The sequence below is a fragment of the Lysinibacillus sp. LK3 genome, assembly GCF_001043675.1.
GTDB classification, from domain to species: Bacteria; Bacillota; Bacilli; order Bacillales_A; family Planococcaceae; genus Lysinibacillus; species Lysinibacillus capsici.
In genome coordinates, this window is the sequence record NZ_LDUJ01000034.1 from 57,672 (window position 1) to 114,880 (window position 57,209).

The window sequence follows — 57,209 nt, forward strand, 5'->3', positions numbered from 1 at the left end:
GATAGTTTGATACGTTAGGTATACAGTACCTCGCTCCCAATTCTTCGGTTGGTTTTCCAGCATCTTTTGCACCTTCTCTATCTCAGGGACAGGATTTTTATGGAAGGTTATGATGAATTTATTGGAGGCAAAAATATTAACCTCCTCCGCAGCTAACGTCTCTTCGTTTACCCGATGAATGACAAAGAAATGAAAATCATCATAAAAATCGAGCTTAGGACGCTGCAACCTCATTAAGCAATCTTCAATAGCGAGAGGGTGAAAGTGGAAAAATGTATCCAACAATGATTCCTCCTCGGCTGTAGGACAATTAAAATCAACCCAATACCATTCAAATTCTTGCTGATGTATCTCTTCTAATGGAAAATCCTTTAACAATTGTTGTTGCTTTGTAATGCCAATGGTGCTTATCACGGTTTTCACCTCAAATTATTTACTACAAAATAGTTAGCGCTCCTCTTTAAAGCATACCCAACCACCGAACAAAGTAGTGGCAAAAAATCTAGAAGGTTTAGTAAAACCCGCACTTTGTAAAAGTATTAAAATTTCTTCTTCACTCATAAAAGAAAGGGAACGAATGGATTTTTCCATCTCTGCTACATCGGATAAAGAAAGTCTAGTATGCTGTAGCCAATAAGAACGCCATAAATCAAATTGTAGTTCTGTTTCTAAAGAGCCTAGCTGACCATATTTTGAAACAAGGACAAATGGTGCTCCAGGTTTCAAATGTCTTGCTATTTCTGTTATTGTTTCGAGCTTTTCTTTATAATCATGAATAAAATGCAAGACGAGAACACAACTTGCCGCATCATACTGAGTAGAGGGCAGCGAAGCATCAAGTATTGTAGCCTGATGGAATGACATATCATTAGGAAGAGTGAGTAAACGCTCTTTAGCTATAGTAAGCATGGATTCTGATGGATCAATGCCAGTGAATGACCAGTGAGGTCTTCCTTCTGCAAACTGTATAATTTCATTGCCACTTCCTGCTCCCACGACTAGCATGTTAGCATTTTCTGATAGCCTAGAATGATAAAAAGTTTGTATTAAACGTAGCATGGCATCATAACTAGGCAATGTACGGCGAATACCCTTTTCATATTCATTTGCTAATGTGTTGTTAAATTCCAACGCTCCTCACAGCCTTTCAAAAAAATTTTAAAAAAATCTTTCTTAATGTGAAACTATTGCGGGTATAGTTCCGTAAATAGTAGTACATAAAACATAGAATAAAGTTCAAAGAAAGGGTTGATATATATGGAGACTAAATGGTCTAAAGTAATCATACACGCAAGTGCATTTTTTGCGCCATGGTTAGTGCCCATTATTTTCTTTTTAATTAGTTCGGATGAGGAAGTAAAGGCAATTTCTATTCAAGCACTGCTATTCCAAATTGTCATGGGTGTTTTAATTGCTATCTCTGTTGGTTTAAGCTTTGTCCTTATTGGCTTACCATTTTTAATCATTTTCGGCATTATGGTATTTGTGGTACCGATCATCGGTATCGTAAAAGCATTGTCTGATGAACCTTGGCGTTATCCAATTGTTGGTCGCTGGGTATAATTTTCATAGACGCAAGTATATGCTAGTTGCATATGCTTGCGTTTTTTCTATGACGAATAAGGGTACATTAGGTGTATAAGGAAATTATTAAACCGTAAACAAATGATCGAAAAAGGGCTCTTTTCGGCTCTTAAAAAGCCTTTTTCAAGACTTTCCACTTTTCTATGGGCGAAATCATTGCAATTTTTTTCAAGCGTTTTGTATAATATACTCAAAGAAAGTCAAAGATAGTCAAAGTCAGTGAAGCAAGCGAGGTGTATTCCTAAAATGCGTAATATATCAGACATCATAGAGGGTTACTTAAAGCAAGTACTTGAATTAGGTGGAGAAGGGCATATTGAAATTAAACGTAGTGAAATCGCTGATAAATTTCAATGTGTACCATCACAAATAAATTATGTTATTAATACAAGATTTACTGCCGAGCGGGGTTACCTTGTTGAGAGCAAACGTGGTGGTGGTGGATACATTCGAATTTTACGTGTCCGCGCGAATTCACAGATTGATTTAATCGACGATGTTCTCAGGCAAATTGAAGGTGGGGCATCACAAACAATGGCAGAAGATTTGGTTTATCGACTCATTGATGAGCAGGTAATTTCCAAGCGAGAAGCGAAATTAATGTTAGCAGCAATTGATCGCTCCACGATCGACTTGCATCTCCCATTAAGAGATGTCATTCGATCAAAAATATTGCGAGCAATGCTGACAACAATAAAATATGAACAACAAAAATAGTGAGGTGATGGAAATGATATGCGAACATTGTAAACAACGTAATGCGACAGTTACAGTAACACAAGTTCAAAGTGGGCAAAAAGTAGAGCATCATTATTGTGACGTCTGCGCCTCACAATTCCATCCATTTCATGCAGAGTTTAAACAAGAGCCAGTATCTATTCAACAGTTATTGTCTAACTGGTTTGGCTCTCCTACATGGCAAAAGGTGGGGGAAAAACAACAGGTACAACCACAACAGCAAACATGCCCACAATGTGGATTTTCGTATAAGCAATTTTTAAAAGAAGGAAAATTCGGGTGCCCAAGCTGTTATGACACATTTGGAGATCATTTGCCAAAGCTTTTTAATCGTATTCAGGCAGGTCCACAACACATTGGAAAAATGCCTGGTGCTCGCAGTAATGTGTATGTTATTAAAAAGCAAATAGAAGATATCCGCAAGCGTATGAAATCCGCCGTAGATGAGGAACAGTTTGAAGAAGCGGCGAAGCTACGTGATGAAGTTAAAGAGCTAGAGAAGCATCTACAATTTGAAGGTGGTGATGTGACATGATGATTGAATCATTTTTAGAGCGTGCGACACCAACTTGGATGCATATCAAAGATGATTACTCAGATATCGTCATTAGTACACGGATCCGCCTTGCACGAAATTTAGATGGCTATCGTTTTCCATTAGCGTTTTCAGAAAATGAGGCACTGCAAGTGGAACAGGCCGTTACACATGCTGTCAGCGATAGCCCAACTCTTCAAAATGATTATGCTTATTTTGCTATAAAGGATTTAACCCCTTTACAGCGTCAAATTCTTGTAGAAAAGCATTTGATTAGCCCGCAACTGGCTAAAAAAGAGCAAGTGGGCTCTATACTACTCTCTGAAGACGAATCCGTTAGCATTATGGTGAATGAAGAGGATCATTTACGCATTCAATGTATGACAGCAAGTTTTCAACTTCAAAGTGCTTATGAACAAGCAAATAAGATTGATCGTATCCTAGAGAAAGTATTACCGTATGCTTTTCGAGATACTTTTGGTTATTTAACAAGCTGTCCAACGAATATTGGTACGGGTCTACGAGCATCCGTCATGATGCATTTACCCGCTCTTACATTAACTGGGCAAATGAATCAAATTATAAATGCCATGACACGCTTAGGAATGACTGTAAGAGGTATATATGGTGAAGGAAGCGAAAATTTAGGGAATGTTTATCAAGTGTCTAACCAAATTACACTTGGGAAGACAGAGGAAGATATTTTAGCAGATATACAAAGTGTCGCTGAAAAGATTATTCAAAAAGAGCGGCATGCAAGAGGTAAATTAATGGAAAAGGCAGAGCTTGCGCTAGAAGATCGCGTATATCGAGCTTTAGGTACCCTTACACATGCAAGAATTTTAACAAGTGAGGAAGCTGCTACTTGCCTATCTAATGTTCGTTTAGGAGTAGATTTACAATTGATTGATGGTATACAAACAACGACCTTAAATGAATGTGTTGTTAGTATGCAACCAGGTTTTTTACAGCACTATGCAGGTGAGGCATTACCACCTGCTGAGCGGGATCGTGTACGAGCGGAGATGCTTCGTGAGACATTATCTCAAGAACATGCGAATAAGCCTATAAATGGGGAAAAAGGAGAGGATTTATATGATGTTTAATCGTTTTACACAACGCGCGCAAAAAGTATTACAGCTTGCTCAGGAAGAGGCTATTCGTTGGAAGCACGAATCTATCGGTACAGAGCATATTCTATTAGGGCTTATACGTGAAGGCGGCGGTATTGCTGCGAAAGCGTTAGAAGCCATTGATATTAGTCCTCAAATGATTGAAGCTGGCATTGAAGAATTAGTTGGTAAGGGCAAAGAAGATGTCGGTCCAATCGTACATTATACACCAAGAGCTAAAAAAGTAATTGAATTATCTGTTGATGAGTCACGTAAACTAGGTCACTCCTATATCGGTACAGAGCATCTATTATTGGCGCTTATACGTGAGGGTGAGGGCGTGGCAGCTCGCGTTTTAAACAATGCGGGAGTCGGTTTAAATAAAGCTCGCCAGCAAGTATTATTGCTATTAGGTAATAATGATAATGCACAATCTGGCCAACAAGCAGCTCAAGCTGCCAATACACCAACATTAGATAGTCTAGCACGTGATTTAACACAAATTGCACGTGAAGGTACTTTAGACCCTGTTATTGGCCGAAGCAAGGAAATTACACGAGTTATTGAAGTTTTATCGCGTCGTACGAAAAATAACCCTGTATTGATTGGTGAGCCAGGTGTTGGTAAAACAGCGATTGCTGAAGGATTGGCACAGCAAATTATTAATAACGAAGTGCCAGAAATCCTTCGTGACAAACGTGTAATGACACTAGATATGGGGACAGTTGTTGCAGGTACAAAATATCGTGGAGAATTTGAAGATCGTTTGAAAAAAGTGATGGATGAAATTCGCCAAGCAGGCAACATCATTTTATTTATTGACGAATTGCATACATTAATTGGTGCGGGTGGTGCTGAAGGTGCGATTGATGCATCAAATATCTTAAAACCATCTTTAGCACGTGGGGAGCTTCAATGTATTGGTGCCACAACACTTGATGAGTACCGCAAGTACATTGAAAAGGATGCGGCCTTAGAGCGTCGTTTCCAACCAATCCAAGTGGATGAGCCGACAGTGGAAGAGGCTATTCTAATTATTCAAGGCTTACGCGATCGTTATGAAGCGCATCACCGTGTGAAAATTACAGATGAAGCCATTGAAGCAGCGGCAAAAATGAGTGATAGATATATTTCTGATCGATTCTTACCAGATAAAGCGATTGACTTAATCGATGAAGCAGGTTCTAAAGTACGCTTACGCTCATTCGCAGTACCACCAAACTTAAAGGCGCTTGAGGATAAGCTTGAAAATGTTCGTTCTGAAAAAAATGCAGCCGTATCAGGTCAAGAATTTGAAAAGGCAGCAGCGCTAAGAGATACAGAGCAAAAGCTGAAGGATGAAATTGAAGCTACTCGAAAAAATTGGAAAGAAGAGCAAGGTAAAGCCGAATCTAAAGTGACTGTGGATGATGTAGCAGCAGTTGTATCAATGTGGACAGGAATCCCAGTAGCTAAAATTGCTTCTGAAGAATCTTCGAAGTTATTACAGCTTGAAGAAGAGTTACACAAACGTGTAGTAGGGCAAGGAGAAGCAGTAGAAGCGATTTCTCGTGCAATACGTCGTGCAAGAGCTGGCTTAAAAGATCCAAAACGACCAATTGGCTCATTTATCTTCTTAGGACCTACAGGCGTTGGTAAAACAGAGCTTGCAAGAGCACTTGCTGAGGTAATGTTTGGCGATGAGGATGCGATGATTCGTGTTGACATGTCCGAGTACATGGAGAAACATTCGACTTCTCGTTTAGTAGGTTCACCTCCGGGCTATGTAGGCTTCGATGATGGTGGCCAACTGACAGAGAAAGTTCGCCGTAAGCCATATTCAGTCGTTTTATTAGATGAAATTGAAAAGGCACACCCTGATGTATTCAATATTCTATTGCAAGTGCTTGAAGATGGTCGTTTAACAGACTCTAAGGGACGTGTAGTAGACTTCCGCAATACAGTGGTCATTATGACGTCAAACGTTGGTGCAGATGCATTAAAATACCAAAAGAACCTTGGTTTCAATGTAGGTGGTGCAGAGTCTAAGCATAAAGACATGAAGGGTACGATGTTAGAAGAATTGAAAAAAGCATTCCGTCCAGAATTCTTAAACCGTATCGATGAAATGATTGTCTTCCACGCATTAGAAAAAGAGCACTTAAAAGAAATCATTGCGATGATGGGCAATGCTTTAACAAAACGCTTGCAAGAGCAAGACATTTCGTTAGAGCTGACTGATGCAGCACTTGAAAAAATTGCTGAAGAAGGCTATGACCCTCAATATGGTGCTCGTCCACTACGTCGTGCATTACAAAAACAAGTAGAGGATCGATTATCAGAAGAATTACTAAAGGGTAATGTAGAAAAGGGTAATCAGGTTGTCATTGATTACGTAAACGATGAGTTTGTTGTAAAGAAAAAAGAGGGAGTTTCCATCTCTAAATAATTTCAAGAAAAGACAGTAAGGCTTTAAGTGCCAAGCTGTCTTTTTTTCTGTACAATTAAGGATAAGAACAAATATTCGAGGTGAAAGCAATTTGGCAAAGAAAAAAACGAAATTTGTATGTTCAGGCTGTGGCTATGAATCTGCTAAATGGATGGGAAGATGCCCTGGGTGTGGTGAATGGAATAAAATGGTGGAAGAAGTAGAAATGGTTGCAAAAGGCCCACGTGGAGCATTTCAACATTCTGCTACAGTTACTCAAAAGGCAATCCCGATTATCCAAGTGGAAGCTACTGAAGAATCGCGCGTAGCAACAGAAATGGGCGAACTCAACCGTGTATTAGGCGGGGGCATTGTACCTGGTTCTCTAGTATTAATTGGGGGCGATCCTGGAATAGGGAAATCAACATTACTATTACAGGTTTCCGCATTACTCTCGAATAAAGGGCATCGCGTACTTTATATTTCCGGAGAGGAATCCATTCGTCAAACGAAATTACGAGCAGAGCGTTTAGGAGTGATTTCTCAAGAGCTTTACATATACTCCGAAACAAACCTAGAGTTTTTAAACCAAACCATTGATGAAGTACAACCTAAATTTGTCATTGTCGATTCCATACAAACGGTTTTTCATCCAGAAGTAACAAGCGCCCCAGGTAGTGTCTCACAGGTTCGTGAATGTACAGCTGAGCTGATGCGAATCGCTAAAACAAAAGGCATTGCTATTTTTCTAGTAGGGCATGTCACAAAAGAGGGACAAATTGCAGGGCCACGTATTTTAGAGCATATGGTGGATACTGTACTGTACTTTGAAGGGGAGAGACATCATAATCATCGTATTTTACGAAGCCAAAAAAACCGCTTCGGATCTACAAATGAAATTGCTATATTTGAAATGCTTCAAGGTGGGTTAAAGGAAGTTCTAAACCCTTCTGAGTTATTTTTACAGGAGCGTTCACAAGGTGCGGCAGGGTCAACTATTGTAGCCTCAATGGAGGGGACAAGGCCAATCCTTGTTGAAATTCAATCCTTAGTTACACCTACAAGCTTTAACTATCCTAAACGTATGGCTACAGGTGTAGATCAAAACCGAGTACAATTGCTAATGGCTGTACTAGAAAAGCGTATGGGTCTCATGCTACAAGCTCAGGATGCATATATTAAAGTTGCTGGTGGTGTCAAGCTGGATGAGCCAGCAATAGATTTAGCGGTGTTGACAAGCATTGTATCTAGTTTTAAGGATCAGGCAGTGCGTGCAACGGATTGCTTTATTGGTGAGGTCGGACTGACAGGTGAGGTCCGTCGGGTATCACGTATAGAACAGCGAGTCATTGAAGCGGCGAAGCTTGGATTTAAAAGAGCTTTCATTCCTTCTTCGAATATTGGTGGTTGGGAATTTCCGCAGGGAATTGAAATTGTTGGTGTAGAAACGATAAAAGATGCACTAAATGCATGCTTTAGAGAGTTATAAAGGAGGTTGTGCATGTTGGATATTATTCTGACATGCATTTTCCTTCATTTTTGATGCTAATATCGGAAACTCAAATAAAAGAATAATCGTCCTAAATAATAGCTGATGAATGAATAAAGGATTTCATCTAGTACGAACAAAATAGAAGTTTGTAAAATTTTGTCTAACTATCTTATCCTTGTTTCACAACATCAAAAATAATGAGATTTTGACTGAGCTCATGAAAGATTTTCTACCGTAAACTATGTATAATCTTAACTAACAATTAGGAGGTGACAGCTTGTGAAAAAATTTGTTCAAATTGCGTTTTTACTGATTGGAGGAGCATTGGGCCTTGTTTTCTTACCGCCATTATACGAATTGCTTCATTTATCATCTAATCCTTGGCTAGATAATCCTTATGTATCAGTAGCTCTAGGCGCACTTTTACTGTTTACACTATCTTTTGCATTTTCCGATTACTTTGTAAGGCTCATTAGCTGGATGGAAGAAGTTCTGTTTAAGGTTCCTATCGGAGATTTATTATTTGGTACGTTTGGTTTAATAATTGGGTTGATTGTCGCTTACTTTTTAGGCTTTGCCATTGATAGTGTACCATTCCCTGTTATTTCGGAAGTACTTCCAATTATCCTGTCATTTGTATTAGGGTATTTAGGGTTCCGTCTAGGTTTTAGAAAAAGAGATGAGCTCATACAGCTTTTTACATTACGTAGTACCAATACGAAGAAAAAAGCTGCTGAAGGTGCTGAAGCTCAAGAGGTTCGTGGAAGCTACAAACTGCTAGATACAAGTGTAATTATTGATGGTCGTATTGCTGATATTTCTGAAACAGGCTTCATTGAGGGTATATTAGTTGTACCTCAATTTGTGCTCACAGAGCTTCAGCATATAGCTGATTCATCTGATACCTTAAAGCGCACAAGAGGTCGGCGTGGTTTAGATATTTTAAAAAAATTACAAGATGAGCGTAAGACAAAAGTTGAAATTACGGACGAGGATTTTGAAGATGTACAAGAGGTAGATTTAAAGCTTGTCCGTCTTGCAAAAAAAATGGGCAATGATACATGCATCGTTACCAATGATTTTAACCTGAATAAAGTCTGTGAGCTCCATCATGTAAAAGTGTTAAATATCAATGATTTAGCGAATGCAGTGAAACCTGTAGTTATACCAGGTGAAGATATGCAGGTTGTGGTTATAAAGGATGGCAAAGAGCATAACCAAGGAGTTGCCTATTTAGATGATGGTACGATGATTGTGGTTGAAGGTGGTCGTAGTTATATCGGACAGGCAATTACAGTTACAGTTACTAGTGTGCTGCAAACATCAGCAGGTCGTATGATATTTGCTAAGCCGAAGGACGATTAGGATGTGGGGAAATGCAATATGAAGTGGTTCTACCTGCTGCCGGAAGTGGGAAGCGTATGGGTGCAGGGCAAAATAAATTATTTTTAAAGCTTTTAGAGAAACCTATTCTGGTACACACGCTAGAAGTGTTTCAACAAGATCCCGCTTGCACAGGTATTTGGCTCGCTGTAAAACCAGAAGAGCGTGGATTTATTCAAAAAATGCTAGAGGACTATAGGATTACCAAAGTGAAGGGTTTACCTGATGGGGGTGCTGAGCGACAGCATTCGGTTCATTCTTGCATGAAAGAGATGCAACAGGTAGATATTGTGCTTGTCCATGACGCAGCACGCCCGTTTATTACGCATGATATCATTGCAAAGCTTGTACAGAACGCGCATCATCATGGTGCAGCAATTGCAGGGGTTCGTGCGAAAGATACGATGAAAAAAGTATCAATGAATGGCATTATAGAGGAAACGGTTGATCGAGAAAGCCTTTGGATGGTGCAAACTCCACAAGCATTCCGTTTTGAATTAATTATGGAAGCGGAGGACGTAGCTGAAAAAGTAGGTTTTCTTGGGACAGATGAGGCAATGCTAATGGAGCGTCTCGGACATCAGGTACACATCGTAGAAAGTAGTTATGAAAATGTAAAAATGACAACACAAGAAGACTTAGTATTTGGTGAGGCAATCTTGCGTAAGCGTGGATCATTCAATCATTAAGAAATATTATTTATAGAGGCTATTCATTCGTAGTTTGTTAAGGATGGATAGTCTTTTTTATTTGTTTTGTTTGGGAAAAATTATATGGTCAGAATGCCTTATTGCTTCGTAATCTGTTCATCCATATATGTATGATAATAATGACATAACTGCTAGTCGAATTAGAAACGAAGGCGTAGAAGAGAATAAAAAGTTGGAATGCTCCAATAAAGTGGATTTTATCCATATGTGATTGTTTTATGTGTAAAATGAAATAGTGGATATATGATTAATAAGGTAATAGAATAGATGAAAAGATGTGAGGGGTGTTTATTGTGTCATTAAATGATTGGTTGAATCAAAAGGTTCCAGAAATTACAGGTTCATTAACTAGTATAAATAAACAGTACATCGACGTTGACAACTCAATAGGCTTTGATGGACGAGATCGGGTTATAAAAATAATAGATAATTTCCATGAGGTGCTGTTTCCTGGCATTTATATGACAAGACCTATTGATGAAACAAGGGTGAACGTAGTTTGCAGTAATAAGCTGCGTGAAACAGCATTAGATTTGCGGGATATTATCGAAAAAGTATTATTTTATAATATGGAGGATAGTGATCCTGCCAATTGCGAGAAGTATTGCCGTGAACAAGCAGACAAAATTGTTATGAATTTGATTAATCGATTTCCTGCCATTCGCCAAGTGCTACAAACAGATATTCAAGCGGCATATAATGGTGACCCAGCAGCTCTTTCCACAGAGGAAATTTTGCTAAGCTATCCATCTATTGTAGCTGTTTATATTCACCGCATCGCACATGAGTTATACGAAATGGGTGTACAAATTGTGCCTCGAATTATGTCAGAATATGCGCACCGATTAACGGGTATCGATATTCATCCAGGGGCTACAATAGGAGAATCATTCTTTATTGACCACGGAACAGGTGTCGTTATCGGTGAAACTTGTACTATCGGTAAGAATGTAAAAATTTATCAAGGTGTAACATTAGGTGCACTAAGCTTCCCATTGGATGAAAATGGTAATCCAATTAAGGGCATTAAACGTCATCCGAATATTGCCGACAATGTTGTCATTTATGCTGGTGCTACTATCTTAGGGGGCGAGACGACGATTGGGCACGATTCCGTTTTAGGAAGTAATATTTGGCTAACACACTCTGTTCCCCCTTATTCACGTGTTTATAATTCACAGCCATCTCCGAATATTAGCAACAGTCAAATGAAAAATATAGAGTATCATATTTAAAGAATGTGGGGCAGTCTAGAGAGTGTAGCTTTCTAAACTGCCCATTACTGCTATAGGAGGATAATTATTAAAGCGCTTTTCAAACAACCTAGGGCAAATTTTGATATGATAATGATAAATATTAATTAAAGGAAGATGAATATGTTTCGAATTGGACAAGGTTTTGACGTACATGCATTTGAAGAAGGTCGTCCATTAATTATTGGTGGCATTACCATTCCGCATGAAAAAGGACTAGTAGGACATTCAGATGCGGATGTTCTCTTACACACTGTCACAGATGCGGCTCTAGGAGCAATTGGAGAAGGGGATATTGGCCGTCATTTTCCAGATACAGACCCTGCATTTAAGGACGCGGACTCAGCAAAATTATTAGAGTACATTTGGAAGATCGTTGAGGATAAGGGTTATTCTCTAGGTAATGTCGATTGTACCATTATGGCACAGCGTCCTAAAATGGCCCCCTATATTGGACAGATGCAACAACGTATCGCTGAATTATTACATGCAGAGCCTTCACAGGTAAATGTTAAAGCAACTACAACTGAACGATTAGGTTTTACAGGTCGCGAGGAAGGTATTGCGACAATGGCAACAATTCTATTGATCAAGAAATAAATGTGGATGAACCCCGCTTTTATTTCCTGTAACAGAGTGGTAAAATGAACAAAGTCAATTTTTGATCGAAAATTTAGGAGGCTTTTAATTATGACGAAAGAAGTTCGCGTTCGTTACGCGCCATCTCCAACAGGTTATTTACATATCGGTGGAGCGCGTACAGCATTATTCAATTATTTATATGCAAAACATCATAACGGTAAATTCATTGTACGTATTGAAGATACGGATATTGAACGTAATGTAGAGGGCGGAGAAGCATCTCAGCTAGATAACCTAAAATGGTTAGGTATTGAATATGATGAGTCCATTGATATTGGTGGACCTTATGCGCCTTATCGTCAAATGGAACGTCTTGATATTTATAAAGAGCACGCTGAAAAACTATTAGAACAAGGTGTAGCCTACAAGTGTTTCTGTTCTTCTGAAAAGCTTGAAGCATCTCGTGAAGAACAAAAAGCAAGAGGTGTAGCTGCTCCTACTTATGATGGTACATGTCGCCACTTATCAGCAGATGAAATCGCTGCTAAAGAAGCGGCAGGTGAGCCATACACAATCCGTATGCGTGTACCTGAAAATGTAACATACGAATTTGAAGATTTAGTTCGTGGACAAGTTACCTTTGAGTCTAAAGATATTGGTGATTGGGTACTTGTAAAAGCAAATGGTATTCCAACATATAACTATGCAGTTGTTTTAGATGATCACTTTATGGAAATCTCTCACGTTTTCCGCGGTGAGGAGCATTTATCGAATACACCAAAGCAAATGATGATTTTTGATGCATTTGGTTGGGAATATCCACGCTTTGGACATATGACATTAATTATTAACGAAAACCGTAAAAAACTATCTAAGCGTGATGAATCGATTATTCAATTTGTTACGCAATATAAAGATTTAGGTTATCTTCCTGAAGCGATGTTTAACTTCTTTGCGCTACTTGGTTGGTCTCCAGAGGGAGAAGAAGAGATTTTCTCAAAAGAAGAATTTATCAAAATGTTTGATGAAAAACGTCTTTCAAAATCACCATCTATGTTCGATAAACAAAAGCTAACATGGATGAATAATCAATATATTAAAAAGTTGTCTTTGGAAGAAGTTGTAGCTTTATCTTTACCACATCTACAAAAAGCAGGCTTATTACCTGAAGAGCTTACTGCAGAGCAACATGCTTGGGCGACGGATTTAATCGCACTTTATCATGACCAAATGAGCTTTGGTGCAGAAATTGTCGAATTATCTAGCCTATTCTTTAACGACCATATTGAATATGATGAAGAAGCAAAAGAGGTTTTAGCAGGAGAGCAAGTACCTGAAGTAATGGCGGCATTTAAAGCACAATTGGAAGAGCTAGAAGAGTTTACACCAGATGCGGTAAAAGCTGCGATTAAAGCTGTACAAAAGACAACTGGTCATAAAGGTAAAAATCTGTTCATGCCAATCCGTGTTGTGACAACAGGTGAAACACATGGACCAGAGTTGCCGAACGCCATTTGTTTAATTGGTAAAGAGAAAGCAATTGACCGTGTAGAAAAATTTGCACAATAAAGATAAATTTATTGACAATTCATTCTTTCGTTGTAAAATGTATTTACATTGAAAAAGCGTTGATAAGGAGAAGTAAGTGGCGCATGCTCTTAAGAGAGGACCATCATCGGCTGAAAGTGGTCTGAGCCTAGGCAAAACTGAAATGCACCTTTGAGCATAAAGCTGAACGAGAGTAGGCTTTATCGAGTCATCCCCGTTAATGGATGTCCAAAGTGGAAGACCTTTTGTCTTCAATCAGAGTGGAACCACGCAAATCGAGCGTCTCTGTCATTCCTTTTAGGAGTGATAGAGGCGCTTTTTTTATTCAACAGAAAAGGAGAGTGAAATACAATGGGTATTCAAATTTTTAACTCATTAACACGACAAAAGGAAACCTTTGTACCGCTAGAAGAGGGCAAGGTAAAAATGTATGTCTGCGGTCCTACGGTTTATAACTATATCCATATTGGGAATTCACGTCCTGTAATTGTTTATGATACAGTACGTCGTTATTTTCAGTATAAAGGCTATGATGTAAAGTTTGTTTCCAATTTTACGGATGTAGACGATAAAATTATTAAAGCAGCAAATGAGCTTGGTGAAGAAGTACACGAATTAACAGAGCGTTTTATTGCAGCCTATTTTGAAGATGTTACAGCACTGGGATGCAAAAAGGCAGATGTTCATCCACGTGTGACAGAGCATATGGACGATATCATTCAATTTATTCAAGTGCTAATTGAAAAGGGCTACGCTTATGAGTCTGCAGGAGATGTGTATTACCGTACTCGTAAATTTGATGGCTATGGTAAATTATCACACCAATCAGTTGACGATTTAAAAATCGGTGCTCGTATTGAAGCGGGCGAGAAAAAAGATGATGCGCTAGATTTTGCTTTATGGAAAGCTGCTAAGCCAGGTGAGATATTCTGGGAAAGCCCATGGGGAGATGGCCGTCCAGGGTGGCATATTGAGTGTTCTGTAATGGCTCGTGAACATTTAGGAGATACTATTGATATTCATGCTGGTGGGCAGGATTTAACTTTCCCTCACCACGAAAATGAAATTGCTCAATCAGAGGCACACAATGATAAAACATTTGCGCGTTATTGGATGCATAACGGGTATATTAATATTGATAATGAAAAGATGTCCAAATCTCTTGGGAATTTTATTCTTGTGAATGATATCCGTAAACAAATTGACCCGCAGATATTGCGTTTCTTCATGCTATCTGTCCATTATCGTCATCCAATTAACTTTGCGAAGGACCTAGTAGAAGCTGCTGCGTCAGGTTTAGAGCGCATTCGTACAGCATACAACAATGTGAAGCATCGCCTTACGACTACTGTAAGCTTAGGTGATCATTCAGAAGAATGGCTGAACAAAATTGCGGAACAGAAAGCGCATTTTGAAGAGGCAATGGATGATGATTTTAATACAGCCAACGCTATTTCTGTATTATTTGAAGTAGCTCGTATTGCTAATATTTACTTAAATGAAGCCAATACTTGCAAGAAGGTATTAGAAACCTTTATTGAAACCTTTGAAGTACTAGGCGACGTCTTAGGTATTGAATTTGCAAAAGAAGAAGAACTATTAGACGAAGAAATTGAAGCATTACTACAAGAGCGCGTCGAGGCACGTAAAAATCGTGATTTTGCTCGCTCTGATGAGATCCGTGACCATTTGCAAGCCCAAGGTATCATTTTAGAAGATACACGACAAGGAACTAGATGGAAACGAGGGTAATTAAGTTGGATAAACTTCGCAATGAAGATGTTAAACAATTAAAAGCGCTGGCGTTAGCCTATATGGGTGATGCCGTATTGGAACAAAAGGTCCGAGAATATTTGCTACGCTCTGGTCGTGTTAAACCAAACACACTACATCGAGAGGCAACTCGCTACGTCTCAGCAAAAGCGCAATCGATGATCGTTCATCGCATGATGGATGAAAATTATTTAACAGAGGAGGAATTGGCTGTGTTCCGCCGTGGACGCAATGCCAAATCCGGCTCTGTACCAAAAAATACGGATGTCCAAACCTATCGTAATAGCTCAGGCTTTGAGGCGGTGCTTGGTAGTTTATATTTATTAAATGAACTAGAACGCGTCTACGAAATCATTGCATATGCTATTCAAATAATCGAGGAATCAAAAGGAGTGTCTAAATAATGGCAGAACAGAATGGTGAAATTATTGCCGGTAAAAACCCAGTGTTAGAAGCACTTCGTTCAGGCCGCGATATGAATAAAGTATGGATTGCAGAAGGAGTAAAAAAATCTGGCGTCAATGAACTGCTAGATTTAGCCCGTGAACGTGGTGTCATAGTTCAATTTGTCCCAAAAAAGAAAGTTGATCAATTATCAAGTGCTAATCATCAAGGTATCGTTGCTTCTGTTGCCGCTTATAAGTATGCTGAACTAGAGGATTTATTTGCAGCCGCAGCTAATAAACAGGAAGATCCTTTTTTCTTAATCTTAGATGAGTTAGAGGATCCTCATAATCTAGGGTCTATTATGAGAACGGCTGATGCTATAGGAGCACATGGTATTATTATTCCTAAGCGCCGATCAGTGAGTCTAACAGCAGTAGTGGCAAAGGCATCTACAGGAGCGATTGAACACGTTCCAGTTGTACGTGTAAACAATCTTGCTCAAACTATAGATGAATTAAAAGAACACGGTGTATGGATTGCAGGGACAGATGCAAAGGGATCTGCAGATTATCGAAAAATGGATGCAACATTACCATTAGCCATCATTATCGGTAGTGAGGGCAAAGGGATGGGGCGTTTATTAAAAGAAAAATGCGATTTTTTATATCACTTACCGATGGTTGGGCATGTCACATCACTGAACGCATCAGTAGCAGCGGCTTTATTAATGTACGAAGTGTATCGTAAACGTCAAGAAGCGATTGAATAACAATGAAAAACATTTTGCTTGTTGATGGCTATAATATGATTGGATCTTGGAAAGAGCTGCGGCCATTGCGTGATACAAATTTTGAGGATGCGCGAAGAAGGTTGATAGAACTCATAGCTGAATATAAAGCAGCAATGGGTTGGCGCGTAATTATTGTTTTTGACGCCCATCTTGTACCAGGAGTAGAGCAATCTTATATAGAAAATGATGTAGAAGTCATTTATACACGAAAAAATGAAACAGCAGATGAACGTATTGAAAAAATGACACATGAATTAAAGGCTAGAAATGTACAAATTCATGTAGCAACTTCTGATATGGCAGAGCAAAGTGTTATATTTGGGAATGGTGCCTTAAGGAAATCGGCTAGAGAGCTAGAAATTGATACAAGTATTATCCAACATAAAATTACTCATGATGTGAAGCGGAAGCAAGAAAGTAAGCCGCCTTCTCGTATAGAATTAAAACCAGATGTTGCGCTCGCCTTTGAAAAATGGCGACGAGGGTTGAAATGATTGATTGACGCATATTTTCCAATTCCGTTATACTGTTTCTAATTATCTGTTGTGGCTGAGGTGATACCATGTTTAAAAATAGCATTGTACAAGTGACACAAGATTTTGAACGATTCAATGATGAAGAGCTTATTGAAATGGTGCATCAAGGTAATACAGATGCGTTGGATTATTTAATTACAAAATACCGTTTGTTAGTAAGAGCGAAGGCAAGATCCTATTTTTTAATCGGAGCAGATAAGGAAGACATTGTACAAGAGGGCATGATAGGCTTATATAAAGCGATTCGTGATTTTAAAGGAGATAAGCTTGCATCATTCAGAGCTTTTGCAGAGTTATGTATTACAAGACAGATTATCACTGCTATTAAAACAGCAACTAGGCAAAAGCATATACCTCTAAATTCCTATATCTCTTTGGACAAGCCTATATTCGACGAAGAGTCAGACCGAACGCTTATGGATGTACTAACGGGTGCTATTATGGATGATCCAGAAGAATTGATGATTCATAGAGAAGAGTTTGGATATTTAGAAGAAAAGATGAGTGAGATTTTAAGTGAATTAGAGCTACAAGTTTTAGCCTTATATCTAGACGGTCAGTCTTATCATGAAATTTCTGCCAAATTAAATCGTCATGTGAAATCTATCGATAATGCATTGCAGCGGGTAAAACGTAAATTAGAACGTCATTTAGTCCTTGAGGAAATGTCTTAGCCCATTTAGGCCTTTATTGACATTGACAAATATAGGTGTTAGTCTTAAAAAGACAAAGTGCCGAAAAAGGTGATTATATGGCAAAAAAAGTCGTGCTAAATTGTGAGAAATGTGGTTCGAGAAATTACACGTTCCCAGCTAAAGAAGGTTCAACTGTACGTCTCGAATTAAAGAAATTTTGCTCGCATTGCAATGAACATACAATGCATAAACAAACGCTATAAAATGATATGTAAATAGACAGATTTGATTGATTCGGAGGTTAAGCTAGAATGGGCAAGATCAAAAGCTTTTTCAGCGATGTAATGTCAGAAATGCGCAAAACAAGCTGGCCGAAAAGTAAAGAACTGACGAAATATACAGTCGTTGTAATTTCAACTGTTGTCATTATGGCTTTATTTTTTGTGTTAGTTGACTTAGGTATTTCATCATTATTCCGCTGGTACTTAGATTTATAATTTAGTAAATAGCATATTTTTGAAATAGCCCGTCCATTGCAATAACGGGTTTTTTCGTTTGTTTTATCTTCATTCATTCAGCAGAAAACCCCATCTAATGGGATCGGTGGGATGGGTGAAGTGAAGCGCAAAGCAGTAAAATCTCCTCATTATGATAAATACTACTAGGAGAGTATGATAGTAGCGATAGATGACTATGCTAGTTTCGGTATATATCATCGAGCTTTCGCAAGTAATTAGCGAAAGCTATATTTTTCTAATGAGATGTTTGTGAAAAGAGTAAAAATGCATTGAGCGTATCGCGATTCATTTTCACTTTTATTTGTAAGGGAGGGACGGACGAGGAGTCCTAGTAGTTATGGAGAAAAATTGGTATGTTGTTCATACGTATTCAGGGTATGAAAACCGTGTAAAAGCAAACCTAGAGAAACGTGTAGAAACAATGGGAATGCAAGATAAAATCTTCCGTGTGATTGTTCCTGAGCATGAAGAAACAGAAATGAAAGATGGAAAAAAACGTACAATGATGCGTAAAGTTTTCCCTGGTTATGTGTTAGTAGAGTTAATCATGACAGATGATTCTTGGTATGTAGTTCGAAATACGCCTGGTGTTACGGGCTTTATCGGTTCATCTGGTGGAGGAGCAAAACCAACACCGTTATTACCTGAAGAAGCAGATCGTTTACTACAACAAATGGGTATGACTGATAAAGTTGTAGAAGTGGACATTTCTGTTGGTGAAGCAGTAGAAGTATTAGAAGGGCCGTTTGCTCATTTCCAAGGACGTGTTGAAGAAATTGACACAGAAAAAGGTAAAATTAAAGTGACGGTTGATATGTTTGGTCGCGAAACGATTATGGAGCTAGATTTCGAACAAGTTCAAAAATTATAGTTCTAACATTAGAACATTACATGCTAATTGGTAGATGTTTCGCAGATTTTGTTAATTACTACTTGCTTAAAAAAATTAAAAGTGGTATCATTTCATAGGTCAGACTGTCATACTTTTGTTTGACGTCTGTAATGATAATTTTAATGTTATCGGCACTTAGCTGACAGACAGATATTGAGTGGGAGGGGCAACCCAATTACCACATCACGGACTTAAGGAGGTGTGTCTCGTGGCTAAAAAAGTTATTAAAGTTGTTAAACTTCAAATCCCTGCTGGTAAAGCTAACCCAGCTCCACCGGTTGGTCCTGCATTAGGTCAAGCGGGTGTGAACATCATGGGATTCTGTAAAGAATTTAATGCGCGTACTGCTGATCAAGCTGGTCTTATTATCCCAGTTGAAATTTCAGTATTCGAGGATCGTTCTTTCACTTTCATTACAAAAACTCCACCTGCAGCAGTTCTACTTAAAGTAGCAGCTGGTATCCAATCTGGATCTGGTGAACCAAACCGTAAAAAAGTGGCAACGGTTAAACGTGATAAAGTTCGCGAAATCGCTGAAACTAAAATGCCAGACCTTAACGCTGCTTCAGTAGAAGCTGCTATGTTAATGGTTGAAGGTACTGCACGAAGCATGGGTATTGTTATCGAAGACTAATCCCATTTACTTGATGTTTTGTTTTTTGGAAGGTTGCGAAGTTTCTTTGTGAACACGCAACCTTTATTCGTGGGAGGTAAAATCCGCTATAACCACAATCAAGGAGGAAATATATAATGGCTAAAAAAGGTAAAAAACTGCAAGATGCAGCAAAATTAATTGATCGTAACGCACTTTACACTGCACAAGAAGCAATCGAACTTGCTCAAAAAACTAGCACAGTAAACTTCGACGCTACTGTAGAAGTTGCTTTCCGCTTAGGTATTGATACTCGTAAGAACGACCAACAAATCCGTGGTGCAGTAGTACTACCAAACGGTACTGGTAAAACTCAACGTGTATTAGTATTTGCAAAAGGTGAAAAACTTAAAGAAGCTGAAGCAGCTGGTGCTGACTATGTAGGCGATGCAGAATACATCCAAAAAATCCAACAAGGTTGGTTTGACTTCGATGTAATCGTAGCAACTCCTGACATGATGGGTGAAGTTGGTAAACTTGGTCGTGTATTAGGGCCTAAAGGTTTAATGCCAAACCCTAAAACTGGTACAGTTACTTTTGATGTAACAAAAGCTATCGAAGAAATCAAAGCTGGTAAAGTAGAATACCGTGCTGATAAAGCTGGTATTATCCACGCTCCTATCGGTAAAGTTTCTTTCTCAGCAGAAAAATTAGTAGAAAACTTCTTAGCTGTTTTTGATGTAGTTCAAAAAGCAAAACCTGCTGCAGCTAAAGGTACTTACATGAAATCTGTAAATGTTACAACTACAATGGGTCCAGCGGTTAAAATTGACGCTTCTAACGTAGTAGTAAAATAATTTATATATATGTATTGACGATAGTGGCTATACGTGATACTATAGTTGCTGTTGTGAATTATCCATTTGTACCGTAGACAGTAGGAGTGACTTGTCACTTAATGTTCCTACCGAGGACATCGGAATTCAGATTCTTATTTAAAGATGATGACTTTCAGCCTCTGTGTCTATTTGACTCGGAGGCTTTTCTTTTGTCGGTATAAATGACCCATTCTAATAGGAGGTGTCATCATGAGCAAAGCAATCGAAAACAAACAAGTACAAGTTCAAGAGATTACTGAAAAATTCCAAGGCGCTGCTTCTGTAGTAGTTGTGGATTACCGTGGTCTTAATGTTGCACAAGTAACAGAGCTTCGTAAACAACTTCGTGAAGCTGGCGTTGAGTTCAAAGTTTACAAAAACACTTTAACTCGTCGTGCTGCTGAAGCTGCTGGCCTTGAAGGAATCAACGACGTATTAGTTGGTCCTAACGCAATTGCGTTCTCAAATGAAGATGTTGTAGCGCCTGCTAAAATCATCAACGAGTTCGCTAAGAAAAACGAAGCTTTAGAAATTAAAGCTGGTATTATTGAAGGTACTATTTCTTCTGTTGAAGATGTTAAAGCACTTGCAGAACTTCCATCACGCGAAGGTCTACTTTCTATGCTTTTATCTGTACTTCAAGCTCCAGTGCGTAACTTCGCACTTGCAACAAAAGCTGTTGCAGAACAAAAAGAAGAACAAGGCGCGTAATTTAAGACGCACTAATACTTCTGCGGCCTGATCGCAAAAAAATAAAACATTATCCAATTAGGAGGAAATTATAATGAATAAAGAGCAAATCTTAGAAGCTATCAAAGCTATGACAGTTCTTGAATTAAACGATTTAGTAAAAGCTATCGAAGAAGAATTCGGTGTAACAGCTGCTGCTCCAGTAGCAGTAGTTGCTGGTGGTGCTGCTGCAGCTGAAGAAAAAACAGAATTTGACGTAGTATTAGCATCTGCTGGTGCAGAAAAAATCAAAGTAATCAAAGTGGTTCGTGAAATCACTGGTTTAGGTCTTAAAGAAGCTAAAGAAGTAGTAGATAACGCTCCTAAAGCTCTTAAAGAAGGCGTTTCTAAAGATGAAGCTGAAGAAATCAAAGCTAAACTTGAAGAAGTTGGCGCATCTGTAGAAGTTAAGTAATCTCGCGTTACTTTTTAACAAAAGGAAAGCTCGTCATTTTGGCGAGCTTTTTTCTTCATTCTGAGGAGGCGTGAAAATGTCAGATCACTATTATACAAGTAAGCCTCAAACTGAAAGTAAACCACGTCACTGGACATTCAAGTTACTAGGGCATACGTTTTCATTCGAAACGGATGCAGGTGTATTTAGTAAAAGCGAAGTAGATTTTGGATCCCGTGTTTTAATAGACGCTTTTCAAATGCCTGATATTGATGGTGCGATTTTTGATGTAGGTTGTGGATACGGGCCGATAGGGTTATCGATTGCCAAAACTAATCCAGACCGTACCGTTTTTATGATGGATATTAATGAACGTGCAGTTGCGCTTTCGCAAAAAAATGCGCAAGTGAACGGTGTTCAAAATGTGCGAATATTTGTGAGTGACGGCCTATCGATGGTTGATAAAGATGTAGATGCAGCAGCTATCTTAACGAATCCACCAATTCGTGCGGGGAAGGAAACGATTTTCCGCTTTTACGATGGAGCTTACGATCGGCTAGTGTCTTCGGGTGAACTCTGGGTAGTCATTCAGAAGAAACAAGGAGCGCCATCGACAGTAAGTTACTTAGAAGAAAAGTTTTCAGAAGTCGATGTAGTAGAAAAGAAAAAAGGGTACTGGATAGTACGCGCAAAAAAATAAATGAAATATGTATAATTTATTGACTTGACAAATCGGCTATGATAATATGATACAATGCAAAAATATTATTTTGAGGTCGTATGCCCTTTTTGTATAGAATTGTTTTAATATGGGTATACTTGCCAAGATAAGTTTAGTTAACCGAAAATGAGATCTTTTTGAAGACTCGTTTTCTTTTTGTCTTTCGAAATCATACACTATTTGTATGATTTTGCAAAGACCTAATATCGCTTTATTGAGGGGTGAATGAGTTGACAGGTCAACTAGTTCAGTACGGACAACACCGCCAGCGTAGAAGCTTTGCGCGTATTAAAGAGGTGCTTGAGCTTCCAAATCTGATTGAGATTCAAACGGCGTCTTACGAGTGGTTCCTTGAAGAAGGTTTACGTGAAATGTTCCGTGACATTTCGCCGATCGAGGACTTTACAGGTAATCTTTCATTAGAATTCATCGATTATTCATTAGGTGAGCCTAAATATGATGTTGATGAGTGTAAAGAGCGAGATGTTACTTACGCAGCTCCATTACGTGTGAAAGTACGTCTTTACAACAAAGAAACAGACGAAGTGAAAGAACAAGATGTCTTCATGGGTGATTTCCCGTTAATGACAGAAACAGGTACGTTCATTATCAACGGTGCTGAACGTGTTATCGTTTCACAATTAGTTCGTTCACCAAGTGTGTATTACCATGATAAAACTGATAAAAACGGTAAAAAAGGCTTTGGAGCTACAGTTATTCCAAACCGTGGTGCTTGGTTAGAGTATGAAACTGATGCGAAAGACGTAGTTTATGTGCGAATTGATCGTACTCGTAAGCTACCAGTAACAGTGTTACTACGTGCATTAGGTTTCGGTTCAGATCAAGAAATTATCGATATTATCGGTGATAACGAGTATCTACGTAATACGTTAGAAAAAGATAACTCTGAAAGTACAGAAAAAGCGCTTTTAGAAATCTACGAACGTTTACGTCCAGGTGAGCCACCAACAGTAGAAAGTGCGAAGAGTTTATTATACTCTCGTTTCTTCGATGCTAAACGTTATGATTTAGCGAATGTTGGTCGCTACAAAATGAATAAAAAGCTTCACATTAAAAATCGTTTATTCAACCAAACGATTGCTGAAACGCTTGTAGATCCAGAAACAGGCGAAATTTTAGTAGAAAAAGGTACAGTACTAGATCGTCGTACTTTAGATAAAATTCTACCTTACCTAGAAGATTCATCAAAAGGTATTGGTTACCGCACTTTATCACAAGTCGGTGGAGTGCTTGAAGATGATGTAACCATCCAATCTATTAAGATTTATGCTCCAAAGGATGAAGCTCAAAAAGAAATTAATATCATTGGTAATGCGTACATTGATGAAGAAGTGAAGAATATTACACCTGCTGATGTTTTATCTTCAGTAAGCTATTTCTTTAACTTACTTTACCAAGTAGGTGCAACAGATGATATTGACCATTTAGGTAACCGTCGCCTACGTTCTGTTGGTGAGTTACTACAAAATCAATTCCGTATCGGTTTATCTCGTATGGAACGTGTAGTACGTGAGCGTATGTCAATTAATGACACAGCTGCGATCGTACCACAACAATTAATCAATATCCGTCCAGTGATTGCGTCGATTAAAGAGTTCTTCGGAAGCTCTCAATTATCACAATTCATGGACCAAACAAACCCATTAGCAGAGTTAACGCATAAACGTCGTCTATCTGCATTAGGTCCTGGTGGTTTAACGCGTGAGCGTGCTGGCTTCGAAGTACGTGACGTTCACTACTCTCACTATGGTCGTATGTGTCCGATCGAGACACCAGAGGGTCCAAACATTGGATTAATCAACTCATTATCTTCATTTGCCAAAGTTAATAAATTTGGCTTCATTGAAACACCTTATCGTCGTATTGACCACGAAACAGGTCGAGTAACAGAGCAAATTGATTATTTAACAGCTGATGAAGAAGATAACTACTATGTAGCACAAGCAAATTCACCGTTAAATCCAGATGGTACTTTTGTAAATGATGAAGTAGTAGGTCGTTTCCGTGGTGATAACACGGTATTCAATAAAGCGCAAATGGACTACATGGATGTATCTCCTAAACAAGTTGTCTCTGCAGCGACTGCATGTATACCGTTCTTAGAAAACGATGACTCGAACCGTGCACTTATGGGTGCCAACATGCAACGTCAAGCAGTTCCACTACTTAACCCAGAAGCACCATTCGTTGGTACTGGTATGGAACATGTTGATGCGCGTGATTCAGGTGCAGCTGTAGTAGCGAAGTATGATGGTATTGTTGAGCACGTTGAAGCTCGCTCTATCCATGTACGCCGCATTGAAGTTGTAGACGGCAAAGAGGTTAAAGGCGATTTAACAAAATATAAATTACAGAAGTTCATTCGTTCTAACCAAGGTACTTCATATAACCAACGTCCACTTGTAAAAGTAGGCGAACGTGTGAAACCTCGTGACATTTTAGCAGATGGTCCATCAATGGAAAAAGGCGAACTAGCTCTTGGACGTAACGTACTGGTTGCATTCATGACTTGGAACGGCTTTAACTATGAGGATGCTGTTATTATGAGTGAGCGCCTTGTAAAAGACGATGTCTATACATCTGTTCATATCGAAGAATATGAATCAGAATCTCGTGATACAAAGCTTGGACCAGAAGAAATCACTCGTGATATTCCAAACGTCGGAGAAGATGCACTTCGTAACCTAGACGAACGTGGTATTATCCGTATTGGTGCGGAAGTACGTGACGGTGATATTCTTGTTGGGAAAGTAACGCCTAAAGGGGTTACAGAATTAACTGCTGAAGAGCGTTTATTACATGCAATCTTCGGTGAAAAGGCTCGTGAGGTTCGTGATACTTCATTACGTGTACCACACGGTGCTGGCGGTATCATTCTTGATGTTAAAGTATTTAACCGTGAAGATGGCGATGAATTACCACCAGGTGTTAACCAATTAGTTCGTGCTTATATTGTTCAAAAACGTAAAATTCGTGTTGGGGACAAAATGGCCGGACGTCATGGTAACAAAGGGGTTATCTCTCGTATCTTACCAGAAGAAGATATGCCATTCATGCCAGATGGCACGCCTGTTGATATCATGTTAAATCCACTTGGTGTACCTTCCCGTATGAATATCGGACAAGTTTTAGAGTTACACTTAGGTATGGCTTCTCGTTATCTAGGCGTTCACATGGCAACACCAGTATTTGATGGTGCTAATGAAGAAGACGTTTGGGAAACAATGGAAGAAGCTGGGATGAACCGTGACGGTAAAACAATCCTGTATGATGGACGTTCTGGTGAACCATTCGATAACCGTGTATCAGTAGGTATCATGTATATGATCAAACTTGCTCACATGGTTGATGATAAACTTCATGCACGTTCAACTGGTCCTTACTCACTTGTTACGCAACAACCACTTGGTGGTAAAGCGCAATTTGGTGGACAACGTTTTGGTGAAATGGAGGTATGGGCACTTGAAGCTTATGGTGCTGCGTATACACTTCAAGAAATCTTAACGGTTAAATCTGATGACGTTGTTGGTCGTGTGAAAACATATGAAGCCATCGTTAAAGGTGAAAGTGTACCAGAGCCAGGTGTTCCTGAGTCATTCAAAGTATTGATTAAAGAACTTCAATCTCTTGGTATGGATGTTAAGATGTTAACAGTTAATGATGAAGAAGTAGAGCTTCGCGATTTAGACGAAGAAGACGATCTTCAGCCAGCTGATGCACTTAACATTGCACCACAGCCAGATACAGAAGAAGAGCCAGTAGAGTCTTTTGAATAATGGAAAACCAAATTCACAAATGTGAATATGGTCAAACTTATTTTTCAAATTAGCCGGGCAGGATTTAACGCCCTGCCTGGCTTTTTCTTTTAATAAATCATTCTATTTCTAATCCTTTGCCAAAGAGGCAATCTTTGCAAACGATTATCGAGCTGCGTAAAAGAGTCTTTATAAAGACCTATACTAGAGGGAGGTAGGCTCCTTGATAGACGTTAATGAATTTGAATATATGAAAATTGGTTTAGCATCACCTGACAAGATTCGTTCTTGGTCATATGGAGAGGTTAAAAAACCTGAAACAATTAACTACCGTACACTAAAACCAGAAAAAGATGGTTTATTCTGTGAGCGTATTTTTGGTCCAACTAAGGACTGGGAGTGTCACTGTGGGAAATATAAACGTGTACGCTATAAAGGCGTAGTTTGTGATCGTTGTGGCGTTGAAGTAACACGTGCTAAAGTTCGTCGTGAACGTATGGGACATATCGAATTAGCAGCACCAGTTTCTCATATCTGGTACTTCAAAGGTATTCCTAGCCGTATGGGTCTAATTTTAGATATGTCACCTCGTGCTCTTGAAGAAGTTATCTATTTCGCTTCATACGTTGTGATCGATGCAGGTGCTACTAATTTAGAAAGTAAACAATTACTATCTGAAAAAGAGTATCGTGCATACCGTGAAAAATTCGGTAATACATTCGAAGCATCAATGGGTGCAGAAGCAATCAAAAAATTATTAGGTAAAATCGACCTAGAAGATGAAACGCAATCTTTAAAAGAGGAGTTAAAATCTGCTCAAGGTCAAAGACGTACTCGTGCCATTAAACGTCTAGAAGTTGTTGAATCTTTCCGTAACTCAGGAAACTCACCTGAATGGATGATTCTAGATGTACTACCTGTTATTCCACCAGAGCTTCGTCCAATGGTGCAATTAGATGGTGGTCGTTTCGCGACTTCAGATTTAAACGATTTATACCGTCGTGTAATTAATCGTAATAACCGTTTAAAACGTTTATTAGATTTAGGTGCTCCGAGCATCATCGTACAAAATGAAAAACGTATGTTACAAGAAGCTGTTGATGCATTAATCGATAATGGTCGTCGTGGACGTCCTGTAACAGGTCCTGGTAACCGCCCGTTAAAATCACTTTCACATATGTTGAAAGGTAAACAAGGTCGTTTCCGTCAAAATCTACTTGGTAAACGTGTTGACTACTCTGGTCGTTCGGTTATCGTAGTAGGTCCAAACTTAAAAATGTACCAATGTGGCTTACCAAAAGAAATGGCTATCGAATTATTCAAGCCATTCGTTATGAAAGAATTAGTAGAGCGTGGTCTTGCTCATAACATTAAATCTGCTAAACGTAAAATCGAACGTTTAAATAACGACGTATGGGATGTTTTAGAAGATGTTATCCGTGAGCATCCAGTATTACTAAACCGTGCACCAACGCTTCACCGTCTTGGAATTCAAGCATTTGAACCAACACTAGTTGAAGGTCGTGCTATTCGTCTTCACCCATTAGTATGTACAGCCTATAATGCTGACTTCGATGGTGACCAAATGGCGGTTCACGTACCATTATCAGCTGAAGCTCAAGCTGAAGCTCGTCTTCTAATGCTTGCTGCACAAAACATCCTGAATCCAAAAGACGGTAAACCTGTTGTAACACCTTCTCAAGATATGGTATTAGGAAACTACTACTTAACACTTGAACGTGAAGGCGCACGTGGTGAAGGTACTGTTTTCTATGGTCCAAATGAAGTTTTAATTGCCTATGATACAGGTCATGTACACTTGCATACACGTATCGCAATTAAAGCAAGTTCATTAAATAATCCGACATTCACTGAAGAACAAAATAATATGTTCTTATTAACAACTGTCGGTAAAGTAATCTTTAATGAAATCTTACCGGAATCATTCCCTTATATTAATGAGCCAACTGATTTCAACTTAGAGCAAGTAACACCAGAAAAATACTTTGCTAAGTTAACAATTGATGAAGAAACACTTAAAGAGCTTGAATCAGATAGTGCTTATAATAATTTAGATGAAAAAGGGAAAATTGATGCACAACGTACAGCTGTATTGCGTAAATACTTTGCATCAGTACCTGTTGTAAACCCATTCCGTAAGAAATTCTTAGGAAATATCATTGCTGAAGTATTTAAACGTTTCCACATTACGGAAACATCTAAAATGCTTGACCGTATGAAAAACCTAGGTTTCAAATATTCAACACGTGCAGGTATTACTGTAGGTGTATCTGATATCGTGGTATTACCTGATAAAGGTGAAATTTTAGCAGAAGCTCAAGAGAAAGTAGATAAAGTTCAAGCGCAATTCCGTCGTGGTTTCATTACTGAGGATGAGCGTTATGATCGCGTTATTTCAAGCTGGAGTGCTGCAAAAGATGAAATTCAAGCGAAGCTGATGAAGTCACTTGAGAAAACAAACCCAATTTTCATGATGTCTGATTCAGGTGCCCGTGGTAATGCATCTAACTTTACTCAGCTAGCTGGTATGCGTGGTCTGATGGCCAACCCAGCTGGTCGTATTATCGAACTTCCAATCAAATCTTCATTCCGTGAAGGTTTAACAGTATTAGAGTACTTCATCTCAACTCACGGTGCTCGTAAAGGTCTTGCCGATACAGCACTAAAAACTGCCGATTCAGGTTACTTAACGCGTCGTCTTGTTGACGTTGCACAAGATGTTATCGTTCGTGAAGATGACTGTGGTACTGACCGTGGCTTAACGATTGGTGCATTAATGGAAGGCACAGAGTTAATTGAAGCTCTAGATGAACGTATTGTTGGTCGTCATACGAAGAAAACAATCTTCCACCCTGAAACTGGTGAAGTAATTCTTGCAAAAGACGGTTTAATCGACCAAGATATCGCTCGTGCAATTATCGAGGCTGGTATTGAAGAAGTGACAATCCGTTCAGCATTTACATGTAATACAAAACACGGCGTTTGTAAAAAATGTTACGGCATGAACTTGGCGACAGGTGAGAAGGTTGAAGTTGGGGAAGCAGTTGGTATTATTGCGGCTCAATCAATCGGTGAACCAGGTACACAGTTAACAATGCGTACATTCCATACAGGTGGGGTTGCCGGTGATGATATTACACAAGGTCTTCCACGTATCCAAGAGATCTTTGAAGCACGTAATCCAAAAGGTCAATCTGTTATTTCAGAAATTGCTGGTACGGTTTCAGATATCACAGAAATTCGTGAAGGCTTAAAAGAAATTACAATTCAAGGTGACGTAGAAACTCGTAAGTATCAAGCACCTTATAACGCACGTTTGAAAGTTATCGAAGGTGATAATGTAGAACGTGGTCAAGTTTTAACAGAAGGTTCTATCGATCCAAAACAATTGCTAAAAGTCAAAGACGTTTCAACTGTTCAAGAATATTTATTAAAAGAAGTTCAAAAAGTATACCGTATGCAAGGGGTAGAAATTGGGGATAAACACATTGAGGTAATGGTTCGCCAAATGCTTCGTAAAGTGCGTGTAATTGAAGCTGGAGATACAGAATTACTACCTGGCTCATTACTAGATATCCACCAATTCTCAGAGGCAAACGTAGACGCTGTTATGAATGGCAAAAACCCTGCAACTTGTCGCCCTGTTATCCTTGGTATTACAAAAGCTTCTCTTGAAACAGAATCATTCTTATCTGCAGCATCGTTCCAAGAAACAACACGTGTGTTAACAGATGCAGCAATTAAGGGTAAACGTGACGAACTTCTTGGATTAAAAGAGAACGTAATTATCGGTAAACTTGTTCCTGCAGGTACTGGTATGCAACGTTATCGTCAAATCCGCATCGAAAAAGATGAGCTTGACACAGAAGTCGTTTCTGCTGAATAAACATTAAATTAGGCCGAAGAGATGCATATTTTCATCATCTCTTCGGACTTTTTCAAGATATTAGTTGACAGTGTAAATGAGTAATGATAATATATTGAAGGTTGATAGTTAACTGTCTGTACTTCGGAGGATATGTAAATGTCTTATGATAAAGTAAGGGCTAGTCAAACAATCATAGGTACAAAGCAAGCAGTAAAAGCAATGCGAGCTGGTTCAGTGAAAGAACTTTTTGTGGCACTTGATGCAGACAATTGGGTAACCGATTCGGCCATATCTTTCGCGAGAGAAATCGGTATACCAGTTATTCTTGTTGAGTCCAAAAAGGAACTGGGCAAAGCCTGTGGAATCCATGTTGGAGCTGCGGTAGTTGCGATTACTGTAGAGTAGTTTTTGTGTAAAATGCACAAAGACTTTGTTTTTACCCAAAAAATGAACCACCTGGATGTGTGGTATTAAAAAAAGAAGGAATGAAGGGAGGAAAAATCGATGCCTACAATTAACCAATTGGTACGTAAGCCTCGTAAATCTAAAATCACGAAATCAAATTCACCAGCGTTAAACAAAGGATATAACTCATTTAAAAAATCTTTAACTGATGTTAAATCTCCACAAAAACGTGGTGTTTGTACTCGTGTAGGTACAATGACGCCTAAAAAACCAAACTCAGCGTTACGTAAATACGCTCGTGTACGTTTAACTAACCAAATCGAGGTTACAGCGTACATTCCTGGTGAAGGCCACAACTTACAAGAGCACAGTGTTGTTCTTATCCGTGGCGGTCGTGTAAAAGACTTACCGGGTGTTCGTTACCATATCGTTCGTGGTGCTCTTGATACTGCTGGTGTAAACGGTCGTATGCAATCACGTTCTTTATACGGTACAAAACGCCCTAAAGAAAAAAAATAATTTAAATCCCACTATATATTTACTCAATGAAAGGAGGAAAACACATGCCTCGTAAAGGTCCTGTTTCCAAACGTGACGTGTTACCAGATCCAATTTATAATTCAAAACTAGTAACTCGTTTAATCAATAAAATGATGATTGATGGTAAAAGAGGTACTTCTCAAAAGATTTTATACGGTGCGTTCGAACTAGTTAAAGAACGTTCTGGTCAAGATCCAATCGAAGTATTCGAAGCTGCTCTAAATAACGTAATGCCAGTTCTTGAAGTACGTGCTCGCCGTGTTGGTGGTTCTAACTACCAAGTACCAGTTGAAGTACGCCCAGAACGTCGTACAACTTTAGGTCTTCGTTACCTAGTTAACTATTCTCGTCTTCGTGGTGAAAAAACTATGGAAGAGCGTTTAGCTAACGAAATCCTTGATGCTTCTAACAACACTGGTGCATCAGTTAAGAAACGTGAAGATATGCACAAAATGGCAGAAGCGAACAAAGCATTCGCTCACTACCGTTGGTAATCTAAACATAGCATAAGCCCAATATGGAAGGAGAAATACCTAATGAAACGCGAATTCTCACTAGAGAATACTCGTAATATTGGGATCATGGCTCACATTGATGCTGGTAAAACAACAACAACTGAGCGTATCCTTTATTACACAGGTAAGATTCACAAAATCGGTGAAACTCATGAAGGCGCTTCTCAAATGGACTGGATGGAGCAAGAGCAAGAACGTGGTATCACAATCACTTCTGCTGCGACAACAGCTCAATGGAAAGGCAACCGCGTAAACATCATCGATACTCCTGGACACGTAGACTTCACTGTAGAAGTAGAACGTTCTTTACGTGTACTTGACGGCGCAGTAACTGTACTTGATGCTCAATCTGGTGTTGAACCTCAAACAGAAACTGTATGGCGTCAAGCTACAACTTACGGTGTACCACGTATCGTATTCATTAACAAAATGGATAAAATGGGTGCAGACTTCCTATATTCTGTAGGTACTTTACACGAGCGTTTACAAGCAAATGCTCATCCAATCCAATTACCAATTGGTGCGGAAGATGAGTTCAAAGCAATTATTGACCTAGTTGAAATGGATGTAACTTACTACGATAACGAAGAAGGTACAGCATTACGTGAAGGTCAACCAATTCCTGAAGAATTCCAAGCGCAAGCTGAAGAATACCGTGAGAAGTTAATCGAAGCAATCGCTGAAGTTAACGAAGAAATCATGGAAAAATACTTTGCTGGTGAAGAAATTACAAAAGAAGAGCTTAAAGCGGCTATCCGTAAAGCGACAATCGCTGTAGAATTCTACCCAGTAATCTGTGGTACAGCATTCAAACACAAAGGTGTTCGTAAAATGCTTGACGCAGTTATCGATTACTTACCATCACCAGTTGATGTACCAGCTATTAAAGGTACAACTCCAGATGGTGATGAAACTGAACGTCCATCATCAGACGAAGCGCCATTCTCAGCTTTAGCATTTAAAGTTATGACTGACCCATTCGTAGGTAAATTAACGTTCTTCCGTGTGTACTCTGGTGTTCTTGAATCAGGTTCATACGTACAAAACTCTTCAAAAGGTAAACGTGAACGTGTAGGTCGTATCCTACAAATGCACGCTAACAGCCGTGAAGAGATTTCAAAAGTATTTGCTGGTGATATCGCAGCTGCTGTAGGTCTTAAAGATACAACAACTGGTGACACTCTTTGTGAAGAGAAAAACCTTGTTATCCTTGAGTCTATGGAGTTCCCAGAACCAGTTATCTCTCTTTCTGTAGAACCAAAATCAAAAGCTGACCAAGATAAAATGGGTCAAGCTTTACAAAAACTACAAGAAGAAGATCCAACATTCCGTGCACATACAGACCAAGAAACTGGTCAAACAATTATCTCAGGTATGGGTGAGCTTCACCTTGATATCTTAGTTGATCGTATGCGCCGTGAATTTAAAGTAGAAGCTAACGTAGGTGCTCCAATGGTATCTTACCGTGAAACATTCCGTGGCTCTGCTCAAGTTCAAGGTAAATTCACTCGTCAATCAGGTGGTCGTGGTCAATACGGTGACGTATGGATCGAGTTCTCTCCAAATGAAGAGGGTAAAGGCTTTGAATTCGAAAATGCTATCGTTGGTGGTGTAGTACCACGTGAATATATTCCAGCAGTAGAAGCAGGTCTTCGTGACTCGCTTGACCGCGGTGTAATCGCTGGTTACCCATTAATCGACATCAAAGCGAAATTATTCGATGGTTCATACCATGATGTTGACTCAAACGAAATGGCATTTAAAATCGCTGCATCTATGGCACTTAAAGCTGCTGCATCAAAATGTAGTCCAGTTCTTTTAGAGCCTATGATGAAAGTTGAAGTTGTAATTCCTGAAGAATATCTTGGTGATATCATGGGTAACATCACTTCTCGCCGTGGTCGCGTAGAAGGTATGGAAGCTCGCGGTAACGCTCAAGTTGTTCGTGCGATGGTTCCACTTTCAGAAATGTTTGGATATGCAACAACTTTACGTTCTGCAACGCAAGGTCGTGGTGTATTCTCAATGGTATTCGATCATTATGAAGAAGTACCAAAATCAATCTCTGAAGATATCATCAAAAAAAATAAAGGTGAATAATTGAAATTTCATCTTGCATAAAGTATAACTAATTTGTAAGCTATGATTGCAGGATAGGGGATGGGCCCGTTCTCTATCAGCATTCATTCTATAAATTTTAAATCTAAAACATACAATTTTGAGGAGGCAATCTCTAATGGCTAAAGAAAAATTTGACCGTTCTAAAACGCATGCTAACATTGGTACAATCGGACACGTTGACCATGGTAAAACTACTTTAACTGCTGCAATCGCTACAGTTCTTTCTAAAAAAATGGGTGGTACAGCTAAATCTTACGCTGATATCGATAACGCTCCAGAAGAAAAAGAACGTGGTATCACAATCAATACTTCTCACGTAGAATACGAAACTGAAACTCGTCACTATGCACACGTTGACTGCCCAGGACACGCTGACTATGTTAAAAACATGATCACTGGTGCTGCTCAAATGGACGGCGGTATCTTAGTAGTATCTGCTGCTGACGGCCCAATGCCACAAACTCGTGAACACATCCTTTTATCTCGTCAAGTAGGTGTTCCATACTTAGTAGTATTCATGAACAAATGTGATATGGTTGACGACGAAGAATTATTAGAATTAGTAGAAATGGAAATCCGTGATCTACTATCTGAATATGACTTCCCAGGTGACGATATTCCTGTAATCAAAGGTTCTGCTCTTAAAGCTCTTGAAGGTGAACCAGAATGGGAAGAAAAAATCGTTGAATTAATGGACGCTGTAGATTCTTACATCCCAACTCCAGAACGTCAAACTGACAAACCATTCATGATGCCAGTAGAGGACGTATTCTCTATTACTGGTCGTGGTACAGTTGCAACTGGCCGTGTTGAACGTGGTCAAGTTAAAGTTGGTGACGTAGTTGAAATCATCGGTATCGCTGAAGAAGCTAAATCTACTACTGTAACTGGTGTAGAAATGTTCCGTAAATTATTAGACTATGCTGAAGCTGGTGACAACATCGGTGCTTTACTACGTGGTGTTGCTCGTGAAGAAATCCAACGTGGTCAAGTATTAGCTAAACCAGGTTCAATTACTCCACACACTAACTTCAAAGCTGAAGTTTACGTATTATCAAAAGAAGAGGGTGGCCGTCATACTCCATTCTTCTCTAACTACCGTCCTCAGTTCTACTTCCGTACAACTGACGTAACAGGTATCTGTAACTTACCAGAAGGCGTTGAAATGGTAATGCCTGGTGATAACATCGAAATGACAGTTGAACTTATCGCTCCAATCGCTCTTGAAGAAGGTACTAAATTCTCTATCCGTGAGGGTGGCCGTACTGTAGGCGCTGGCGTAGTTGCTTCTATCCAAAAATAATTTTAGCTCTTGCTAATTCCAAACCAATCTGTAGGGACGCCTACAGATTGGTTTTTTGTGTTAAAATAAAGAAAAATTAGAGTTTTAATTAGTGTATGTGTACATAACCACAAGCATGTCCTCTAGCGTAAATAATTAAAGGGAAAGGGGAACTGAGTATGGACATGAAAATTTTGCTGATTGAAGATGATCCTTCTATTTTTAGCATGATTCAAGAACGTTTTGAGCAGTGGTCACTTAACGTGGTGGGACCTAAAAATTTTCAGAAGGTGATGGATGACTTTATAGAGGAGAAGCCCCATCTCGTGCTAATTGATATTCAATTGCCTGCCTATGACGGCTTTCATTGGTGTCGTGAAATTCGTCATTTATCCAAAGTGCCAATCCTTTTTCTTTCTTCCCGAGATCACCCGATGGATATGGTGATGGCTATGCAAATGGGGGCTGATGATTTTATTCAAAAGCCTTTTCATATGGAAGTTTTACTCGCAAAAGCACAGGCTATTTTACGTAGAACCTATGATTACGTTGAAGAAAAAATGGATGTTACACGTTTTAACGATGCCATAATTGATTATGCGAGAAGTGAAATTATGTATAATGGTGCCATTGCTTCTTTAACAAAAAATGAACTTTTTATTTTAAGAATATTAGTGGAGCAGGCTAATCATATCGTTTCAAGAGACGAGCTAATGAGAAAACTATGGGATGACGAACGTTTCGTAAACGATAATACTTTGTCTGTAAACGTTAATCGGTTACGTGCAAAGCTAGAGGATATTGGTTTACATGAGGTAATACTAACAAAAAAGGGACTTGGTTATATGGCAGTAAGCTGAGGGATGTGAGGGAAATTGTTATTATTATTTGTTAGAGAACGCTTTGCTTGGATAGGATTTTTTATTTTTACTCTGATAATTCTAAATGTGCTATTTTCTTTAGATGTTGGTTTAAATGGAGTTTCTATTTGGTATGTAAACGTTAGTTTACTTGTATGTTTTATACTCTTTTTTTGGTGTCGCTATGTCATCGAAGTTGGGAAATTAAAAGATTTCCTGGGAAATATGGATAGCCACCTTGATGATGCACATAGAAATAGTTTAGCTTTATCTCCTTTTCAAGAAGTATACTTTCGAAAAATGGAGGATGCCTTTTTTGAAAAGAATTTAGAGTTAAATCAAGCCAAAGTGCAGATACAGGAACATTCTGATGAACTATTAGCTTGGGTCCATGAAGTAAAAGCACCTTTAACTGCCATTAATTTAATGTTTGAACATATTGAGGATTTACAGCTACGTCGAAAATTAGAGAATGAATGGCTAAGACTACATCTTTTGGTTGATCAACAACTGCATCAAACAAGATTATGCGCTATTGAAAAAGATAATTATTTAAATGAGATTGAACTGAAGCCCATTATTTATAAAGAAATCCGAGCTATGCAAGCTTGGTGTCTTGAAAAAGGCATTGGCTTTGAAATTGGTGAACTGACAGAGATGGTTATGACAGATGGCAAGTGGCTAGCTTTTATTATACGACAAATTCTTTCGAATGCCATCAAGTATAGCCCAGTAAATTCTGAGATAACAATCTTTACAGAACATGATTCTACAGGTGCTACATTACTACATATTAAAGATATAGGTAGGGGTATACCTTTAGACGATTTACCTAGGATTTTTCAAAAATCTTATACAGGAACAGCGGGAAGGGAATCCTCTCAATCTACAGGTATGGGTCTCTATTTAGTATCTAATGTAGCCCATAAAATTGGTATTCGTATTAATGTTCAATCTAAAGTTGGTGAAGGCTCGCTATTTACACTACGTTTCCCCTTACAAAATGAATATGCGAAACTAACAGGTAGATGACGAAAATGTCACCTACCTTTTTATATTGTCATGTAAAACGCACGAATGATTAGGTTTGACAGGGTACACTTGAACTATAGAAAGGGGCGTTATGAAGTGACAGTTTTAATAGGACGTAAAATAAAGAAAGTGTATGGAAAAAAATCAACGGCTCAGGAAGTATTAAAGGGTATTGATGTAGAAGTGAATAGAGGAGAATTTGTAGGTATTATGGGACCTTCTGGCTCTGGTAAAACAACGCTTTTAAATGTCTTATGCTCAATTGACTTTGCGACAGAAGGTGTTATTGAGATAAATGGTCATAGTTTACGTGGTATGAAAGAAAAGGCTTTAGCAAACTTCCGAAGAGAGCAGCTGGGATTTATATTTCAAGACTATAATTTATTAGATACCTTGACAGTAAAAGAAAATATTCTTCTACCGTTAGCCATCAGTAAGTTACCAAAAGCTGTTGCCGAAAGTCGAGTGAAGGAACTCACTTCTTTGTTGGGAATCACGGAGATTTTAAATAAATATCCCAACGAAATATCAGGTGGACAAAAACAGCGTACCTCTGCTGCACGTGCACTTATTACCAATCCGTCATTGGTATTTGCAGACGAGCCCACTGGTGCACTAGATTCTAAATCAGCTACAGCCCTGCTTCAAAATCTACAAAATATAAATGAAACAAAAGAAGCGACAATTATGATGGTTACACACGATGCTGTAGCCGCAAGTTTCTGTACACGTGTGTTATTTCTAAAGGATGGCCTTATCTATAGTGAACTTTATAAGGGCGATAAAACAAGGCAGGCCTTTTTCAAAGAAATCATGCATACACAAAGTGTGCTAGGCGGTGACGGGTATGAGTCTTAGTAAGTTAGTACTTCGAAGTATGAAGAAAAATATGAAGCACTACTATCTATATTTCTTTGCACTTATTTTTAGTGTTACCTTATACTTTTCGTTTGTCACCTTGCAAAATAATACGGAGGTGTGGGCTGCTGTTCAAATGAGTGGAACAGCTACGGCCGGATTTAAGGCAGCAACTTATATTCTTTATTTTATCGTTTTATTCTTCGTTCTGTATGCAAACCATTTATTTATGAAGCGTCGTAGTAAGGAAATTGGTTTGTATCAACTGATCGGCATGACTAAGGGGCTAATCGTGCGTTTATTAGCGGTTGAAAACATTCTCTTATTTGTTGGAGCCGTTATTATAGGTATGTTGGCAGGCTTCTTTAGCTCTCGTGTGTTTGCAATGATTTTGCTTCGTGTGCTTGAAAAAGAAGCTCTCGTAACCATGACTTTTAGTACACAAGCTTTACTGCAGTCGATGATTGTATTTACTATCTTATTGATCATCGTTCTTATACAGATGGCTTGGATGATTCATCATGTGTCATTGTTATCATTATTTAGTGCAGCAAAACAAGCAGATGAGCGTGTGAGACGCTTTAGTGCGTTCCAGATGGTTATTGGCTTTTTGGGTCTTATACTGATTGTTTATGGCTACTATGCATCTACAAAGTTGTTCGATATCGAATCTGCTGGTAATTTATTTATCAATATGATAATTATTTTAGCTACTACAATTGGTGGAACATTCCTTGTTTTTCGTTTCTCTGTAGCATTTATTATGAATACTATTCGCCTAAAGAAAAAAGGGCATTTATCCATAAAGGATGTGTTAGCATTAACGCCCATCATGCATCGCATGAAGAGCAATGCAAAGTCATTAACGCTAATCACCGTGTTAACAGGCGTTTCTCTAGGCGTGACGACTCTTTCCTATATCGCCTACTACTCCTCGGAAGCATCTGCATATAGCCAAGTACCTGGTGATTTCATATTGCTTGAAGAGCAAGGGGAGGAATTTTTAGAGAAGTTAGAGGAAAATAAAATTGCTTATGATAAAATTGACTACCGTCTTCAGGGAGTAACCGCTGCTGTAGGTCAATTGATGTCTAAAAAACAGCAGGATAACCCTTTATATACAATGGAAGGCACAATTTATACCATTCCGCTTTCAGATTACCAGCAGAGTGTTCCAGAAGCTAAGCTTTCAGGGAATGAGGTTATCTTAACAAACTATGGTGGTTATATGGCTGAAATGTTCCCGTTAGAGAAAGATCATGATTTAGTAGTATCTGCAGGAGAACTTGAAGAAACTTTTCATGTCGTTGATATCCACGATAAAAGCGTGATAAGTGGTATTGTAACGGCTGGGGGTGGTGGACCTATCTTTGTTGTGACAGATGATATGTTTAAAAGTTTAACTACACAGGCAGCTCTTTATCCTTGGCATCATCAAACAACAATTACTTTAAAATCTAACGAAGATATTGCAACAGCAGAAAAATTATATATTCAATCAAATGCAGGTATTATTACGGCTGTAGATGATAAAGGGAAGACAAAGCAATATACACAATCATCCTATGAAGGAAAACGTAAAGACAATATTGAATCATTGGGTCTTACCATCTTTACAACAGCATTTTTAGGGTTAGCGTTTTTAATGACCACAGGTAGTATTCTATACTTTAAACAAATGTCTGAGGCGGAGGAAGAACGTGATTCCTATACAATCCTACGAAAGATTGGTTTTGCTGAAAAAGATATCATGAAGGGTATTTATATGAAACAGGCCTTTAATTTCGGTGTTCCACTAGTTATTGGGTTATTGCATAGCTACTTTGCTGTTAAGTCAGGATGGTTTTTATTTGGGACAGAGTTAACAGCTCCCTTGTGGATTGCAATGTGCTGTTATATAGCTTTATATACGATTTTTGCTATTCTATCGGTAGGCTACTATAAAAAGGTTGTACGTCAGTCGTTGTAATATTAAAGTAAGAGGAAACTCGGAAACAGTGTGGTGGTTATCATTACACTGTTTTTTTAGTGCAAAAAATATAGAAGTTACAAAAAACCTTGACTTTCAATTATCAGAATAATAAAGTTTAACATGTTAGTAATTTAGTGTATGAAAGTAGAGTGTAACAATGAATGCAGTAATTGCGGCTGTTGCCGTTATGTTAATATTAAGCTTGCTTCGCATCAATGTAGTTCTCTCGTTAGTTCTAGGAGCATTTGTAGGTGGTCTAACTAGTGGGATGGGCATTGAGTCAACAGTCCAATCATTTACAGAAGGATTAGGAGCAGGAGCAACCATTGCATTAAGTTATGGCTTACTTGGTGGTTTTGCAATCGCCATTGCCAAAACAGGAATACCCGAATTAATGATAGCCGGGATGTTAAAAATATTAAAGGGTGAAAGTAATAGAAAAGGACTTGTGAAGGTATTAATTTTCTTCCTTATTTTTGTGATGTCTATTTTATCTCAAAATGTTATTCCTATTCATATTGCCTTCATTCCATTATTAATACCTCCTATTTTAAAGATTTTAAATATGCTAGAAGTCGATCGACGTATAATTGCAACGTTGATTGCAGTAGGCTTAATTGGTACTTATAGTTTTGTACCTGCTGGTTTTGGAGCAATCTTTCAAGATATCGTTGCTACACAAGTGTCAGAGGCAGGAATGGCTGTTTCTTCACGTGATGTCCCTGCAGCAATGGGTATTCCCGTATTAGGAATGCTAATCGGATTGATAATTGCCTTCGCTGTATACCGCAAACCAAGACATTATAAGCATAGTGAAGTGGAGATGGAATCTTTAAATGTAAACGTCAGCAAATTCATTATGTTTTCTACAGCTCTGGCACTAGTAATATCACTATGCGCTCAAGTGTTAACAGACTCAATGATTGTAGGCTCGTTTGCAGGTATTATGATTATGTATTTTACAGGTGCTCTTAAATGGAGAGAAGCAGATGAGATTCTTTCTGAAGGAATGAAGATGATGGCCTTTATTGGCTTTGTTATGATTGCGGCAAATGGTTTTGCGGCGGTAATCAATGCAACAGGTCATGTGGACAGCTTAATTACAAATTCACTCACTGTATTAGAAGGAAATAGAAGTCTTGCTGTCTTCATCATGTTAATCATAGGATTAGTTGTGACGATGGGGATTGGTTCGTCCTTCGCTACAGTTCCTATAATCGCGACACTATTTGTTCCGCTAGCACAAGGTTTAGATATGAGTCCTTTAGCGATATTATGCTTAATCGGTACAGCTGGTGCTCTAGGAGACGCAGGTTCTCCAGCATCCGATTCTACATTAGGGCCAACAGCAGGCCTTAATGTTGATGGCCAGCATCATCATATTTGGGATACCTGTGTTCCTACGTTTATTTTCATTAACATACCACTAATCCTATTTGGTTGGATTGCCTGTGTGTTCTTTCTATAATAAGGAGGTAGTTTCTATAATTATATAGAAACTACTTTTTTCTTTTTTGAGTTATTTGAAATGTGCGAAAATGTTGATATGACAACCTTAAGTGTTGCAATATGTATAGAAATTTTATATACTAATAAACGGCTTAATAAAGCGAAGAAATAGTAGTACTAAGAATATCTGCAACATTTAAAAGAATTTAGCGAAAAGACTTGCTTATTCTTTTTTTATTGTATATAATGTTGAATGTTGGTCTTTGACTGCGATGAAGCGAGAGGTTGCCGACACACCCGGCCGCTTTGCCATGGCGGTGTGTGGGAAAATTTTCGTGGAGAATGTCTAGAAAATAGGCGAGAAGGAGGGAAAATAATGGCAAAACAAAAGATTCGTATTCGTTTAAAAGCGTATGATCACCGTATTTTAGATCAATCTGCTGAGAAAATTGTGGAAACTGCAAAACGTTCAGGTGCAAGTGTATCAGGTCCGATTCCACTTCCAACTGAGAAGTCTGTGTACACAATTCTTCGTGCGGTTCACAAGTACAAAGATTCTCGTGAACAATTCGAAATGCGTACGCATAAACGTCTGATCGATATCGTTAACCCAACACCACAAACTGTTGACGCGTTAATGAAACTTGATTTACCATCTGGCGTTGATATCGAAATCAAACTTTAATGGTAAAAACAATATAACTTTTAAAACTTACAGGAGGTGTGACAAATGGCTAAAGGAATCTTAGGTAGAAAAATTGGTATGACACAAGTTTTCGCTGAAAACGGCGATTTAATCCCGGTAACAGTTATCGAAGCTACTCCAAACGTAGTTCTTCAAAAGAAAACTGTTGAAACAGACGGCTACGAAGCAATTCAAGTTGGTTTCGAAGACAAGCGCGTTAAGCTTTCTAACAAACCAGAACAAGGTCACGTAGCAAAAGCGAACACTGCTCCTAAGCGCTTCATTCGTGAATTCCGCAACGTGAACGTGGAAGAATACGAAGTTGGTCAAGAAGTCAAAGTAGAAATTTTCGCAGAAGGCGATGTAATCGATGTAACAGGAGTTACTAAAGGTAAAGGTTTCCAAGGTGTTATCAAACGCCACGGACAATCTCGTGGTCCTATGGCCCACGGTTCTCGTTACCACCGTCGTCCTGGTTCAATGGGTCCAGTTGCTCCGAACCGCGTATTCAAACAAAAGAAATTACCTGGTCAAATGGGTGGCAATGTAGTTACAATCCAAAACTTAGAAATCGTGAAAGTTGACACAGATCGTAACTTACTACTTGTTAAAGGTAATGTTCCTGGTTCTAAAAAAGCTCTAGTTACAGTAAAAACTGCAATTAAAGCTAAGTAATCACTTAAGGAAAGGAGGAAACAGGAATGACAAAAGTATCTGTACTTAGTCAAACAGGTGCTTCAGTTGGTGAAATCGAATTAAACGATGCGATCTTCGGAATCGAGCCAAATGAAGCAGTATTATTCGACGCAGTAGTTGCTCAACGCGCTTCTCTTCGTCAAGGTAATCACAAGGTTAAAAACCGTTCTGAAGTTGCTGGTGGTGGTCGTAAACCATGGCGTCAAAAAGGAACTGGTCGTGCTCGTCAAGGTTCTATCCGTTCTCCACAATGGCGCGGCGGTGGTATCGTATTCGGTCCTACTCCACGTAGCTATTCTTATAAATTACCTAAAAAAGTTCGTCGTTTAGCTCTTAAATCTGCTTTATCAGCTAAAGTAGTAGAACAAAACTTCTTAGTTCTTGATGCTCTAACTCTAGCAGCACCAAAAACAAAAGAATTCACAAAAATCCTTAAAGATCTTTCTTTAGAGAAAAAATCTTTATTTGTAACTGCTGACCTAGATGAAAACGTAGCATTATCTGCTCGTAACATCCCAGGTGTAACAGTTTTAACTGCAAACGGAATCAACGTTCTTGATCTATTAGGTCATGATAAAGTTGTATTCACTAAGTCTGCAGTAGAAAAAGTTGAGGAGGTGCTTGGATAATGGAAGCACGTGATATTTTAAAACGTCCGGTCATTACTGAGCGTTCTTCAGAACTTATGGCAGAGAAAAAGTATACTTTCGAAGTAGACACTCGCGCTAACAAAACTCAAGTAAAAGACGCTGTAGAAGAAATCTTTGGCGTAAAAGTTGAGAAAGTAAACGTTCTTAACTACAAAGGTAAATTCAAACGCGTAGGCCGTTACGGTGGTTACACTAACAAACGTCGTAAAGCGATCGTTAAACTAACTGCTGATAGCAAAGAAATTGAATTATTCGAAATGTAATCCTAACGGATTTATGATTTGAACACTCAAGAAGGAGGGAAAACACAATGGCGATTAAAAAGTATAAACCTACCTCTAATGGTCGTCGTAACATGACGTCATTAGACTTTGCGGAAATTACAACTAACAAGCCTGAGAAATCATTGCTTGAACCAACTAAACGCAAAGCTGGTCGTAACAACCAAGGTAAAATCACTGTTCGTCATCATGGTGGTGGTCATAAGAAGCAATACCGTGTTATCGATTTCAAACGTGTTAAAGATGGCATTCCGGCAAAAGTTGCTACTATTGAATATGATCCAAACCGTTCTGCGAATATCGCATTAATCAACTACGCTGATGGAGCAAAAGCTTACATCTTAGCACCAAAAGGTCTAGAGGTTGGTCAAACAATCGTTTCTGGTCCAGATGCTGATATTAAAGTAGGTAACACTTTACCATTAGCAAACATTCCAATGGGTACTACAATCCATAACATCGAGTTAAAACCTGGTAAAGGCGGACAATTAGTACGTTCAGCTGGTACTTCTGCGCAAGTACTTGGTCGTGAAGATAAGTACGTTATCGTTCGTTTACAATCTGGTGAAGTACGTTTAGTTTTAGCTACTTGCCGCGCAACAATCGGTCAAGTTGGTAACGAACAACACGAACTTGTACACATCGGTAAAGCAGGTCGTAGCCGTTGGTTAGGTAAACGCCCAGAAGTTCGTGGTTCTGTAATGAACCCTAACGATCACCCACACGGTGGTGGTGAAGGACGTTCTCCAATCGGACGTAAATCACCAATGACTCCTTGGGGTAAACCAGCACTTGGTTACAAAACTCGCAAGAAGAAAAACAAATCGGATAAATTTATCATCCGTAGTCGTAAAAAATAAAGTGGTTAAACTACGGTTCTATGTGAGAGCCGTGGTGGAATCACGGAGGGAGGTTCCTACATGGGTCGCAGCTTGAAAAAAGGACCTTTTGTCGATGACCACTTAATGAAAAAAGTGGAAGCGCAAGAGGCTTCTGAGAAAAAACAAGTTATCAAAACTTGGTCACGCCGTTCTACAATCTTCCCGAACTTCATCGGTTTAACGATTGCTGTATATGATGGACGTAAACATGTTCCTGTATACGTAACAGAAGATATGGTAGGCCATAAACTTGGTGAGTTCGCACCGACACGTACTTATAAAGGTCACGGTGCAGACGACAAGAAAACAAGACGCTAATTTTGAGAGGAGGTAAATCCTAATGACACAAGCTAAAGCTATCGCTCGTACAGTACGCATTGCTCCTCGCAAAGTACGTCTAGTTGTAGACTTAATCCGAGGTAAGCAAGTTGGTGAAGCAGTTGCAATTTTACGTCATACTCCAAAAGCGGCGTCTCCAGTCGTTGAGAAAGTATTAAAATCTGCAGTTGCTAACGCTGAGCACAACTACGATCTTGACATCAACTCTTTAGTAGTTTCTGAAGTATTCGTTGACGAAGGTCCAACTTTAAAACGTTTCCGTCCACGTGCACAAGGACGTGCAAGCGCAATTAACAAACGCACAAGCCACATTACTCTAGTGGTATCTGAGAAGAAGGAGGGTTAATCCGTGGGTCAAAAAGTACATCCAATAGGACTACGCGTTGGTATTATTCGTGACTGGGAGTCAAAATGGTACGCTGAAAAAGACTATGCAACTCTACTTCACGAAGACATCAAAGTGCGTAAATATATTGAAACGGCTCTTAAAGACGCTTCAGTTTCTAAAGTAGAAATCGAACGTGCTGCAAACCGTGTAAACATTACAATTCACACTGCGAAACCAGGTATGGTAATCGGTAAAGGTGGTACTGAAGTTGAAAATCTTCGTAAATACCTTAGCGATTTAACTGGTAAACGTGTACACATCAATATCATTGAAATCAAACGTGCAGATCTTGACGCTCGTCTAGTAGCTGAAAACATCGCTCGTCAATTAGAAAATCGTGTATCATTCCGTCGTGCGCAAAAGCAAGCGATCCAACGCACAATCCGCGCTGGTGCAAAAGGAATTAAAACACAAGTATCTGGTCGTTTAGGTGGCGCTGATATCGCGCGTGCTGAACACTATAGTGAAGGAACTGTTCCACTTCATACTCTACGTGCTGACATCGATTATGCACACGCAGAAGCTGATACTACTTACGGTAAATTAGGCGTTAAAGTATGGATCTACCGTGGTGAAGTTCTTCCTACGAAGAAATCTGTGGAAGGAGGCAAATAATATGTTATTGCCTAAACGCGTTAAATACCGTCGTGAACACCGCGGCAACATGCGTGGCGAAGCGAAAGGCGGTAAAGAAGTAACTTTCGGCGAATGGGGCTTACAAGCTCAAACTGCTAGCTGGATTACTAACCGTCAAATCGAATCTGCTCGTATCGCGATGACTCGTTACATGAAACGTGGCGGTAAAGTTTGGATTAAAATCTTCCCACATAAACCTTACACTAAAAAACCTCTAGAAGTCCGCATGGGTTCTGGTAAAGGTTCTCCTGAAGGTTGGGTAGCAGTAGTTAAACCAGGAAAAGTAATGTTCGAAATTGCTGGCGTATCTGAAGAAGTTGCACGTGAAGCACTTCGTTTAGCATCACACAAACTTCCTGTTAAATGTAAGATCGTAAAACGTCAAGAAACTGGTGGTGAATCTAATGAAAGCTAATGAAATCCGTGACCTTGCTACTTCTGAAATAGAATTAAAAGTGAAATCACTGAAAGAAGAGCTTTTCAACCTTCGCTTCCAATTGGCGACTGGTCAATTAGAAAACACAGCTCGTATTCGTGAAGTGCGTAAAGCAATCGCGCGTATGAAAACTGTTATTCGTGAAAGAGAAATCAGTGCAAATAACTGATAAAGGAGGTTTTCAAGTATGACTGAGCGCAATCAACGCAAAGTTTACACGGGCCGCGTTGTTTCAGATAAAATGGACAAAACTGTTACTGTTTTAGTTGAAACTTACAAAAAGCACAAGCTTTATGGTAAGCGTGTAAAATACTCTAAAAAGTTTAAAGCTCATGATGAGTTAAACACAGCGAAAATCGGTGATATCGTACGTATCATGGAAACTCGCCCGCTATCAGCTACTAAACGTTTCCGTCTAGTAGAAGTTGTAGAAAAAGCGGTTATTATTTAATAACTATTTCGGAACAACCAATTTCCGAAGGGAGGTAACCTAAGTGATCCAACAAGAAAGTCGTATGAAAGTTGCTGACAACTCAGGTGCACGTGAAGTTCTTACAATTAAAGTGCTTGGTGGCTCTGGCCGTAAAACTGCTAACATCGGTGATATCGTTGTTTGTACAGTTAAGAAAGCAACACCAGGTGGCGTTGTCAAGAAGGGTGACGTTGTTAAAGCTGTTATCGTTCGTACTAAATCAGGCGTTCGTCGTAAAGACGGCACGTACATCAAATTTGATGAAAATGCTTGTGTAATTATTCGTGATGATAAATCACCACGCGGAACTCGTATTTTCGGACCTGTTGCACGTGAACTACGTGACAGCAACTTCATGAAAATCGTTTCTCTAGCTCCAGAAGTTCTTTAATTTCATGACAGTGCCAATCAAGGAGGTGCGACAGCATGCATGTAAAAAAAGGTGACAAGGTTAAGGTAATCACTGGTAAGGATAAAGGCAAAGAAGGCGTAATCCTTGCTGCTTTCCCAAAACAAGATCGCGTTCTTGTTGAAGGTGTGAACATCGTGAAAAAACACGTTAAACCTAACCAATTGAATCCACAAGGTGGTATTGTTAGCCAAGAGGCTGCAATTCACGTTTCGAACGTAATGCTAATCGATCCTAAATCTGGCGAGCCGACTCGTGTAGGTTATAAAATCGAAAACGGTAAAAAAGTTCGTGTAGCAAAAAAATCAGGTGCAGTAATCGACTAATTAGTATAAATAGAAGGGAGGTACACACATGAGCCGCCTAAAAGAAAAATATTTAAATGAAGTTTCTCCAGCTCTTATGAGCAAATTTGGATATAAATCAGTTATGCAACTACCGAAAGTTGAGAAAATCGTTATCAACATGGGTGTTGGTGATGCAGTTCAAAACTCTAAAGCGTTAGATGCAGCTGTTGAAGAATTAACAATTATCACTGGTCAAAAACCAGTAGTAACTAAAGCTAAAAAATCGATCGCAGGTTTCCGTCTTCGTGAAGGTATGCCTATCGGTGCTAAAGTTACATTACGCGGTGAGCGTATGTATGAATTCTTGGACAAATTAATTTCTATCTCACTACCTCGTGTACGTGACTTCCGTGGTGTTTCTAAAAAAGCATTCGATGGTCGCGGTAACTACACTCTAGGTGTTAAAGAACAATTAATTTTCCCAGAAATCGATTACGATAAAGTTTCAAAAGTACGCGGTATGGACATCGTGATCGTAACGACAGCGAACTCTGACGAAGAAGCTCGCGAGTTATTGACACAATTCGGTATGCCGTTCCAAAAGTAATCAAACAAGGAGGGCGAAAACGTGGCTAAAAAATCTATGATCGTTAAACAACAACGTAAGCAAAAGTTTAAAGTGCAAGAGTATACACGTTGTGAACGCTGTGGTCGTCCACATTCAGTATATCGCAAATTCAAACTTTGCCGTATTTGTTTCCGAGAACTTGCATATAAGGGACAAATTCCTGGCGTGAAAAAAGCCAGCTGGTAATCCCCTAATTTGGGAAGGAGGTAAATGTAATGACAATGACTGATCCGATTGCAGATATGCTTACTCGCATTCGTAATGCGAACATGGTTCGTCACGAGAAGTTAGAAGTACCAGCTTCCAACGTGAAAAAAGAAATCGCTGAAATTTTAAAGCGTGAAGGTTTCGTACGTGACGTAGAATACGTGGAAGACAACAAACAAGGTATCATCCGTATTTTCTTAAAATATGGAAAAGATAACGAGCGCGTTATCACTGGCTTAAAACGTATTTCTAAACCTGGTTTACGTGTATATGCTAAAACAAATGAAGTACCTAAAGTATTGAACGGTCTTGGTATCGCTTTAGTGTCAACTTCACAAGGTTTATTAACAGATAAAGAAGCTCGCGCTAAACAAGTTGGCGGCGAAGTTCTAGCATACGTTTGGTAATTAGCAATAAATGAATGGAGGTGCAACTAAATGTCTCGTGTAGGTAAAAAAATTATCGAGGTACCAGCTAACGTAACTGTTACTGTTGCAGCTGACAACACTGTTACTGTTAAAGGTCCTAAAGGCGAACTTGTTCGTTCTTTCCACCAAGATATGAAAATTGAGCAAGAGGGTAACGTAATCACTGTAGTACGTCCTTCTGATTCAAAAGAACACCGCACAAACCACGGTACTACTCGTGCGCTTCTTGCGAACATGGTTACTGGTGTTTCTGCAGGTTTCGAAAAAGCTTTAGAACTTATCGGTGTTGGTTACCGTGCGCAATTACAAGGTAATAAACTTGTACTTAACGTAGGTTACTCTCATCCAGTAGAGTTCACACCTGAAGATGGTCTACAAATTGAAGTTCCTTCAAACACAAAGATCATCGTTAAAGGTATCAGCAAAGAACGCGTTGGTGCTCTTGCATCTAACATCCGTGACGTTCGTCCACCAGAGCCTTATAAAGGTAAAGGTATTCGTTATGAAGGCGAATATGTTCGTCGTAAAGAAGGTAAAACAGGTAAATAATGCAGCTTAAGCATTAGAAAGGAGTGACCCTTGTGATTACGAAACAAGATAAAAATCAGGTTCGTAAAAAACGTCATGCTCGCGTTCGTTCTAAAATTTCGGGTACTGCTCAGCGTCCACGCTTAAACGTATTCCGTTCTAACAAGAACATTTACGCGCAACTTATCGATGACGTAGCAGGCGTAACAATTGTTAGCGCATCTTCTCAAGAAAATGGTTTCGAAGGTGCTGGTAGCAATGTTGACGCAGCAACTAAAGTCGGTGAAACAATCGCAAAACGCGCTGCGGAAAAAAATATTACTGCTGTAGTATTTGACCGTGGTGGTTACTTATATCATGGACGTGTTAAAGCTTTAGCTGAAGCTGCACGTGAGAACGGTTTAGAATTTTAATAAGAAGGAGGGACACATTTCATGAGTCGTATTGACGCAAACAAACTTGGAGAACTTGAAGAACGCGTAGTTACTATTAACCGCGTTGCTAAAGTTGTTAAAGGTGGACGTCGCTTCCGCTTCACAGCATTAGTTGTAGTTGGCGATAGAAACGGTCATGTAGGTTTCGGTACTGGTAAAGCTCAAGAGGTGCCAGATGCTATCCGCAAAGCTGTTGAAGATGCGAAGAAAAACTTAATCGAAGTGCCACGCGTAGGTGGAACAACTCCACACTTAGTGCAAGGTCGCTTTGGTGCAGGAGAAATCCTAATCAAACCTGCTGCTCCTGGTACAGGGGTTATCGCTGGTGGTCCAGTACGTGCTGTACTAGAACTTGCTGGTATTACTGATATTCTTTCAAAATCACTTGGATCTAACACACCAATTAACATGGTGCGTGCAACAATTCAAGGTTTAACTGAATTAAAACGCGTAGAGGACGTAGCTAAATTACGTGGTAAATCAGTGGAAGAACTATTAGGATAAGGGGGGAAAGATAATGGCTAACAAATTAGAAATCACCCTTACTAAATCTGTGATTGGTACTAAACCTGCACAACGCAAAACTGTTGAAGCTTTAGGTTTACGTAAATTACACCAAACTGTAGAGAAAGCTGATAACGCAGCTACTCGCGGTATGCTTGATAAAGTAGCTCACTTAGTTACTGTAAAAGAAATTTAATTTCCAATTATTGAACAAGGAGGTGCCACCCACTATGAAACTGCATGAGTTAAAACCAGCAGAAGGTTCTCGTAAGCAACGCAACCGCGTTGGTCGTGGTATCGGTTCTGGTAACGGTAAAACAGCAGGTAAAGGTCATAAAGGTCAAAACGCTCGTTCTGGTGGCGGTGTACGCCCAGGCTTTGAAGGCGGTCAGAACCCATTATTCCGTCGTTTACCAAAACGTGGCTTTACGAACATTAACCGTAAAGAATACGCGATCGTTAACCTTGATGCTTTAAACCGTTTCGAAGACGGTGCAGAGGTAACTGCTGCATTATTACTTGAAACTGGTCTAGTGAGCAATGAAAAAGCTGGAATTAAAGTTCTAGGCAACGGAACTCTTAATAAAAAGCTTACTGTCAAAGCTCATAAATTCTCAGCTTCAGCGAAAGAAGCAATCGAGAATGCCGGCGGAACTACTGAGGTGATTTAATGTTTCAGACAATCTCTAACTTTATGCGTGTTCGAGATATAAGAAATAAAATCATTTTCACACTTTTAATGTTAATCGTTTTTCGTATTGGAACTTTCATTCCAGTACCTAACGTTGACGCTAATGTATTAAAGGCAACTGATGAGTTTAACCTCGTTGGTTTCCTGAATACTTTTGGCGGTGGTGCTTTAAAGAACTTCTCCATCTTTGCAATGGGGATTATGCCTTACATCACAGCCTCAATTATTGTTCAGTTATTGCAAATGGACGTAGTACCGAAGTTTGCTGAGTGGGCAAAGCAAGGTGAAGTCGGAAGACGTAAACTTGCGCAATTTACACGCTACTTTACTATTATTCTTGCTTTTATTCAATCATTCGCGATGTCATTTGGTTTTAATAGAATGTATGGCGGGTCATTGATTAAGGAAGAAGGGGTTTTAACATATGTTATAATCTCTATTGTATTAACAGCGGGTACAGCATTCCTAGTATGGCTTGCTGATCAAATTACTGCGCATGGCGTTGGTAATGGTATTTCTGTTGTAATCTTCGCAGGTATCGTTGCGGCATTACCTACAGGTATCAACCAAATCTATGCACAACAAATCGAGGGTGCGGGTGATAAGCTATTTATCAACCTAATTATCCTTGGTCTACTTGTTTTAATCTTGCTTGCGGTTGTTATTGGAGTTATCTACGTGCAACAAGCACTACGTAAAATTCCAATTCAATATGCAAAACGAGTTACTGGGCGAAATCAACAAACTGGTGGTCAACAAACTCATTTACCGTTAAAAGTAAATGCTGCAGGGGTTATTCCTGTAATCTTTGCTTCAGCGTTTCTGATGACACCTCGTACGTTAGTTCCGTTCTTCGGTGAAAATAATGTTACAACTTTCATTAATAACACGTTTGATCATACAAAACCTGTTGGAATGATTATTTATGTGGCATTAATCATCGCATTCACATATTTCTATGCATTCGTACAAGTGAATCCAGAAAATGTGGCAGATAACTTGAAAAAGCAAGGTGCTTATATTCCAGGTATTCGTCCTGGTGAAAACACTCAAACGTATTTAACAAGCGTGTTATATCGTCTGACATTTGTCGGCGCGATTTTCTTAACTGTTATTTCAGTAATGCCGGTTATATTCATAAACTTTATGAATCTACCTGCCTCAGTGCAGATCGGTGGTACTAGTATTATTATCGTAGTCGGCGTAGCGCTCGAAACGATGAAGCAGCTAGAATCTCAACTTGTTAAACGTCACTACAAAGGCTTTATGAAATAATGTTGGTTTTTAGGGAACGTTCCATCGTTTCCTTTAATCAGCAAACCTTTTGTGGGAGGAATATTTCCTAATGAATATCGTTTTAATGGGTCTGCCAGGTGCTGGTAAAGGTACGCAGGCAGATAAAATTGTTGAGAAGTACGCAATTCCTCATATTTCTACAGGCGATATGTTCCGTGCTGCAATTAAAGAAGGTACTGAACTAGGCTTACAAGCTAAGTCGTTTATGGATCAAGGTGCACTTGTACCTGATGAAGTAACGATTGGTATTGTTCGTGAGCGACTGGCTAAACCTGATTGTGAAAAAGGATTCTTATTAGATGGTTTCCCACGTACTGTTCCTCAAGCTGAAGCCTTAGATAGCATTCTTGCTGACCTAGGTAAAGCTATTGAGCATACATTAAACATTCAAGTTGAAAAGGATGAGTTAATTGCTCGTCTTTCAGGTAGACGTATTTGTAAAACTTGTGGTACATCCTATCATTTAATTTTCAATCCTCCTGCTGAGGAAGGGAAATGTGATAAAGATGGTGGCGAGCTTTATACACGTGCAGATGATAATCCTGAAACGGTTGCGAACCGTCTGGAAGTAAATATGAAACAAGCACAACCTCTACTTGATTTCTATCAAGCTAAAGGCGTGTTAACTAATATAGATGGACAGCAAGATATTAACAAAGTGTTTGCTGATCTTGATGCTCTATTACAGAGCAGCCGCAGCTGATACCCGGCTCCGGGCGCAGAGTACTGCTTCCGCGGGAGGCATGCGGGAGCAACAACGAAACATAATTTTTTTGAGAGTTGCAAAAGCATATTGTGCCCGGTATATATTTCTTCTTAAAAGTGCAACATACCTTTTGGAGGAGTATAATGGGTTTCGTGGAAGCATCTGTGTAACGGGTATGAATATCTCATCCAAGACATTCCGGTATTCGTGTAAACATGGGAGATTCAGTGCCCTTACTGGTTCTGTATATTCCGTGGATTGTGTGAAGCGAAACCAGACGAGCGTCTTTCAAACATCTCTCATACAATCCAAACATATGTTGAAACGAGGTTGCTTCTAAAGTTGCAGCAGATATCCGTTTGATGTAACGATGAGAACTTTAATTTGCATATAGAGAGGAGACAGAGTAGATGGCGAAAGATGATGTAATTGAAGTCGAAGGGACAGTTGTTGAGACTTTGCCAAACGCGATGTTTAAGGTAGAATTAGAAAATGGACATGTGATTCTAGCACACGTATCTGGTAAGATTCGTATGCACTTTATCCGTATTCTACCTGGAGATAAGGTTACTATTGAGTTATCTCCTTATGATTTAACTCGCGGTCGTATCACATACCGTTTTAAATAATCTTTTGCGCTCCGGACTACTAAGGAGGTTAGGTTAGATGAAAGTGAGACCATCTGTGAAACCGATCTGCGAAAAATGTAAAGTAATTCGCCGACGCGGTAAAGTAATGGTAATCTGTGAAAATCCTAAACATAAACAAAAACAAGGTTAATTCTAAAGGAGGTGCACAACGTACATGGCACGTATTGCTGGTGTTGATATTCCTCGCGACAAACGCGTGGTAATTTCATTAACGTACATTTTCGGTATTGGTAAAACTACAGCTCAGAAAGTACTAGCTGATGCAGGTATTTCAGAAGATACACGCGTACGCGACTTAACTGAAGATGAGTTAAACAAAATCCGTGAACAATTAGATTCATACAAACTTGAAGGTGACTTACGTCGCGAAACTTCATTAAATATTAAACGTCTGATGGAAATCGGTTCATTCCGTGGTATCCGTCACCGTCGTGGCTTACCTGTTCGTGGTCAAAATACGAAGAACAATGCGCGTACGCGTAAAGGTCCTCGTAAAACAGTTGCGAACAAGAAAAAATAATTGGTAAAGGAGGTTCCTTCTTAACATGGCTCGTAAACAACAAACTCGTAAACGTCGTGTGAAAAAGAATATCGAATCTGGTATCGCACACATTCGTTCTACATTTAACAATACAATCGTAACGATTACAGATATGCAAGGTAACGCTGTATCTTGGTCAAGTGCTGGTGCTCTTGGTTTCCGTGGTTCACGTAAATCTACACCATTCGCTGCTCAAATGGCTGCAGAAACTGCTGCTAAAACATCCCTTGAACATGGTCTGAAAACGTTGGAAGTAACTGTTAAAGGTCCTGGTGCTGGTCGTGAAGCTGCTATTCGTGCACTTCAAGCTGCTGGTTTAGAAGTAACTGCTATTAAAGACGTTACTCCAGTTCCTCATAATGGTTGCCGTCCGCCAAAACGTCGTCGCGTGTAATGGGTGCGTCTCATATTGTATGAGAACATCATTTTTTGTACAGACTGTCTTGTGCAGATAATAAACGATACGTCATTGACGATCGAATCTATGATGGAAAGAACCTATACATTCGATGTTTTGAAGGAGGGTAAATAAAATGATCGAAATTGAAAAACCAAAGATTGAAACGGTGGAGATCAGCGAAGATTCCAAATATGGAAAGTTTGTTGTAGAACCGCTTGAACGCGGATATGGAAACACTTTGGGTAATTCTTTACGTCGTATCCTTCTGTCTTCATTACCAGGAGCTGCTGTCACTTCAATTCAAATTGATGGTGTTCTTCACGAATTCTCAACTGTAGAAGGCGTAGTAGAAGATGTAGCTTCAATCATTTTGAACGTGAAAAAACTAGCTCTTAAAATCTACTCTGACGAAGAAAAAGTTATTGAGATTGATGTTAAAGGCGATGGTACAGTTACGGCTGCTGACATTACACATGACAGTGACGTAGAAATTTTAAACCCAGATCTATATATTGCAACAATCGCTAAAAACGGTCATTTACGTATGCGTATGTATGCACAACGCGGCCGTGGTTACACTCCTGCTGATCAAAACAAACGTGAGGATCTTCCTATCGGCGTGATCCCGATCGACTCTATTTACACTCCAGTATCACGCGTCAATTTCCAAGTGGAAAATACTCGTGTTGGTCAGTCTTCTGACTACGACAAACTTTCTCTTGATGTGTGGACAGATGGCAGCATCGGTCCGAAAGAGGCGATTTCGCTCGGAGCAAAAATTTTAACCGAGCATCTTAACATCTTCGTTGGCATGACAGATGAGGCACAAACTGCTGAAATCATGGTCGAAAAAGAAGAAGATCAAAAAGAAAAAGTTTTAGAGATGACTATCGAAGAGCTTGATCTTTCTGTTCGTTCTTATAACTGTTTAAAACGCGCTGGTATTAATACAGTACTAGAACTTGCGAATAAATCAGAAGACGACATGATGAAAGTTCGTAACCTTGGACGCAAGTCATTAGAAGAAGTAAAAGCGAAGTTAGAAGAGCTTGGTTTAGGATTACGCAAAGAAGACTAAGCGATTTAAACACAACTAACAAGATCAGATTTTTTTCTATAAAGGAGGGAAACATCCATGGGTTACAGAAAACTTGGTCGTACAAGTTCTCAACGTAAAGCGATGTTACGTGACTTAGCTACTGATTTAATCATCAACGAGCGTATCGAAACTACTGAGGCTCGCGCTAAAGAAGTACGTAAAGCTGTTGAAAAAATGATTACTTTAGGTAAACGCGGAGATTTACATGCACGCCGTCAAGCTGCTGCATTTATCCGTCGTGAACTAGTAACAACGACTGATGCAGAAGGTAACGAATCAACATCATTTGCACTTCAAAAGTTATTTGATGATGTTGCACCACGTTATGCTGAGCGTCAAGGTGGTTACACTCGTATTCTTAAAGTAGGTCCTCGTCGTGGCGACGGTGCACCTGTTGTTGTGATTGAACTAGTTTAATCATAAGAGAAAACTTGTGGTGAAGAGGGTGGGAATCACCACCCTCTTTCTTTATAAATGATTTATACGACAAATAATTAAGCTGAGCGTTATGATGAGCGGACACTTATTAGTGTGGCGTCTCGTTTAGCTCTCCGCACCTCATTCAGGAGAAATAAGGGCTTGAGCACCCATATTTCTTGTAAATGTAACGACTAGCGCATTTCTATCGAATGAGGTGCGCGCTTTTTTATTAGATTAGATGGCGCCAATTTGTGGTGCTTTTTTTAATATATGGGTGTTATCTTGTTATTTATTAAACCAATATCAATTTGAGTTGTTATTGTAGTATTTTTCTTTTATCGACATACGGATTGTAGTAGAATTCATACATAAAAAAGTGTAAGTTAATTAGTAGAGCTGAGCGTAGGGAGAGGAGTTCTAGTATGCCTGAAATTTTATCTTTAAATAATGTAACTTTTTCATATACACCAGAAAATCCAAATATTCGTAATGCTGTTGAAAATGTTAGCTTTGCTGTGGAAGAAGGTGAGTGGATTGCTATAGTAGGACATAATGGTTCTGGTAAGTCCACTATTGCCAAGCTGATGAATGGTTTATTGTTTCCTCAACATGGAGATGTACGAATATTGCGAGAACCCTTGAATGAAGAAAATCTTTGGGAATCTCGCTCCTTAATGGGAATGGTCTTTCAAAACCCTGACAATCAATTCGTTGGAGCAACGGTACAGGATGATGTAGCATTTGCCTTGGAAAACAACGGTATCCCCTTTGAAGAAATGGTAAAACGTGTACATGCGGCACTCGAACAGGTAAAAATGAGTCAGTTTTTAGACCATGAGCCACATCATTTATCTGGTGGACAAAAACAGCGTGTAGCCATTGCTGGGGCACTTGCATTAAAGCCGAAGCTTTTAATTTTAGATGAGGCTACATCCATGTTAGATCCTCAGGGGCGTGCAGAGGTGTTACAAACGGTTCAAACATTACGTGCAGAAACAGGATTAACAGTTTTATCTATTACCCATGATTTAGAAGAGGCAATGTTAGCGGATCGTGTTCTTTTTATGAATGATGGTAAGAAATTTGCAGAAGGTACACCTGCTGAAATCTTTGCACTTGGGGACAAGCTAGTTGAATTTGGACTAGATTTGCCATTTGCCTTGAAGTTATCAAAGCTATTGCAAAAGGAAGGTGTTCCATTAATGGGGCAACATATGACAGAAGAAGAGTTGGTGAATGATTTATGGACATCAAACTTCAACAAGTAAGCTATGCCTATGCACAAGGAACGCCCTTTGAAAAACGGGCATTATTCGATGTGGATTTTGACATTCCATCTCATACTTATCAAGCGATAATTGGCCATACCGGTTCTGGGAAATCAACGATTTTGCAGCATTTTAACGCGCTTCTAAGACCTACTTCAGGAGAAGTACATATAGGGGATCGTCTTATTGTAGCTGGGAAAAAAGCAAAGGATTTAAAAACTGTAAGACAAAAGGTCGGCATTGTCTTTCAATTTCCAGAGCATCAACTATTTGAAGAAACCGTGTTGAAGGACATTATGTTTGGCCCAATGAACTTTGGTATATCAGAGGAGGAGGCTGAAGCTCGTGCAAGAGAACTTGT

General features: G+C 39.2%; 69 protein-coding genes, 1 pseudogene and 2 other annotated features (2 of these 72 cut by a window edge). Of the genes and pseudogenes, 68 read left to right on the plus strand and 2 right to left on the minus strand.

Features of this window, described 5'->3' with window-relative positions:
• Both corA and VK91_RS20555 read right to left on the minus strand, forming a co-directional pair.
• Positions 1-414: the start of a magnesium/cobalt transporter CorA gene (gene corA / locus VK91_RS20550; RefSeq protein WP_048395530.1), read on the minus strand. It extends 549 nt beyond the left edge of the window; only the first 414 of its 963 coding nucleotides appear in the window; it begins with the start codon at positions 412-414; its stop codon lies beyond the left edge, outside the window.
• Positions 415-447: 33 nt separating this feature from the next.
• On the minus strand, positions 448-1,131 hold the full coding sequence (locus VK91_RS20555) for a class I SAM-dependent methyltransferase (RefSeq protein ID WP_048395532.1): 684 nt from the start codon (positions 1,129-1,131) through the stop codon (positions 448-450).
• Between the two features lie 126 nt (positions 1,132-1,257).
• Between VK91_RS20555 and VK91_RS20560 the strand changes: the two genes are divergently transcribed.
• From VK91_RS20560 to VK91_RS20885, 68 genes and pseudogenes are all read left to right on the plus strand, one after another.
• On the plus strand, positions 1,258-1,563 hold the full coding sequence (locus VK91_RS20560) for a DUF4870 domain-containing protein (RefSeq protein WP_048395538.1): 306 nt from the start codon (positions 1,258-1,260) through the stop codon (positions 1,561-1,563).
• Between the two features lie 267 nt (positions 1,564-1,830).
• Complete coding sequence (locus VK91_RS20565) at positions 1,831-2,301, plus strand: CtsR family transcriptional regulator (protein ID WP_004233573.1); 471 nt, start codon at positions 1,831-1,833, stop codon at positions 2,299-2,301.
• A gap of 13 nt (positions 2,302-2,314) precedes the next feature.
• On the plus strand, positions 2,315-2,857 hold the full coding sequence (locus tag VK91_RS20570) for a UvrB/UvrC motif-containing protein (protein ID WP_004233574.1): 543 nt from the start codon (positions 2,315-2,317) through the stop codon (positions 2,855-2,857).
• Positions 2,854-3,963 (plus strand): protein arginine kinase, encoded by a 1,110-nt coding sequence (locus VK91_RS20575; protein ID WP_048395539.1) that lies wholly within the window; start codon positions 2,854-2,856, stop codon positions 3,961-3,963. The genes VK91_RS20570 and VK91_RS20575 overlap by 4 nt, the downstream gene beginning before the upstream one ends.
• Positions 3,953-6,397, plus strand: coding sequence for an ATP-dependent Clp protease ATP-binding subunit (locus VK91_RS20580; protein WP_048395540.1), 2,445 nt, complete (start codon positions 3,953-3,955; stop codon positions 6,395-6,397). Before VK91_RS20575 ends, VK91_RS20580 begins: the two co-directional genes overlap by 11 nt.
• 91 nt (positions 6,398-6,488) lie before the next feature.
• Positions 6,489-7,865 (plus strand): DNA repair protein RadA, encoded by a 1,377-nt coding sequence (radA, locus tag VK91_RS20585; RefSeq protein WP_004233577.1) that lies wholly within the window; start codon positions 6,489-6,491, stop codon positions 7,863-7,865.
• A gap of 282 nt (positions 7,866-8,147) precedes the next feature.
• Positions 8,148-9,233, plus strand: coding sequence for a PIN/TRAM domain-containing protein (locus VK91_RS20590; protein ID WP_004233578.1), 1,086 nt, complete (start codon positions 8,148-8,150; stop codon positions 9,231-9,233).
• Positions 9,234-9,244: 11 nt separating this feature from the next.
• A complete protein-coding gene (ispD, locus tag VK91_RS20595) occupies positions 9,245-9,940 on the plus strand; it encodes a 2-C-methyl-D-erythritol 4-phosphate cytidylyltransferase (RefSeq protein WP_048395541.1) in 696 nt (231 codons plus the stop codon).
• Positions 9,941-10,254: 314 nt separating this feature from the next.
• Positions 10,255-11,196, plus strand: a complete 942-nt coding sequence (gene epsC / locus VK91_RS20600; protein WP_004233580.1) for a serine O-acetyltransferase EpsC — start codon at positions 10,255-10,257, stop codon at positions 11,194-11,196.
• Positions 11,197-11,337: 141 nt separating this feature from the next.
• Entirely contained in the window at positions 11,338-11,814 is a 477-nt protein-coding gene (ispF, locus tag VK91_RS20605; protein ID WP_048395542.1) for a 2-C-methyl-D-erythritol 2,4-cyclodiphosphate synthase, read from the plus strand.
• A gap of 90 nt (positions 11,815-11,904) precedes the next feature.
• Positions 11,905-13,365, plus strand: coding sequence for a glutamate--tRNA ligase (gene gltX, locus VK91_RS20610; RefSeq protein WP_048395543.1), 1,461 nt, complete (start codon positions 11,905-11,907; stop codon positions 13,363-13,365).
• A 50-nt stretch (positions 13,366-13,415) separates the two neighbouring features.
• Positions 13,416-13,634, plus strand: a binding site (T-box leader).
• A gap of 61 nt (positions 13,635-13,695) precedes the next feature.
• Positions 13,696-15,096: a cysteine--tRNA ligase gene (gene cysS / locus VK91_RS20615; protein WP_048395551.1), complete on the plus strand. Its 1,401-nt coding sequence runs from the start codon at positions 13,696-13,698 to the stop codon at positions 15,094-15,096.
• On the plus strand, positions 15,081-15,521 hold the full coding sequence (locus VK91_RS20620) for a Mini-ribonuclease 3 (RefSeq protein WP_175400791.1): 441 nt from the start codon (positions 15,081-15,083) through the stop codon (positions 15,519-15,521). Before cysS ends, VK91_RS20620 begins: the two co-directional genes overlap by 16 nt.
• Complete coding sequence (gene rlmB / locus VK91_RS20625; RefSeq protein ID WP_048395555.1) at positions 15,521-16,273, plus strand: 23S rRNA (guanosine(2251)-2'-O)-methyltransferase RlmB; 753 nt, start codon at positions 15,521-15,523, stop codon at positions 16,271-16,273. Before VK91_RS20620 ends, rlmB begins: the two co-directional genes overlap by 1 nt.
• Positions 16,274-16,275: 2 nt before the next feature.
• Complete coding sequence (locus tag VK91_RS20630) at positions 16,276-16,788, plus strand: NYN domain-containing protein (protein WP_048395556.1); 513 nt, start codon at positions 16,276-16,278, stop codon at positions 16,786-16,788.
• A gap of 68 nt (positions 16,789-16,856) precedes the next feature.
• Positions 16,857-17,504: an RNA polymerase sporulation sigma factor SigH gene (sigH, locus tag VK91_RS20635; RefSeq protein ID WP_004233587.1), complete on the plus strand. Its 648-nt coding sequence runs from the start codon at positions 16,857-16,859 to the stop codon at positions 17,502-17,504.
• Between the two features lie 77 nt (positions 17,505-17,581).
• Positions 17,582-17,728, plus strand: coding sequence for a 50S ribosomal protein L33 (rpmG, locus tag VK91_RS22610; protein WP_004233588.1), 147 nt, complete (start codon positions 17,582-17,584; stop codon positions 17,726-17,728).
• A 48-nt stretch (positions 17,729-17,776) separates the two neighbouring features.
• Positions 17,777-17,962: a preprotein translocase subunit SecE gene (secE, locus tag VK91_RS20640; RefSeq protein ID WP_004233589.1), complete on the plus strand. Its 186-nt coding sequence runs from the start codon at positions 17,777-17,779 to the stop codon at positions 17,960-17,962.
• A gap of 358 nt (positions 17,963-18,320) precedes the next feature.
• Entirely contained in the window at positions 18,321-18,854 is a 534-nt protein-coding gene (gene nusG / locus VK91_RS20645) for a transcription termination/antitermination protein NusG (protein ID WP_048395557.1), read from the plus strand.
• 229 nt (positions 18,855-19,083) lie between these two features.
• Positions 19,084-19,509: a 50S ribosomal protein L11 gene (rplK, locus tag VK91_RS20650; RefSeq protein ID WP_004233593.1), complete on the plus strand. Its 426-nt coding sequence runs from the start codon at positions 19,084-19,086 to the stop codon at positions 19,507-19,509.
• Positions 19,510-19,625: 116 nt separating this feature from the next.
• A complete protein-coding gene (gene rplA / locus VK91_RS20655) occupies positions 19,626-20,324 on the plus strand; it encodes a 50S ribosomal protein L1 (protein WP_004233594.1) in 699 nt (232 codons plus the stop codon).
• Between the two features lie 53 nt (positions 20,325-20,377).
• Positions 20,378-20,523: a sequence feature (ribosomal protein L10 leader region), on the plus strand.
• Positions 20,524-20,555: 32 nt separating this feature from the next.
• Positions 20,556-21,056, plus strand: a complete 501-nt coding sequence (gene rplJ, locus VK91_RS20660) for a 50S ribosomal protein L10 (RefSeq protein WP_004233596.1) — start codon at positions 20,556-20,558, stop codon at positions 21,054-21,056.
• Between the two features lie 73 nt (positions 21,057-21,129).
• The gene (gene rplL, locus VK91_RS20665; RefSeq protein WP_004233598.1) at positions 21,130-21,489 is read left to right on the plus strand and encodes a 50S ribosomal protein L7/L12; all 360 of its coding nucleotides are present in this window, start codon (positions 21,130-21,132) and stop codon (positions 21,487-21,489) included.
• A 76-nt stretch (positions 21,490-21,565) separates the two neighbouring features.
• Positions 21,566-22,168 carry a class I SAM-dependent methyltransferase gene (locus VK91_RS20670; protein ID WP_036077767.1) on the plus strand — a complete coding sequence of 201 codons (603 nt, stop codon included), beginning with the start codon at positions 21,566-21,568 and terminating at the stop codon, positions 22,166-22,168.
• Between the two features lie 242 nt (positions 22,169-22,410).
• Positions 22,411-25,986: a DNA-directed RNA polymerase subunit beta gene (gene rpoB / locus VK91_RS20675; protein ID WP_197078741.1), complete on the plus strand. Its 3,576-nt coding sequence runs from the start codon at positions 22,411-22,413 to the stop codon at positions 25,984-25,986.
• Between the two features lie 202 nt (positions 25,987-26,188).
• Positions 26,189-29,872 carry a DNA-directed RNA polymerase subunit beta' gene (gene rpoC, locus VK91_RS20680; protein WP_048395560.1) on the plus strand — a complete coding sequence of 1,228 codons (3,684 nt, stop codon included), beginning with the start codon at positions 26,189-26,191 and terminating at the stop codon, positions 29,870-29,872.
• Between the two features lie 138 nt (positions 29,873-30,010).
• Positions 30,011-30,259 (plus strand): ribosomal L7Ae/L30e/S12e/Gadd45 family protein, encoded by a 249-nt coding sequence (locus tag VK91_RS20685; protein WP_004233607.1) that lies wholly within the window; start codon positions 30,011-30,013, stop codon positions 30,257-30,259.
• A 99-nt stretch (positions 30,260-30,358) separates the two neighbouring features.
• Entirely contained in the window at positions 30,359-30,778 is a 420-nt protein-coding gene (gene rpsL, locus VK91_RS20690) for a 30S ribosomal protein S12 (RefSeq protein WP_004233609.1), read from the plus strand.
• A 44-nt stretch (positions 30,779-30,822) separates the two neighbouring features.
• Positions 30,823-31,293 (plus strand): 30S ribosomal protein S7, encoded by a 471-nt coding sequence (rpsG, locus tag VK91_RS20695; protein ID WP_004233610.1) that lies wholly within the window; start codon positions 30,823-30,825, stop codon positions 31,291-31,293.
• A gap of 42 nt (positions 31,294-31,335) precedes the next feature.
• On the plus strand, positions 31,336-33,414 hold the full coding sequence (gene fusA, locus VK91_RS20700; protein WP_048395562.1) for an elongation factor G: 2,079 nt from the start codon (positions 31,336-31,338) through the stop codon (positions 33,412-33,414).
• A gap of 136 nt (positions 33,415-33,550) precedes the next feature.
• The gene (gene tuf, locus VK91_RS20705; RefSeq protein ID WP_004233614.1) at positions 33,551-34,738 is read left to right on the plus strand and encodes an elongation factor Tu; all 1,188 of its coding nucleotides are present in this window, start codon (positions 33,551-33,553) and stop codon (positions 34,736-34,738) included.
• Between the two features lie 164 nt (positions 34,739-34,902).
• Positions 34,903-35,577 carry a response regulator transcription factor gene (locus VK91_RS20710; RefSeq protein ID WP_048395586.1) on the plus strand — a complete coding sequence of 225 codons (675 nt, stop codon included), beginning with the start codon at positions 34,903-34,905 and terminating at the stop codon, positions 35,575-35,577.
• 15 nt (positions 35,578-35,592) lie between these two features.
• Complete coding sequence (locus tag VK91_RS20715) at positions 35,593-36,609, plus strand: sensor histidine kinase (protein ID WP_048395564.1); 1,017 nt, start codon at positions 35,593-35,595, stop codon at positions 36,607-36,609.
• A 96-nt stretch (positions 36,610-36,705) separates the two neighbouring features.
• On the plus strand, positions 36,706-37,467 hold the full coding sequence (locus VK91_RS20720) for an ABC transporter ATP-binding protein (RefSeq protein ID WP_048395566.1): 762 nt from the start codon (positions 36,706-36,708) through the stop codon (positions 37,465-37,467).
• On the plus strand, positions 37,457-39,436 hold the full coding sequence (locus tag VK91_RS20725) for an FtsX-like permease family protein (RefSeq protein ID WP_048395567.1): 1,980 nt from the start codon (positions 37,457-37,459) through the stop codon (positions 39,434-39,436). Before VK91_RS20720 ends, VK91_RS20725 begins: the two co-directional genes overlap by 11 nt.
• Positions 39,437-39,596: 160 nt before the next feature.
• Positions 39,597-40,907 (plus strand): Na+/H+ antiporter family protein, encoded by a 1,311-nt coding sequence (locus VK91_RS20730; RefSeq protein WP_048395568.1) that lies wholly within the window; start codon positions 39,597-39,599, stop codon positions 40,905-40,907.
• 357 nt (positions 40,908-41,264) lie between these two features.
• Positions 41,265-41,573, plus strand: coding sequence for a 30S ribosomal protein S10 (gene rpsJ, locus VK91_RS20735; protein ID WP_004233624.1), 309 nt, complete (start codon positions 41,265-41,267; stop codon positions 41,571-41,573).
• A gap of 45 nt (positions 41,574-41,618) precedes the next feature.
• Positions 41,619-42,248, plus strand: a complete 630-nt coding sequence (gene rplC / locus VK91_RS20740; protein ID WP_004233625.1) for a 50S ribosomal protein L3 — start codon at positions 41,619-41,621, stop codon at positions 42,246-42,248.
• A 26-nt stretch (positions 42,249-42,274) separates the two neighbouring features.
• Positions 42,275-42,898, plus strand: a complete 624-nt coding sequence (gene rplD / locus VK91_RS20745) for a 50S ribosomal protein L4 (RefSeq protein ID WP_004233626.1) — start codon at positions 42,275-42,277, stop codon at positions 42,896-42,898.
• Entirely contained in the window at positions 42,898-43,182 is a 285-nt protein-coding gene (gene rplW, locus VK91_RS20750) for a 50S ribosomal protein L23 (RefSeq protein WP_004233628.1), read from the plus strand. The genes rplD and rplW overlap by 1 nt, the downstream gene beginning before the upstream one ends.
• Positions 43,183-43,229: 47 nt before the next feature.
• A complete protein-coding gene (gene rplB / locus VK91_RS20755; protein WP_009373990.1) occupies positions 43,230-44,060 on the plus strand; it encodes a 50S ribosomal protein L2 in 831 nt (276 codons plus the stop codon).
• Between the two features lie 60 nt (positions 44,061-44,120).
• A complete protein-coding gene (gene rpsS, locus VK91_RS20760) occupies positions 44,121-44,399 on the plus strand; it encodes a 30S ribosomal protein S19 (protein WP_004233637.1) in 279 nt (92 codons plus the stop codon).
• A 22-nt stretch (positions 44,400-44,421) separates the two neighbouring features.
• Positions 44,422-44,766: a 50S ribosomal protein L22 gene (gene rplV / locus VK91_RS20765; RefSeq protein WP_004233639.1), complete on the plus strand. Its 345-nt coding sequence runs from the start codon at positions 44,422-44,424 to the stop codon at positions 44,764-44,766.
• A 3-nt stretch (positions 44,767-44,769) separates the two neighbouring features.
• Complete coding sequence (rpsC, locus tag VK91_RS20770) at positions 44,770-45,423, plus strand: 30S ribosomal protein S3 (protein WP_004233642.1); 654 nt, start codon at positions 44,770-44,772, stop codon at positions 45,421-45,423.
• A gap of 1 nt (position 45,424) precedes the next feature.
• Complete coding sequence (rplP, locus tag VK91_RS20775; RefSeq protein ID WP_004233644.1) at positions 45,425-45,859, plus strand: 50S ribosomal protein L16; 435 nt, start codon at positions 45,425-45,427, stop codon at positions 45,857-45,859.
• The gene (rpmC, locus tag VK91_RS20780) at positions 45,849-46,049 is read left to right on the plus strand and encodes a 50S ribosomal protein L29 (RefSeq protein WP_004233646.1); all 201 of its coding nucleotides are present in this window, start codon (positions 45,849-45,851) and stop codon (positions 46,047-46,049) included. Before rplP ends, rpmC begins: the two co-directional genes overlap by 11 nt.
• A gap of 18 nt (positions 46,050-46,067) precedes the next feature.
• Positions 46,068-46,331 (plus strand): 30S ribosomal protein S17, encoded by a 264-nt coding sequence (gene rpsQ / locus VK91_RS20785; protein WP_004233648.1) that lies wholly within the window; start codon positions 46,068-46,070, stop codon positions 46,329-46,331.
• A gap of 43 nt (positions 46,332-46,374) precedes the next feature.
• Positions 46,375-46,743 carry a 50S ribosomal protein L14 gene (rplN, locus tag VK91_RS20790; RefSeq protein WP_004233650.1) on the plus strand — a complete coding sequence of 123 codons (369 nt, stop codon included), beginning with the start codon at positions 46,375-46,377 and terminating at the stop codon, positions 46,741-46,743.
• Between the two features lie 35 nt (positions 46,744-46,778).
• On the plus strand, positions 46,779-47,087 hold the full coding sequence (rplX, locus tag VK91_RS20795) for a 50S ribosomal protein L24 (RefSeq protein WP_004233652.1): 309 nt from the start codon (positions 46,779-46,781) through the stop codon (positions 47,085-47,087).
• A 28-nt stretch (positions 47,088-47,115) separates the two neighbouring features.
• Positions 47,116-47,655: a 50S ribosomal protein L5 gene (gene rplE / locus VK91_RS20800; RefSeq protein ID WP_004233654.1), complete on the plus strand. Its 540-nt coding sequence runs from the start codon at positions 47,116-47,118 to the stop codon at positions 47,653-47,655.
• Positions 47,656-47,676: 21 nt separating this feature from the next.
• Entirely contained in the window at positions 47,677-47,862 is a 186-nt protein-coding gene (locus VK91_RS20805; RefSeq protein ID WP_004233656.1) for a type Z 30S ribosomal protein S14, read from the plus strand.
• A gap of 29 nt (positions 47,863-47,891) precedes the next feature.
• Entirely contained in the window at positions 47,892-48,290 is a 399-nt protein-coding gene (gene rpsH / locus VK91_RS20810; protein WP_008181717.1) for a 30S ribosomal protein S8, read from the plus strand.
• 30 nt (positions 48,291-48,320) lie between these two features.
• On the plus strand, positions 48,321-48,860 hold the full coding sequence (gene rplF / locus VK91_RS20815; RefSeq protein WP_048395570.1) for a 50S ribosomal protein L6: 540 nt from the start codon (positions 48,321-48,323) through the stop codon (positions 48,858-48,860).
• A 32-nt stretch (positions 48,861-48,892) separates the two neighbouring features.
• Positions 48,893-49,252: a 50S ribosomal protein L18 gene (gene rplR, locus VK91_RS20820; protein ID WP_004233662.1), complete on the plus strand. Its 360-nt coding sequence runs from the start codon at positions 48,893-48,895 to the stop codon at positions 49,250-49,252.
• 21 nt (positions 49,253-49,273) lie between these two features.
• Positions 49,274-49,777, plus strand: a complete 504-nt coding sequence (gene rpsE, locus VK91_RS20825; protein ID WP_004233664.1) for a 30S ribosomal protein S5 — start codon at positions 49,274-49,276, stop codon at positions 49,775-49,777.
• Between the two features lie 13 nt (positions 49,778-49,790).
• The gene (rpmD, locus tag VK91_RS20830) at positions 49,791-49,973 is read left to right on the plus strand and encodes a 50S ribosomal protein L30 (protein ID WP_004233668.1); all 183 of its coding nucleotides are present in this window, start codon (positions 49,791-49,793) and stop codon (positions 49,971-49,973) included.
• A gap of 34 nt (positions 49,974-50,007) precedes the next feature.
• Complete coding sequence (gene rplO, locus VK91_RS20835) at positions 50,008-50,448, plus strand: 50S ribosomal protein L15 (protein ID WP_004233670.1); 441 nt, start codon at positions 50,008-50,010, stop codon at positions 50,446-50,448.
• Entirely contained in the window at positions 50,448-51,743 is a 1,296-nt protein-coding gene (gene secY, locus VK91_RS20840) for a preprotein translocase subunit SecY (protein ID WP_004233672.1), read from the plus strand. The genes rplO and secY overlap by 1 nt, the downstream gene beginning before the upstream one ends.
• 70 nt (positions 51,744-51,813) lie before the next feature.
• Positions 51,814-52,467, plus strand: coding sequence for an adenylate kinase (locus VK91_RS20845; protein WP_004233689.1), 654 nt, complete (start codon positions 51,814-51,816; stop codon positions 52,465-52,467).
• 249 nt (positions 52,468-52,716) lie between these two features.
• Positions 52,717-52,794, plus strand: a pseudogene (locus VK91_RS22775) (type I methionyl aminopeptidase); the annotation flags it as partial.
• Positions 52,795-52,880: 86 nt separating this feature from the next.
• Positions 52,881-53,099: a translation initiation factor IF-1 gene (gene infA, locus VK91_RS20850; RefSeq protein ID WP_004233690.1), complete on the plus strand. Its 219-nt coding sequence runs from the start codon at positions 52,881-52,883 to the stop codon at positions 53,097-53,099.
• 37 nt (positions 53,100-53,136) lie between these two features.
• Positions 53,137-53,250 (plus strand): 50S ribosomal protein L36, encoded by a 114-nt coding sequence (rpmJ, locus tag VK91_RS20855; protein WP_000868344.1) that lies wholly within the window; start codon positions 53,137-53,139, stop codon positions 53,248-53,250.
• A gap of 24 nt (positions 53,251-53,274) precedes the next feature.
• A complete protein-coding gene (gene rpsM / locus VK91_RS20860; RefSeq protein WP_004233729.1) occupies positions 53,275-53,640 on the plus strand; it encodes a 30S ribosomal protein S13 in 366 nt (121 codons plus the stop codon).
• Between the two features lie 25 nt (positions 53,641-53,665).
• On the plus strand, positions 53,666-54,055 hold the full coding sequence (gene rpsK / locus VK91_RS20865; protein ID WP_004233731.1) for a 30S ribosomal protein S11: 390 nt from the start codon (positions 53,666-53,668) through the stop codon (positions 54,053-54,055).
• Positions 54,056-54,194: 139 nt separating this feature from the next.
• Complete coding sequence (locus tag VK91_RS20870) at positions 54,195-55,139, plus strand: DNA-directed RNA polymerase subunit alpha (RefSeq protein ID WP_004233733.1); 945 nt, start codon at positions 54,195-54,197, stop codon at positions 55,137-55,139.
• 57 nt (positions 55,140-55,196) lie between these two features.
• Complete coding sequence (gene rplQ / locus VK91_RS20875; protein ID WP_008181938.1) at positions 55,197-55,577, plus strand: 50S ribosomal protein L17; 381 nt, start codon at positions 55,197-55,199, stop codon at positions 55,575-55,577.
• 425 nt (positions 55,578-56,002) lie between these two features.
• Complete coding sequence (locus VK91_RS20880) at positions 56,003-56,848, plus strand: energy-coupling factor ABC transporter ATP-binding protein (protein WP_048395572.1); 846 nt, start codon at positions 56,003-56,005, stop codon at positions 56,846-56,848.
• Positions 56,824-57,209, plus strand: the 5' portion of a protein-coding gene (locus VK91_RS20885) for an energy-coupling factor ABC transporter ATP-binding protein (protein ID WP_048395573.1). 487 nt of this gene lie beyond the right edge of the window; 386 of the gene's 873 nt are visible here — the first part of the coding sequence; it begins with the start codon at positions 56,824-56,826; the stop codon falls past the right edge of the window. The genes VK91_RS20880 and VK91_RS20885 overlap by 25 nt, the downstream gene beginning before the upstream one ends.

Bases quoted from the DNA above. Each gene is read 5' to 3' on its own strand.
- VK91_RS20560 (WP_048395538.1), top strand. From the start codon at position 1,258: ATGGAGACTAAATGGTCTAAAGTAATCATACACGCAAGTGCATTTTTT.
- VK91_RS20565 (WP_004233573.1), top strand. From the start codon at position 1,831: ATGCGTAATATATCAGACATCATAGAGGGTTACTTAAAGCAAGTACTT.
- VK91_RS20570 (WP_004233574.1), top strand. From the start codon at position 2,315: ATGATATGCGAACATTGTAAACAACGTAATGCGACAGTTACAGTAACA.
- VK91_RS20575 (WP_048395539.1), top strand. From the start codon at position 2,854: ATGATGATTGAATCATTTTTAGAGCGTGCGACACCAACTTGGATGCAT.
- VK91_RS20580 (WP_048395540.1), top strand. From the start codon at position 3,953: ATGATGTTTAATCGTTTTACACAACGCGCGCAAAAAGTATTACAGCTT.
- ispD (WP_048395541.1), top strand. From the start codon at position 9,245: ATGCAATATGAAGTGGTTCTACCTGCTGCCGGAAGTGGGAAGCGTATG.
- ispF (WP_048395542.1), top strand. From the start codon at position 11,338: ATGTTTCGAATTGGACAAGGTTTTGACGTACATGCATTTGAAGAAGGT.
- gltX (WP_048395543.1), top strand. From the start codon at position 11,905: ATGACGAAAGAAGTTCGCGTTCGTTACGCGCCATCTCCAACAGGTTAT.
- cysS (WP_048395551.1), top strand. From the start codon at position 13,696: ATGGGTATTCAAATTTTTAACTCATTAACACGACAAAAGGAAACCTTT.
- VK91_RS20620 (WP_175400791.1), top strand. From the start codon at position 15,081: ATGGAAACGAGGGTAATTAAGTTGGATAAACTTCGCAATGAAGATGTT.
- rlmB (WP_048395555.1), top strand. From the start codon at position 15,521: ATGGCAGAACAGAATGGTGAAATTATTGCCGGTAAAAACCCAGTGTTA.
- VK91_RS20630 (WP_048395556.1), top strand. From the start codon at position 16,276: ATGAAAAACATTTTGCTTGTTGATGGCTATAATATGATTGGATCTTGG.
- sigH (WP_004233587.1), top strand. From the start codon at position 16,857: ATGTTTAAAAATAGCATTGTACAAGTGACACAAGATTTTGAACGATTC.
- rpmG (WP_004233588.1), top strand. From the start codon at position 17,582: ATGGCAAAAAAAGTCGTGCTAAATTGTGAGAAATGTGGTTCGAGAAAT.
- secE (WP_004233589.1), top strand. From the start codon at position 17,777: ATGGGCAAGATCAAAAGCTTTTTCAGCGATGTAATGTCAGAAATGCGC.
- nusG (WP_048395557.1), top strand. From the start codon at position 18,321: ATGGAGAAAAATTGGTATGTTGTTCATACGTATTCAGGGTATGAAAAC.
- rplA (WP_004233594.1), top strand. From the start codon at position 19,626: ATGGCTAAAAAAGGTAAAAAACTGCAAGATGCAGCAAAATTAATTGAT.
- rplJ (WP_004233596.1), top strand. From the start codon at position 20,556: ATGAGCAAAGCAATCGAAAACAAACAAGTACAAGTTCAAGAGATTACT.
- rplL (WP_004233598.1), top strand. From the start codon at position 21,130: ATGAATAAAGAGCAAATCTTAGAAGCTATCAAAGCTATGACAGTTCTT.
- VK91_RS20670 (WP_036077767.1), top strand. From the start codon at position 21,566: ATGTCAGATCACTATTATACAAGTAAGCCTCAAACTGAAAGTAAACCA.
- VK91_RS20685 (WP_004233607.1), top strand. From the start codon at position 30,011: ATGTCTTATGATAAAGTAAGGGCTAGTCAAACAATCATAGGTACAAAG.
- rpsL (WP_004233609.1), top strand. From the start codon at position 30,359: ATGCCTACAATTAACCAATTGGTACGTAAGCCTCGTAAATCTAAAATC.
- rpsG (WP_004233610.1), top strand. From the start codon at position 30,823: ATGCCTCGTAAAGGTCCTGTTTCCAAACGTGACGTGTTACCAGATCCA.
- fusA (WP_048395562.1), top strand. From the start codon at position 31,336: ATGAAACGCGAATTCTCACTAGAGAATACTCGTAATATTGGGATCATG.
- tuf (WP_004233614.1), top strand. From the start codon at position 33,551: ATGGCTAAAGAAAAATTTGACCGTTCTAAAACGCATGCTAACATTGGT.
- VK91_RS20710 (WP_048395586.1), top strand. From the start codon at position 34,903: ATGAAAATTTTGCTGATTGAAGATGATCCTTCTATTTTTAGCATGATT.
- VK91_RS20725 (WP_048395567.1), top strand. From the start codon at position 37,457: ATGAGTCTTAGTAAGTTAGTACTTCGAAGTATGAAGAAAAATATGAAG.
- VK91_RS20730 (WP_048395568.1), top strand. From the start codon at position 39,597: ATGAATGCAGTAATTGCGGCTGTTGCCGTTATGTTAATATTAAGCTTG.
- rpsJ (WP_004233624.1), top strand. From the start codon at position 41,265: ATGGCAAAACAAAAGATTCGTATTCGTTTAAAAGCGTATGATCACCGT.
- rplC (WP_004233625.1), top strand. From the start codon at position 41,619: ATGGCTAAAGGAATCTTAGGTAGAAAAATTGGTATGACACAAGTTTTC.
- rplD (WP_004233626.1), top strand. From the start codon at position 42,275: ATGACAAAAGTATCTGTACTTAGTCAAACAGGTGCTTCAGTTGGTGAA.
- rplW (WP_004233628.1), top strand. From the start codon at position 42,898: ATGGAAGCACGTGATATTTTAAAACGTCCGGTCATTACTGAGCGTTCT.
- rplB (WP_009373990.1), top strand. From the start codon at position 43,230: ATGGCGATTAAAAAGTATAAACCTACCTCTAATGGTCGTCGTAACATG.
- rpsS (WP_004233637.1), top strand. From the start codon at position 44,121: ATGGGTCGCAGCTTGAAAAAAGGACCTTTTGTCGATGACCACTTAATG.
- rplV (WP_004233639.1), top strand. From the start codon at position 44,422: ATGACACAAGCTAAAGCTATCGCTCGTACAGTACGCATTGCTCCTCGC.
- rplP (WP_004233644.1), top strand. From the start codon at position 45,425: ATGTTATTGCCTAAACGCGTTAAATACCGTCGTGAACACCGCGGCAAC.
- rpmC (WP_004233646.1), top strand. From the start codon at position 45,849: ATGAAAGCTAATGAAATCCGTGACCTTGCTACTTCTGAAATAGAATTA.
- rpsQ (WP_004233648.1), top strand. From the start codon at position 46,068: ATGACTGAGCGCAATCAACGCAAAGTTTACACGGGCCGCGTTGTTTCA.
- rplX (WP_004233652.1), top strand. From the start codon at position 46,779: ATGCATGTAAAAAAAGGTGACAAGGTTAAGGTAATCACTGGTAAGGAT.
- rplE (WP_004233654.1), top strand. From the start codon at position 47,116: ATGAGCCGCCTAAAAGAAAAATATTTAAATGAAGTTTCTCCAGCTCTT.
- rpsH (WP_008181717.1), top strand. From the start codon at position 47,892: ATGACAATGACTGATCCGATTGCAGATATGCTTACTCGCATTCGTAAT.
- rplF (WP_048395570.1), top strand. From the start codon at position 48,321: ATGTCTCGTGTAGGTAAAAAAATTATCGAGGTACCAGCTAACGTAACT.
- rpsE (WP_004233664.1), top strand. From the start codon at position 49,274: ATGAGTCGTATTGACGCAAACAAACTTGGAGAACTTGAAGAACGCGTA.
- rpmD (WP_004233668.1), top strand. From the start codon at position 49,791: ATGGCTAACAAATTAGAAATCACCCTTACTAAATCTGTGATTGGTACT.
- rplO (WP_004233670.1), top strand. From the start codon at position 50,008: ATGAAACTGCATGAGTTAAAACCAGCAGAAGGTTCTCGTAAGCAACGC.
- secY (WP_004233672.1), top strand. From the start codon at position 50,448: ATGTTTCAGACAATCTCTAACTTTATGCGTGTTCGAGATATAAGAAAT.
- VK91_RS20845 (WP_004233689.1), top strand. From the start codon at position 51,814: ATGAATATCGTTTTAATGGGTCTGCCAGGTGCTGGTAAAGGTACGCAG.
- infA (WP_004233690.1), top strand. From the start codon at position 52,881: ATGGCGAAAGATGATGTAATTGAAGTCGAAGGGACAGTTGTTGAGACT.
- rpmJ (WP_000868344.1), top strand. From the start codon at position 53,137: ATGAAAGTGAGACCATCTGTGAAACCGATCTGCGAAAAATGTAAAGTA.
- rpsM (WP_004233729.1), top strand. From the start codon at position 53,275: ATGGCACGTATTGCTGGTGTTGATATTCCTCGCGACAAACGCGTGGTA.
- rpsK (WP_004233731.1), top strand. From the start codon at position 53,666: ATGGCTCGTAAACAACAAACTCGTAAACGTCGTGTGAAAAAGAATATC.
- VK91_RS20870 (WP_004233733.1), top strand. From the start codon at position 54,195: ATGATCGAAATTGAAAAACCAAAGATTGAAACGGTGGAGATCAGCGAA.
- rplQ (WP_008181938.1), top strand. From the start codon at position 55,197: ATGGGTTACAGAAAACTTGGTCGTACAAGTTCTCAACGTAAAGCGATG.
- VK91_RS20880 (WP_048395572.1), top strand. From the start codon at position 56,003: ATGCCTGAAATTTTATCTTTAAATAATGTAACTTTTTCATATACACCA.